We start from the raw sequence: 57,671 nt of genomic DNA on the forward strand, positions 1-57,671 counted from the left end.
CAGAGATTTTATCTTTCATTGATGAAAATGGTAAAGACAATATGAAAGCTGAAATTGAAGCTAATTATAGGCAAGTAAAACAGGATATTGTCATAATCATTGAGAGTGAATTGGAACGCATTAAAAATGATCCTGATTTACAGCATTTGGTACAGGAAAACTAAATCTCTTTTAAACAAAAAACCACGCGGTAACAGAGTGTTTTTTTTGTTTTAATCGCGTTGAAAACGCTACGATTTATCTTTTAATTTAAGTAGGTACTCGCCACAGGCAAGCACCAGAGTTGTGGACAAACGAGGACTAGAGTGAGCTTTTAACAATGTTTACCAAAGCACAGTTACTTGAAGATGAAGACAAAAAATGCGTAAAATCACTCTTAAAAGCATTTCTGTTTCAAAAAGATATGATTAAACAATTAGTATAAAAACCAACAAAGCCACTCCTTATTGAAGTGGCTTTGTTGGTTTAACCGCGTTACAAACGCTACGATTTATCTTTTAATTTAAGTAGGCACTCGCTATAAAAGCAAGAGCCAGAGTTGCTAACAAACGAGGACTAGAGGGATTTTCAATGTTTCATCCTCAATTTTAGGATTGTCCTTTTTTGACTTTGCTGTAATAGCCTTATTTTAATCAAAATTCCTTAAATGGAACGATTTATTAAAAAAGAATCGTGTGAGTAGCAGAGATACTCGATGCAATCGAGCCTTTACTTTGTAAAAGATAAAAAACATTAAATTTATTCAAAGAAAAGCAGAGGTGAACTTTCAAACGAGTGCCAGCGGTTTTTTTATTCTTTTATCCTTATTTTTTGGATTGTAATCTAATTTTTGAATATATCAAAACAACCTCATTATAAATTACAATTCCTTATATGGAATCATTTATTATAAAAGAATTGCGTGAGTAGGAGGGCGTCAAATTTATAAAGGAAACCTTGTTGTGTTAAGAAATTTCGGGGTTTATTTCTTCTAAACACAAAATCTATTCTATTGATAAACAATAGTTTTCGGCATTATGAATATACCTATTTTAAATTATTATAACCTATAAATAGCTGATTTATAAGAATGCTTATGAAATAATTTAACCACACCCAATAACATACTACCTAATTATTTAACTTTGATAAATCAAAATATTTTTTATGATTATTCACCTTATTTCCATTATTTTGATCAATGTTATAATCGAAAAAAAAGCCTTTCCGATTATAATATTTTTTATCCAAAACGATTTTTCCTTTATTAGAGTTTAATTCAATAATAAAATCCGGTTCTTCTTCACAATTCGTTCCTTTTAGAATAATAAATTCTAGCTTATTTTTCACAAATATTGATCTAACATTATAAGATAACTGAAATGAATCTTTTTTCTTCTCTTTTCTTATCTTAAAGAAAGTACTAACATTCATAATGCTGTCTTTTTTAATAACAGTATCTTTTTTTCTATTAAAAACAATTACTTGGTTAAGATAATAATCATCACAGACAATCACATACTCTCTTTTGGCTTCTAAAATACCTTTTTTGTAAAATTTCCACCAATCAGCCTTTATAGTATCGTAAATATAAATTCCTTCTCTTTCAAGATTACCATTTGTATCATATTCTTTACTGTATGCTCCATTATTTTTAAAACGCTTTTTAAAACTTAATGTATTATTCTTATTATATCCAAACAAAGAATCTCTTGTGCCACTTGTATAAAATCCTTTTAAAATCAAATTCCCTAAAATATCATATTCTTCAAGAACTTCTTTTTTTGAATCTTCATAAATTAGTTTTAAAGATTTTAGGTTACCATTTTTATAATATATTTTCTCTTGTTTTTCTTTACTACAAGAAATGGCAAGAATTATCAGAAAGGTAATTACAATGTAATTTTTCATTATTCAAGAGCTTTAATAGATTCATTTACTTCTTTTGTCAACTGTTGTTCTCTTTTTGCAGCTGCATTATTTGCACTATCAACTGATTTTTTATTATTAGGAACTGTAACATTTTTAGTTTGATAATTTGTCTGCATAAGAAATGCTGAATTACCGTGAGGTACTGCATATAAACTATTATTACTTACAGTTATCGTTGTATCCTTTGCTTTTACAATTGGTTTTGCACTAGAATTAGAATTATTTGAGACTAAATTAATCTTTTTTGCTACTGGTATTCCAATTTTTTCTACAAAACCAGAGAGTATGTTTGCTCCATTCATAATTTTATTTGCATCCAAATTTGGGGCATAAGCTTCCGCAAGTGTTGCAACAAAATCTCCATCGAGAGTTCCACTTGATTTTGCACCTTTAGCTTCAGGAAAAAAACCAGTATTATCTGAAATACCTGTCTTACTTCCCGTAACCGTATAACCATCTACTTGATTTACTTCGAGACTAGAAACAGCATTTGATACAGCTTGTACAGCTTTTTCTGTAGTTGTCTGAATACTTCTAATTGCTGAATCAAATTTACCTTTAACATAATTGCCAAAACCAGATAGAGGATTTTTAGCCACTAATTCTAGTCCTTCTAATTCAACGCCCATTCCCATTTTGTTTTCTTGGAACGCATATGTCGAGTTATATGGATATTTTTCAGCTAATGGGTCAATAGACATAAATTTACCAATCGTATAGTCATAATTTCTCCACTTAAAACTGTCCCAGTTCAGTCCCAGCTCATCTTGACGCTCTTGTCCTTGGTACTTATACTTGTAACTACTATTAATAACTGCCTCTCCGGCAACTTTTTGTTTTAACCCAAAAGGATAATAATTACTCTCTTCAACTATTTGCAGAGATGGTGTTGTTGTACCAACATCCTTATAACTTAATCTTACATTACCCAAATGATCTTTGTATTGGTAAATGTATGAAAAAATTCCGTTGGTAGCATTATACTCTGCATATCCTTCTGTTGTTGGTAAAAATTGTAAAACAGCATCCTTATACTGAAATCCTCCTGCATAATCTGTCGTTGTTCCTGCTGCTACTTTGCGTTGTTTTACACCTTTAGCATCATAGGTATAATTGATTGTCCCTCCTGCCATAGTAACACTAGTGGGTAAGTTTAAATGATTGTAAGTTATAGTACTAATGCCTTTATTATTATCTGATGTCATGTTACCATTTACATCATAACCATATTCCTGAGCAGTATGACTTCCATCTTTAAATCCTTCGGTACTATTAGAGCTATCTTCTACTTTAAACAATTTATTTCCTGCATCATAGGTATATACCAAGTTGTCCATCGTTCCTAAAATAGTGGCATTAGTATCTGTATATCCTTTACGGATCAGACTCATGATATTTCCATTCTTATCATAAGATAAAGTTTCATTATAGCGGTCTTCTAACGAATACTTTGCATCGGTCAATCGGTTTAACGCATCGTAAGTATAGGTATAATCTTCTAAAACCGTGTCAGTATTAGCTGTTTTCCAAAGGGTTTGACTAATATTCCCATTAAACAATGCTTTGGTTAAATCAGTTGGCTTGTCGTAATTAATTTTGAAAGTAAACAAATCATTCCCCATAGCGTTGACATCATTTATTCCTTTCAGCCAACCCCGAATGTTATAAGTATAAGCCACCGTTTGTAATCGGTTTAAGTCCGTCACTTTTCCTCCAACTCCTTTTCCTTTAAGTTGACCTAATTCGTCATATTCATTAGAGACAATTAATTCTTCTGGCTGTGTATTGATTTTTTGGGTTTGAGTTAATAAGCGTCCTTGAGAATCATAGACAAAAGTATCTACTACTGTTGTGGTTACATTATTTCTTTCGTGAGTAGTGGTGGTTTTTGTTGGTTTACCCACAAAATCTAGTTCAGTTTTTACTTTTTGAACGACTCCCAAATAGTTATTATTAGAATAATTGTAAATAGAACGACCTTTGTCATCATAATAAATCACATTGGTAATCCAGCTATTCTCTCCTAATACTCGAATTTTAGAACCGGTTACCAATCCTTTGGTTGCAGTACTTGGCGTGATCTGTGGATTGCTACCCACAGGTTCTGAAACACCTCCGTCAATATCAAAACTATAATTATCATAATAGTTGATGGTATGGAGTTTATCGTTTATTCCCACAGTAGGGTATGCGTCATTATTGTAATGTATTGTTGTCCCAGCTATGGTAATAGCAGTTGCACTTTGGATTACATATTGAGAAGCTGTTCCATTAGCAGCACTCTGCATATCTATTCTGGAACTGTTATTATTATTTATTAATCCCGTATAAGCTACTCTACCAAAAGCATCATATTTGATAAATAACCATTTGTTTTGTGCCTTTAAATTAGGATCTCTGGTTAGTATAGGCTGATCTAATCTATTGTAAACAATCTCTTCCCAGTCATTATCTGTCCCCTTACCTGGTAGTTTTTTCTCTACCAAACGGTTTCTATGGTCGTATTTGTACTGATAACAAAGTTCATCTAATTCGGCTTGTGAAACACCATCAGTTGTATTTACTTTTGGCGGTATAACATAGGTTAGATTTCCATAATCGTCATAAATATAATAAGTATCATGTGCTCCGTTGTTATAAGTTCTTTTTAATACTACTTTACCCTGCTTGTCTTTGAATTCTTCTGTCGTATGCTCATTTCCTGTTATCCAATTCTCATCTTTGGTAACCGTTTTATACAATTCATTGGCATTATAATAACCACTATTTACCGTACTTAAGGTTAATGTTGGAGTATAAGTATTATTTGCAAAAGACAAACTAACACCAAAATTCTTTACTTCACTTCCTCCATTGCTTTGATAATCCATTTTTATTTCATGACCGCCTCCTAACCTCCAATCATTACCCGGTGCAGCCTGCTTTAAAACACGATTAAGTGGTGAAGCTTCAAATTCTTTCTCTGAATAAGGATTTGTAGTGTTCTCATATTTACTGTTATTATAAAAACCCGTGACAATAGCATTAGTCAAAGTAGTTCCTCTAAAAGCACCACAATTAAATGTATCAGAATAAGGCAAATACTCCTTAGTTTGTCTTCCAAATTCATCATATTCAATAGGACTGATGATATCATTTAAAACCATAGAACCTGTTATATCATTAACCACTTCACCTGCACGAATACCTATATTTTGCAGAGGACGTCCTATTCCATCATAATAAGTAATGTTTTCTATCTTTTGATTATTATTCAATGCTGCAACATTAGTAGTTGCTACTGTTGGAGTAATAGTATGTATATAATTTTCATCGCTGATACCACAATAGCCATTTATTAAAACATTGGTAGAAGGAGTAGAAGTACAACCAGATGAATTGGTAACTGTAAAATTATAGGGCTGAGCCGAAGGGGCTAAACCTGTTAATAGGGTTGTTGTCCCCGAACCTGAAACATTTCCGGGATTGATAATCCAATCAGCAAGAGGTAAATTTGACAAAACAACACTTCCTGTTGCTGTTGCACTTGGTTGCGTAATAGTTCCAACTGTTGGCGCACTTGGAGTAAATTTACCCGAATGAATTGCTATATTTTCAGATGGATAAGAATTACTTGTTCCAGAACTTGCCTTTATGGTGTAATTACCACCATATCCTCCTTGAATTGTAACGATATTTCCCGAAAAACTCACTCCTGTTGAAGGGGTTGCTGTATATGTATAAGCAGGATTGTAATTAGTAATAGTAAAACTAGCCGAATTAATAGCACAAGTAGGTTGCGTAACTACTCCAATTGTTGGCACAGGAAGCTGTCCTGAGGGAGAGCCATTTATTACCACACTTGCTGAAGCATTTGAAGTACAGCCTGAAGCATTTGTTACCGTAAAGTTATAAGTTGTTGAAGCACTCAATCCTGTTACTGTTGCAGTTGTTCCGTAACCAGATACACCTACTGGGCTAATAAACCACATTCCATCATTGGGTAAATTGGATAAAACCACACTTCCTGTTGTTACAGTTGTAGTAGGATGAGTAATAGCACCAACTATTGGAGTGTTAGGTTGGATATTGTATTGCACACTACTAGATGTTGAACTCCATTGCCCGTTAGCGTAAGCCCGTAAAAAGTATTCTGTACCACTTGTTAAAGTTATGGTTGGACTTGAATTAGCTGTGCTTGTTCCTGTAGCACTACTTTGCCAATACCAAGTAATACCACCCATAGGAGGACTATCTCTTTGTAAAACAATTTGGGTACAATTATTATTTATTACGTAAGGTGGCTCTGGAACTCCTGGACTTGACTGAACATTGACTTCAAGCTCTGCATAATAAAGCGTAGAATCATAATTACCATCATATAATACGGTAATATTTTTTTGCCCAGGAGAGTCCCATTGGATTTCTACTTCGGTTTGGTTGTAACTATCCTCAGGTGTTAGAATTGTTCCATCTGTATACCACCAAAATTCATATTCATTACTTGCAAAACTACCATCCCAACTTGAAGGATCTTGAAACCGATAAATTTCCCTATCACCATAATGGGTTGATGTAGCACCTACAACAGCCAATGGTCCAGTAATTCGGGACTGAGCAAAAGATTTAGTATTATTTAATAAACTAATTGTCAAAAGTAGTAAAGTAGAAAAGAAACTGTATTTGTAATTTTTATTCATCCTATTTCAGATTTAGATTTTTTTTGTAAAATACCACTGAGAAAACATTGGCTTGCCATTACTATCATCCTGCGGTTTCAAAATTAATTTATCGGTGGAAATAAATAGTACAATAAATTTTTGAATTTGATTTTCAGAAGTTATTAAGTCTATGGTATTATTTCTTGTTGCAGTACTATCAAAAGTCCAGATTCCGTTTGTTTGACGGCCATCTGATAAATAAAGTGTATAATGACCATCAACACCAAAGGTTATCTGTCGGTTTTTGTATGACTTTTCTAATTTTTCTTGTACAGCAGGTAACTTTTGGATTATAGCTTTTGCTTTCTCTTCCATGTTAAATACGGAAGCATTAAAATCAAAAATCCAAGTACCTATTAATTGATCATTTTGAGTTTGGGCTCTCGAGACTGAGTAATTAAAAATTACTAATAGAACACCGATTATTTTAATTGAATATCTCATGTACATATAATTTATGAAAGTATTATTGACCTTTATAATGATAATTATTAGAAGATAAAATATTTCCCTCTTTATCCTTTACTTGCTTTAAACGACTAAATGCATCATATTCATAAAGTATGACATCTCCTTTAGAATCAGTTACAGTACTTATACCTATGAGAGGTTTGTAAGTATAAGTAGTAACCATAGCATTGCTTAAAGCGGTATGATTTCTTAAATTATTTAATGCTACAATCAAACTGGCTTCAGAACCTGTTAAAGGAGATGAAGCAGCTTCTATAGCTGTAATTAAATTTACAGGTATAGTAGCATAAGTCATATTCTCAATCTTAGCTACAGGATATTGTTTCTCATAGCCCCAAATATATACTGTATGTGTACCATTGGCTTGTGAAACCTCTATTATATTCCCTTTATCATCATAGTTATGGTATTCAATTATCGGTTCTTCTAAACCACTTCCTTTTTTAAAATATTCCTTTTGCGGACGAATTACATTTGCAAACGGTTCAAAAAAATCAGTTCTTTTACTTTGAGTAAAAATACTAGTAGTTCCATTAATATCATTCTGTGACTTTTTCAAGGGTAAAGAGAGCATGTTCATCTTTACCATCTTATTATAGACATTAGTTGTATCGCTCAAAGGCAGTGTCGTTTTGTCAAAAGCATATTCATACTCAAAACGAATCTTTTTTCCATCACTTTTTGTAATTTCTTCTTTTCTCAGTTGATCGTATTGAGGATCATAAAAATAATCGGTTGTTGTAGTTATCCCATCACCATCAAAATATTCAACTGTTTTATTAGCTAGCTTTTCCGAACCTGAAACGTATTTTCTAAAACCATATCCATAAATAGAACAAATATCATTATGATAATTCTTTTGTATATTATACCATGTTTGTGAAAAACTATTATCTGGTTTAGTTCTAATATTTTGCATTAAGACATAAGCATATGTAGGCATATCCCAAACTTCATCAAATAGAGTATCTGTGTAAGCATAAGTTTCCTTTAGACTGGGAATGAAAATTTCATTTTCTTTTTTATATAAGGTTTTAGCAGCGAGTTTACCACCTTTCCATAATCTATAAGGATCTGCAAATATCTTAGGGTGTTCTGTAAGTGCATGAAGGGGATCTGCAATTATGAAATTTTTCACATCAAAATCTTTTGGTGTATATTCATAAATAGTTTTTCCATTTTTTGCATCATTGTATGGGTAATATCCTCCTGTAATCTTTTCATCTGAGTATTCAGTTACAGTATCGTACCAAACAACATTACCTCCAAAATCAGCTGGATTAATAAACGGATCAGATGAATAGTCTCTGAGTCGACAACCAGCTTGTTCTGGCATATATACTTTCATAGGGTTTGTAGACCCTACGAGATAAAAATAATCCCAATATATCATTGTACTCATTTCTTGAATATTATTTTGATTAGCTTTTAAAGCTTGGTTTAAATTCCCCATACCATTTTCATTTATGCCATATTTGTATATCTTAGCTACTTCATTACCAATAGTTGGTTTATTAGTTATTTTTTTGATTCTAAGTCCAGGACCTGTTTTGTCGTAAAAAGATTGTGAAGATGTTGCGTTATAATCTTTATGATGATTAAGCTCATATTCAAATTCCGTTTTCCCTCCTGTTGGGTAGGTTATAGACTTAAGCATACCAAACTGCATAGATTCAAAATGAGGTTCTCTTGCTTCTAGATTATTGCTTCCAATATCTCTATTAGTTGCACTAGTACTTCCTGATGATTTAATCGTTAAAGAGATGGTTCTATGCAACACAGAACTGGAAGCTAAATAATTATAATATCCCCACCAATCCTTTTTCCGTTTTGACAAGTAAAGAGCAAAAGTCTCAGCTGTACTAGAAGGTTGAAAATAATCAAAATTATATTTTTCTTCAATTTTCTCTTCACTACCTACAACGCTAAAGATTTCTATCCCTTTTAAATACCTGAGATATTTTTCAGTAGAAACTAATTCTTGATTAAATTTAATTTTCCTGTCAACTGATCCACTGAGAGTGATATAGTCAAGAGCAACTGTACTGTCATAAGAAGGTAGTCCAGTGTAATTAAAACTAAGTTCACCTTCTTTAAATTTAATTGATTTTAAAAAAGGAACAACCATCGTTTTATCAAAATCCGCTAACTCTACATCTTGTATAGGGTGAAATTCCAAAGTATAAAATAAACCAGCACCAGTTGCATCATTTTGGTGAAAATTAGCATTAACAGACTCATCTCTAACCATGTCTGCTGCAGTTATGATCTCACTATAAGAACTTATAGGACTATATACCTTTTGATAATCGAATTCTATAGTGTCTGTACCATCTGCAGAAACAATACTTTTTAAATACCATCCAGTAGGGGCTGATCCAGTTATATCAATTATAGGACTATCGTAAAATTCACAATAATTAGAATTAGACACATTTCCGTTTCCATAGTTATAAATTACTCCATCTACATCGGTTATTTTTATTGCTCCAAAATATCCCATAAAAGTGTTATCTTTTGTAAACTCAATTTTTAATGCTTCATAAGGAATTTGTATAGCTTTTTTTTCCCCATTTTCATTTTTTAATATAAATTTTCCGCTTTTTCCAGTTGGTAATACGTAGCTAAAAATATCAAATTCACTATCCGTTCTATTAGAACCTAAACTAGAATCACTTGGCATATATCCTTCTGTAGAAGAACATCTTAATTCATCATAGTCAGGTGTTTGACTTGGATTTACCGAATAAGGTGTTAAATAATTCCATTCATCAGGATATCCATGTACAGTTCTTGCTACCACACCTCCTGCATTTAGTACCCATCTCATGCCTAAAATTCCATTTGTTTCATTAGCCATGCGTCCAGAAGCATGAAAACTTATATCGATAGGCAAACTTAAACTTCCTGATTTTACAGTATAAATAGGAACTCTCATATCTACCAATCCTGTGTTGTGATTCACAGGGTAATCTCCATAGAGCGTGATAGCTGAGGCTTGTGGAGAAGGACCTATAACTTCCGGTCTATTGGGAACAAAACTTTGCGCCATTAAATCACAAAAATCTACCCTATCAGTAGATAAAATATTCAAAAATAGATTTGGAAGTAAAAAAAATAAAGTAAATAATTGTTTCATTTTATTTATGTGTTATTGTTTTAAAATTAGCAGCTATACTAAATTGGTTAAACGATTAATTTTTAGAAAAAAATTCAAAAGTATTTTGTTTTAAAAATAAAAACAATACCCACTTTTAGTGATTTTTCACGCAACTTCTAAACAAAAACAAAGCTAATACCTACAAAAAAATCATACAATCTACCCAATCGCACTACTCAACTGGAACATTGGCAAGTACATAGCCACCAATAAAACAGCAACTAATACCCCCACAAAAAGAATAATAAAAGGTTCTAAAACTGTAGTCATCGTTTTAGATTGTTGCACAACCTCTTGATTGTATTGTTCACTAAGTTGTTTGAAGACGTATTCGGTTTGATTGGTTTCTTCAGCTACTTTTACTAGGGAGATGATTCTGTTATCAAAGAGTGGATTTTCTTTGAGACTTACACTTAAGCTATTTCCTTTTAAAATACTGAGTTCAACCTTTTCTAAGGCTTCTTGTAAGGGTACAAAGCGAATCATTTTTTTTACCAATTGAATACTATTCAGCAAAGGAACTTTGGCTGTAGTTAAAAGCGCTACTGCCTGAGTGAATTGTGCTAAATACACTTTACTGATAAAACTCCCTAAAATGGGAATTTTCAATAATGCATAATGACTCGTTTTTTTGTATTGATCATTATCTTTAAAGACTCGACTTACTATTAGGAGCAGAAAAATTAACAACAATCCGTAGATACCATAGGTTTTGGTAATCTGGGATAATTTCACTATCATTTTGGTAAGTGCAGGTAACTCTACATTGTTTTGTTTAAAGATGTCCTGGAACATCGGAACCACATAACTCAACATAAATACAACTACCAATATAGCTGTTGCCATTACAATAGAAGGATAGGTTAAGGCTGCTATAATTATACGCTTTTGTTCGTTTTTGCGCTCAAAGAAAGTTCCTAATTCCTGACATACCTGAGCGGTAGTTCCTGTTTCCTCCCCTATTTTAATAGAATAGTATTCATATTCTGAAAAGGATTTCGAAGCCCATAAGGCTTCCGAAAAAGGTTTTCCGTTTACTAAATCATTCAATACGGTTTGAATCAGTTCTTTGTCTGCTTGTTTTTTTAAAGATTCTACAATAAGCGTTAAACTTTCCTTGAAGTTGATTCCTGCCTTGAGTAACACTGCCAATTCCTGATAAAAAGCCTGTTTCTTTTTATTATTAAATCCTGAACCAAAAAAGACGATTTCTTTTTGTAATAAAGTCTCAATACTGCTTTGCTTTTGAGGCAAAGCAGTATTGCTTTTAGCTGAAATAGTATTAAGTTTAAAGGCCATCTTGCTGATTCATAAAAAAGTTAGATCATTTTTTTTGGAAACAAAAATCTCATAATCGGGTAATTCCGCTTTTCCTGAAATAGAAAGAGCGTCTATTGTATCTCTTTGCACTTCTTTTCCCTTAAAAAATAATTTATTAATCTGTAATTTTAATTTAATAGTATCGGTATTCCTCAGTATATAATTTCCCTGAAACGAATATACCACGGTATCCATCTCCGATTCCATAAGCAGACTACTTTCCTTTTCATTGAACTGAATTTCATTCTTATCATTAAAATCCTGCCACAATTGCTGTTCGAAAAGAGCAAGAGTACTCGTCTTTTCAAAATTGGTCTGAATAGTATGAATCTGATTTTGTACCAATCGCAAAACACTAAAAGCCATCCCTACCACTATGGCAGTTATAATCATAACTACCAGTAATTCCGGCAAAGTAAATGATGCCGTTTTAGTTTTGGAGATTTCCATGATGTCTCGTTATTTTTTTACTACCTTTTTGATTTGTTGCCGTAATAACTATTTCTTTTTCAGATTCTTCAGAGACTGTACTAATTTCAATCTGCCAATCTTTATAACTTTCCTCATAAGGTAATTCAATTATTTTGTTTTGAATTTCATATTCCAGTTCGTTCAACCTGTTTTCTACTGCATGGGTATTTTTAGAATAGGTATTCAATACCAAATTGTTCAAAATCAAACTAGCTACTATAAATACAATCACAATGAGTACGGTAGCCACGATAGCTTCCACCAGCGTGGCTGATTTTATTTTCTTTAGTACAGCCATTTCAAAACTATTTTAGGTTCTTTTTCAAAAACAAGTCCTCCATACAGCTTGGGAATATTTTCATTTTCAATCACTGCATTATAAAGATGATTTACAAATATAGATCCTGCCTGATTGGCTACAAATTGTCGGGTATAAACTGCTCCCGAAACGGTTCCTTTCAACTCTAAATTGCCTTTGCAATACACTTGTCCTTTTATTCTAACCTGTTCCTCTATTTTAATTTGGGTGCTAAAATCGGTTTCTTCTTTGGTTTGATAATAGCAGACGCTTCCTTTTACGCTTGTGGCTGTATCTATGAAAATTGGGATTTCGGTACTATTTCCTGAATAAGTAGGTAATTGTTCTTTAGTATCCTGATACACAACCAAAGCTGAAGGAAAACGTAAATCACAATTTTTCTCTACCAAAATTTTCTTAGAAGCAATAGCCTGAAAATTCCCTGTTGTTTCTTCTTCAATTTCTATAATCGGAGCAATCAAAATCAAATCTTTCAAAACAGCTGTCTTTTTTATTTGTATCAAAGTATCCGATTTAATAACAATATTTCCCGAAATGTATTGATTTTCTAGTACAATGACTTCTTTCTTGTAAACCGTTTTTGTCTTTTCCTTAAAAGAATGGATTGTTTTTTTAATGTTATCTATAGAAATGTAATCCTGCTGATGGGTAGGCAAATACTCCTTGAGATAAAAAACGATACCTTCTAAAATTTCAACATTCAAAGCGGGTAAAATATCAGTACTTTTTTTTGCGTTACCATAAATCAACTGCGAACCATAATAGCTATTACCAGCGATATAACCGGACTTTACTCCTGCTTCGGGCAAAAAAGCATTTCCTCTTATACTGGTATTACCTACTACAGTCAACGGATTATGAGTATCCTGCAAAAACAAAGTCGGTGCCGTTTCTGCATCAATTAAACTTCCTAAAACAGCTGTTTTTACAAACTTCTTTTTTCGAAATTGTGTCAAGACAAATGCTTTTTGAAAAATGCCCCATTGCGATAAATGCACTTTAACAGACTGATTTTCTTTTTCCGTTAGCTTAAGTGTCAAAGTATCTTTCGAATTAAATTCTGATGTATTTAACAGATAATTAATCCCTTCATCTGCCAGTTGAATATTTTCAATCGTTCCTTTTGATTGCTCTTTCATATAGCCAAAAGTATAGGCATACAACATTAATCCACCTAAAAGCAGCGCAATTACAACCGCTACAAAAACGGCAAATTGTAAAGCTCCGGATTTAAGTTTAAAGATTAGTTTCACTCTATCAGGAAAAGATTTAGTTGGCCTTTGTATTTAACATAGACTGATTCTCTGTCGCCATCCTTTAAAAAGATTTCATTCTGAGTTTCCCCTTTTTTCATCAGACAAGTACGATTATTAATCACTAGCATATATATTTTTACCTTATCTTTAGTATCCGATACGATTCCTTTGTACTGGATCATTGGCCAAACAAGCGGTTCCACTTTCTTGGGTGCTGCTTTCTTTTTAGGGGTTTTTACTTTTTCCGTACTGTAAATTTTTCCCAAAAAAGGATCCCTATAATTGGTATTGATTACAACAGAGTCCCTTTTAGAAATTTTTATGGGTTTTAAGCTAATCTCATTCGTAGGTACAATCACTTCTTCTTCGTTAGCACTAAAGGAAAAAACCTGATACATTACGGTCCCCCATATAAACAACACCAAGGGAAGTAAAATGTAGATACTTTTTTTACTCTTCATTCCTCTTTAGTTAATTGTAAAACTAAACGTCGAACTCTTAGCACTTGTATTACCCGCTGCATCAAAGGCTTTAGTATACCAATAATAAGTCCCTGTGGTCAGCGTACTCGAATATGGGCTTGTAGCCTCTGCTTTTAGTTGCAATGCGGTCAATGCACTATTGGTATAAATATAAATACTGTCTTTTTCTACACTCCCGGCAATTGCAGTTCTGTTCCACTGAAAACTAACTGTAGTGTTAGAAGCAGTACTTGCATTCACAGGACTAACTAATGTTGGCGTATTGGGAGCGGTTTTGTCTACTAAAATATTTCTGGAAGTATACAGGGTTTGTTTTTCACCATTAATTGCCCTTACTCTCCATGAATAACTTCCTTCGGCGAAAGTATAACTATAAGAAGTTGCTGTAAGGGTTTGGTCTAACTTGATGGTATTACTGCTATCGTATATCTGCAACTGGTAATTAGTCGCTCCAATGATCGCTTGCCATGATAAGTTTTGTAAATCGGTTTTGGTAATTAAATTGTTCGCCGGTGTATTTAAAACTACTGTATTGTTTTGGAAATCGTCGTTACTAGATATAGAAAAAAAACGACTGAAATAGGCTGTTTCATAAGCACTATTCAAGGCTTTTACTCTCCATTCATAGCTTCCAATTGCAAGTTGTTGGGTAAAAGAAGTCTTGCTCACAATTGTATCCAATACAATTTGCGTTGGGCTTTCAAAATTAGGTTTGGCAATTTGCAAACGGTATTTGGTCGCATCGGGAACTGTTTCCCAAGTAAAAGAAACACCGGTTGAACTAAAATTAGTATTATTGGCAGGAGCTATTAATTGTACTTCTTCTTTTGAAATATCGGTTTCTAAAAGAATCTCTTCACAAGAAGACACAGTCATTAATAAAATCCCCAGAAGAAATCGATACACTATGATTCTTTTCATATTATTATTTATTAAATATAAGCCAGATTAGCTATTCTGTTTTTTTTTGATTCTTTTGATTTTTATTCTTCATTAAAATCATCTACATATCAAACAGTGCTTTACTTTTCTTCTTTTTCTTAATTTTAGAATAGGTTTTTCCTTTACAATTTGAATTTCCCTGAACCATATCGGCAATATACCAATTTCCCTTTTCTGAAATCCCCCAACAAAAAGAACTCAACTGATAACCTAATACGGTTTCGGCATTAATTGCTATCGTACTCGTTTTTTTACCCGATTTATATAAAGCAATATCATATTTATTTTCCTGTGTATTGGTCAAATAATAGGTGTCAGCCTGTCTTATTTTTGCAATTTCATCATTACTTAGACTAACCGCTATCCCTGAAACCATTTTATATTTTTGAGTATCGACAAGCAACCTAAAAACAGCAGTATTGTGAGGGGCATTCAATTCTTCTACTATTCCGGTTACGTCCTGCAATCGTATAGTGACTAATTCCGGTTTAGTTGGCAAACTATCAACATAATTGATTTTAGATTGGTTCTGATTAAACTTTGCCTTGGCCGTATATATTTTGTTCAGTTTCTTATTGAAAGGAACTACCTCAATGGCTACTCTAATTTTGTTTTCTAGCTTAGGTAGCGTTCTTTCCTCAAACTCATTTTGCAAATCAAATAATGATTTTGATTGCCCGATACTTCCTAATTCAGGAGAACTAGGGGCTACTTTATAACTCTCATTTTTGATTTGGGTAGATTGACAACTTGCAAAAACTACAAGAAGCAGTACAAAAAAACTATTCTTCATTAAATTAATTTATTATTTGTAGTAAAAGTAATCATTTAGTTTTCTTTTTTGCAATATTTTTTTATCGTTTTAAAGCGAAATGTCCTTTCATTACTTTACCGTCTTCTAATTGAATGGAATACCAATAATCAGAAGCTGGCATTGGATTTCCATTAAAATTTCCGTCCCATCCTGTTCCTGTTGGGCTTATTTGCTTTATTAATTTCCCATAACGATCAAAAATATGAATCAGTGTTTTGGCATTAAAAGAAATATTGACTCCCTTTATATTCCAAGTATCATTATAACCATCCTGATTAGGGGTGAAGTAATTTGGAATTCCCAATACAGCTACTTCTTTTGGAACTACACCGCAACCGTTTAAATCTTTCACAAACACAGTATGAATTCCAGCACTTACATTCATGAAATTATTTTCCGTCTGATATGCTCCAAATTCATCATCCAAAGCATAAACATAATCACCGTTTCCACTTACCGAAACCGTTATACTATTCGAATCAGACAACTCTACAATATCCACATCATTAATAACAGCTATATCCGAAGCGGAAACAGTAATAGTCCTCGTTCTGAAACAACCTTGACTATTAGTTACTTCAACAGTATAAGTACCTTCGGTGTTTACTGTAAGTGTATAGTTGTTTTCTCCAACTATTGGTTCACCATTAAAAAACCATGCATAACTGTAATTAGCTATTGGAGTAGCGTCTTGGATTCCCGCATCGATTACTTTTGTAAAAGTGGGTAAATTACTGCACACTAATTCGTCACCTTCTAACGCAATATTAGGAACTGGATTTACAATAAAAGGAATTGTTGTTGTAGCTACGCAATTAGCATTTCCAGGGTTCACCACTTCCACTCGGACATTTTGTGTACCTGTAACAAATGGATTAGGCAATGGACTTGAAAGCGGAATATTATTTTGGTCAAAATATTTCACAATCATTCCTGTTTGATTGCCTAAAATAGTATTTTGAAAAGAGGAAATATCAAAAGCATATTTTCCATCTTGTTGACTTGGATCAATTTCATCATCGCACGCTGTCGTTAATAATGTGGCAACTGGAAAAGCTTCCGGCAAATCATCTACTACAAAAGGAATAGAAATATTATAAGAACAAGCAGTAGTAGTGTTATTAGTGATTGTCGCTTGTATCGTTTGCGAAGCAGTTACAAAAGGATTGGGTAGTGGACTTGGCAACGGATTATTATTCGCATCAAAATAAGTCACTACAACATCTTTTCCATTTTTAATTTGACTATCCAAACCAGTAATATCAAAAGCATAAAAACCATCCTGATCGTCATCACAATGTACAAAAGGAACTATTGGAGCGATAATAGGAACAGGTTCTACTTTTAGTGTGATATAACTTCCTAAACCCAAACAATCGTTGTTCAATCGACTATCCACACGGATGTAAATAGTCTGGGTATTGGGATAACCAATATTATTATAATTGGAAATGTCTGCAATGGCATTTTTTTCCACTAAGGCATCAGCCAGATTTTTATAATAGGTAATGTCTAATAATTGACCTGATGGAAATATTGTCAGAACTTCATTGTCCACACTACTAAAATCAAAAGCAGCAATCCCATCCGTATTAGATCCCGATGTCACATCATCACATTCAGTAAATGTCCTTGAGAAAGTCGCAGGAATTTGAGTTGTAGAAACGATTAAGTTTAATTGTGCTATTCTATAACAACTATTGCTATTAGCAACTCTCACAAATACCTTATCTGTACTCACAGTCTGATTGGTATAAGCAGTTCTGTTTACAATAGGATTCACATTGTTTTGAGCATCTGCTATTGTTTTATGAAAAGAAATAGTTTCAACTGCCCAATTCGGAGATATTTTAGCAATCGCTTCTTCCAGATTAAAAACACTGAATCCATCTGTATTATCATCACATTGTTTTAAATCTACCACATTGTTAATCGTTGGCAAAGCCATTACTTCAATTTCAAAAGAAGTTACAGCAGTACAATTCAGATTGTCTTTGTTTACCACTTTTACATAAACAGTTTCATTTGCATTCGTATTTTGGTAAGCTGTTGGATTACTAATGTTTTGAGTTAAAACAGCATCTTTATAATACGAAAGTACAAATTGTGTTACCGATTGACCATTTAAAATAGCTGTTGCTCGTTGGGTTAAATCAAAAACTGCTCGACCATCTGTATCTGTTCCTACACTAGTGTTGTCACATAAAGCAAGTTTAGGAATCGCTGACGAAAGCTTAGGCATAGGTTTTTCAAAAACAGCTATTGAAAATGAAGTGGTACTTTTACAAGAAATATTAGCAATATTCGAAACTTCGGCGATAATGCTTTGTTGTTGGTAAGCAGCATTATTTGTATAATTTGTAGGTGTTGCAATTGATACATTATTGGCATAATCAGTTGCATTTGCGAAATAGTTAACTGAATACAAAGTAGCATCCTGACCATTCAGAATTGAACCATTTTGCGAGGTCAAATCAAAAGTACTAAAACCATCGTTATTAGAATCACAAACTAAGATATCCTGTGGTTTAGTTGCAGTGGGTGTAGTGTAAATAACAATATCTTTATTTTTAATTGTAATCCCAGTATTTGATGTTGCCTTTACAGAAACAGTATAATTACCAGTAGTCGCATAAACATGCGTTGGATTAATATCTTCAGAGGTAGTTCCATCTCCAAAATCCCATTGTGCTACAATTATTTCCTGATCACTATTTAATGAAAACGAAGTAGCTTGCCCGAAACAATTGTTTTGAACAGTAATCGTTGAAAGAAAATAAGACTGGATGAATTGAGGTAATCCCGAATAGGCTATCCTTGAATTAAGCCCTACAGCATTTAATTTAAAATTACAGCCATTACCTAAAATATTGGGATTAGCAATTTCACTTAAATATTTAGTATTAAAAATGGCTAAGTAAATCTTTCCATCAGGTGCCAATTGCAACCCCAATGGTTGATGAAGTTGATCAGTTGTTTTAAATAAATTTAGTTCGGTACCCGGAATATTATTAGATGTCAAATCATATTGATTTAATTCATAATCACCATGTATATCCTTTCCCGTAGTAATATATGCTATTTTCCCGGATTGAGAAAATTCTGCCCCATAATTACTTTCTTTATCAGTAATTAATCGGGGATTACTAACTACTCCTGTTGCATTGTTAAAATCAAATAATTCAACCAAACTAAGCCTGTTAGAACATATTAATTTATCTCCTAAAGGCGCAACTTTTATATAACCTATAGAGTAGATTCCGTCAACAGGATTGGCTACAACACCCGTACTACTGATTACTGGGGTCTGGTTTACACCCATATTATCAATTGAAAATGCATAAAAATTATTATTTCCAAATCCATGAGTAATAACCCAAATTGCATCTCCAGTTTTGTCTTTAACTGCTGTCAATTTTTCGCAAGCAGGCGTAACTAGTAGAATGTTTTTATTGGATGTAACAGCTCCTAAGCCCCCATCCTGTGAAAGATCTACTTCAGAATATCTTACTCCTTTTGCAGTTCCCAACTCTGCAGAAGTAAAAATATAATAGATAGTGGCAGAATTAGGTTTTTTTACAATAATAGCCGATTGTGTACTTGATTCATTACCCATCAAGCCAGTACCGTTCACCATTACCTGATGATTTCGATTAAAGACATACCCGCCATCTGTATAAAACAACAATTGACCAAAACTATCTGATATTGTGGCACAGCCTTCATAAGTAAATAACTGTCCATTGGTAAGAGGTACAGGACTCCCGCTATTAAAATCTAAACCGGCATATTCACCAAAATACCAGATATTCGCTTCTCCTTGTGAATAAGAAACTAATGAAAGGAATAGTAAAATAATAAAGAGGATTTTTTTTTTCATACCTTAAGAAAATGGGTATGTAAAAATACATTTTTTCTTATAAAACCACTAAAAATATTTGCACTTAAACTGACATATCATTATCCCTGTTGGGTACATTTTGATATTTGTATTTTCATTACCAACTTTCTATCTATTATTATTTCAGAACCGACATCCAGTTAAATAAAAAGCAACCCGTTTTTACGAGTTGATTTTATTTGTTTTAACGCGTTGAAAACGCTACGATTTATCTTTTAATATAAATTTGGCACTCGTCAAAGACGAGCACCAGTTGGAAGACGATAGAAAAAACATACTCAACACACTCAACGCTCTTGTAAGGGATGCTAAAGCCAGAAGTACTTATTCCTCATAAAAAACCACAAAAAAAACAGGCTTGATTGCCTGTTTCTTTGTTTATAACCGCGTTAAAAACGCTACGTTTTTCTATTTTAATTATGTAGGCACTCGCTATAAGCAAGCGCCAGATAAGCGGACAAACGAGGGCAAGAGGGGCTTAAATTTGGCACTCGTCGAAGACGAGCACGAGTGGGTTATACCATTGACGAGATGACCATCGTGAACAACCTGATGAAATTTGTGCAAAGTGAAGATTTTGCCAAGGGTTATAATAACCGCCCTTTTACGCTGATGGTATCATTTGAATTAGGAACCGTAGCACATAGTTTGATAACCGATGTCTTAAAACCGCTCAAAGGAACCATAGTGTGCAACCCTGCGGTAGTTTCTGAAAAGGTAAAACCTGTTTTGAGGGATGTTTTTAAGGTTTATTAACGTAACAATATAAAACAAGAAAACAGGCAATTGCGCCTGTTTTTTACTATTTTTTCACTCTTCCCTTTAATTCATCAGGAACTTCGTTAAACGGGGTTTTATAAATCATGTTATTGTATAAAGACAATTCCTGCCAATCTTCCAATTTATAATAATCTTTGATATTCTTACCCGAACGGTGTAAAAATTCCATAGATAAACGCATTTCTATGGCTTCATAATCAAGAGCTGTATTTCCTTCTAAATGCTTTACTTGATCGTACGTTGCCTCAAACCTTTTTCTAGGCGAACCATTTTCAAAATAATCCCAATGAGTTGCTTCATCTTCATAATAATGAACCTTAAAAACATTTCCTGAAAATCCTCTAAATGCAGGCAGTCTTTTTTCATAATCTCGTAATGAAACTTCCCCTTTTACTTTATATATTTTTTTTCGTATTGCCCACAATATATCATCTACAAACAAAGGTCCTGTTAATGGTTCTGCTTTTAAAAAATCTTCTTCTTTATAATCTTCTTCTTTTTGAACAATATAATTATACGAATAAATGATTAAGTGAAATGTAGTAGATAAATCATACTCCGAAAAATCACACATATTAATCACTTTTACAAAAGTAAATCCCAATTTATGGTTTAATGTAACCTGAATCACAGTACCACTATTTAATGTTTTTTTTGCCATAATTAATTTCCTTAGAATTTAGTCATCCAATTAGGTACATTGTTGTCTAAATAATCCATTGCTTCTTTCATCAATTCTTTATTTTCAATCTGATTTTTAAGAGACATTTGTAGTCGTTTGTTTGCTCCCATACCATTACCATATTTAACAGTACCGTGTATAGATATTAATTGTTGTTCTACTGCACTTGCAATTCTTGCAGGTACTTGAATAATTACTTCTGGGGCTTTTACAAATTCTTTTTTTATTCCACTTTTTGTATATCTAGACGTTAAATCTACAGATTGTCCAAAATATTTACCCGCTTTTTTAGTACCTTGGTATATGTCTACTAATTTTTCAGTTCTTTTAGCTAATTTCAATCCTAATTTAGCCTGTGACATGCCGGGTATTATAGCCCCTCCTAAACTCAACATCGCTCCAGTGTAATCCCCTTGGTATGCTGACATACCTGCACTACTTATATCTGCTAATTGTGAAACTACAGGGATTTCTGTCGAACCAAGAACATCCAAACTTGTTTGAATATTACTAAATGAAAAGTAATTACTTGATTTCGGCTTTCCTTGAATTACAACTGCTGGTAATCGATATGGATCGGCAGCAGTACCTTTTCCTGGACAACCTTCGCATTCTGTACTTCCTCCATCAGGGTCAATCATAGATATCGGATTATTCCCCATCCCCAAGTAAGGGCTATGAAACTCCCCATAAGGGTCAGGACTCAACCATCTACCAATTCTTCCATCCCAGAGTCTAAGCTGAAAAGCCTCCATATTGGTTTCACCATCAAGCTCCTGCCCCTGAAAGGCATAACGGTAATTACTTAACGAATTACGTCCCGGTAGTTGCTCGCCAAAAGGATAATAATCGGCATAAGCCTGCATTATTGGGTTGCCATTTACTTTTTTAATAACCGCCCTAACATTGCCTAAATGGTCGGTAATTTCATAATTACTGCTACTATCCTGCCTGTTATACACCCCTAAACGACTTGATCCATAAATAGGTAAATCTGCTTGTGTTATAACACCTGAACTTACCGGTTTATTATACACCGCCATAGTATTACCTGAGAGATCTAAGGCATAATAAGTAGTGTTTTGTAAACTACCAACGCTGTAACTATCCTTCTTGATACGCTGTCCTCGCTCATTGTAAAAGAACTTCACTATAGGATTAGTCGCTCCAAGTCTTACCTCTGTTACTAATCCTTGTGTGTTGTAAAAGCAATATAAATTGTGTTGAAAAATATTTCAATTGAGAAACTACATATCATAAAAAACAACCCGAAGGTTGTTAATTTATGACAGTTATAATACTACAAATAGTTGATTTACACAGATGTCGTATGAAATGATTGGTCACCAACACATCTGATACATTACCCATCACTGCTTATCCCAAACTTTTATATATCCAATAGAATCCCATTTATTATTTTTAAATTCTTGTATTTTAAGATATAACGTTTTCTCTAAAATTGCTTTTTTTAGATACAGATTTAAATCTATTGTATCAAAATCTATGTAATTCACATAATCATAATTGTAATTATTTATTGTATCTATCAAATTAAAACAGAGTTGATAAGGGTATTTATCTTTTTTGATTATCCTCGTATCTTTCTCGTTAAAATATCCATATCTATAACCTCTTTCAATATACACATTAAACTCTTTCAGTTTAATACTTGAGAAATAATTTAAGTCTTTAACGAAAACTCCTCGTTCTATTGCTTCATTTTTATTTCCAAATGTTGAACGTCTATCTTTCCACTTTTCATATCCGTACCATCCAACGGTATTAGAAAAGAAAAAAAGCAATGAAAATATTGTAATAAGAAAAAGAAAAAACTTAATCGATGTTTTTGTTGACATAATTAAAAATCTCTAGGGTTCAAAATCTTACTATATTCAAATTTAGCTTTAGGAGTATTATTTATCCTGAATCTTGTATTTATATTATTCATAAAATGATTAAACATATCAAAATACGTATTTGGAGTCAATACCTCAAATCCAAAACGACCTTGATCCATAAAATCAAATCCATTATATCCTTTATCTACAGGTTTCCCCATACGATGTAACACAACGGAAGCAAAAGACTGTTGAGGCACATCTAAACACGAGCATCCGAAAATATTGTAATTTTCACCACTCGCTTGCTTTTTAGCTGCTTGATAAGCTATTTCATCTTCAAAACCAGATGTTTTTATTCTGATAGCTCTATCATAGTTGTGACTTTCTTTTAAATTAGATTTATTTACAGCTTTCATAACTTCAGCAGCAGTAAGACCAGTTTTTCTAAAATCATTCCCAATCCACCTGCCTTTAATTTTTCTCGCTTTAATGTTACCTAAATCTGCATATTTACTTTTCCCGAAAGGTGCTTGTCCTTCACCAGTACCATTCATAGATAAATAACGCCATCCATCCTTATCATTACCAATTAAGACTGCAGCATGTCCAAAACCAAAAACAGCTTCTGAACTATTAAGATATATAATATCACCACCATCTGGATCAACAGCATTAATAGGATTATTTCCCATCCCCAAGTAAGGACTATGAAATTCACCTGCTGGGTCTATACTCAACCATCTACCAATTCTTCCATCCCAAAGCCTCAACTGAAACGCTTCCATGTTGGTTTCAGTATCCAACTCCTGCCCTTGAAAAGCATAACGATAATTGCTTAGCGAATTACGATATGGTAATTGTTCTCCAAAAGGATAATAATCAGCATAAGCCTGCATGATTGGGTTACCATTTACTTTCTGGATTACTGCCCTTACATTTCCTAAATGGTCGGTAATCTCATAATTGCTCACAGCACCAGCCCTGTTATATACTCCTAAACGGCTCAATCCATAAATAGGTAAATCAGCCTGTACAATACTTCCTGAAACAGGCTTATTATATACTGCCATCGTATTGCCCGAGAGATCTAAGGCGTAATAGCTGGTACTTACTAAAGCCCCACTTCCATTAGTTGCATAACTTTCTTTCCTGATACGTTGGCCCCGCTCATTGTAAAAGAACTTCAGAATAGAGTTAGTAGCTCCAAGTCTTACCTCAGTTACTAATCCTTGTGTGTTGTAAAAGTAATATAAATTTTCCGAAGTATTTTGAATTAATTGCCCAATAGCATCATACACATAGTTCCCAGCAGCTTGGTTTCCTATGTCATTAACATTTGTAGAAGCTCCTGCAGCATCTGTTACGCTGTTAAGTTGGTTTTTATTAGCATTATAATTATAAGTCAAATTATCCTGTACATTACCCGAGGCATTCGTTCGTTGCAGGTTTTTAATATTACCATTAGCATCATAACTCAATCCTGCTTCCTTGTATTTAGTAAGAGGACTTATAGCAGCAGTAGAGGTATTAGTATCTCCAAACGAAGCCGATGTCAACCAATTGTTTCGGTCATAGTCATATAAATACCCCTTTTGGTTAACGGTCGAACCACTTAAATCCATCATGGTATTTTTGTTTGCCCAGCGTGCCGCTTTAATATTTCCATTATAATCAGCAGATGTTAACGAAGGCGAAGTCATAACATTAGTATTAGACCTTTGATAATCCCCAGCATAATAATCCAATGTAATCCCAAATAAATCATTGGAATCTCCTCCCGGGTCTTTGGATGCTTCTAAACTAGGATGGTTGATACTCTTCAATTGCCCGCCTAGTGTATAAACATAATCCAGCCCTTGTATGCCTTGTGCAATATTCACACGTTTAAGTTCACCAGTCTGATAATAGGAATAATCGGCATGAGTAATAAATGAAGTACCATAGGTAGCCGTTTCTACTTTGGTCAGCACCGAATTGATATCATAAGTAAATCTATGAGTAAACTGCTCAGCTGTTTTATCTTTTTGAAACACTACAGATCTAAGATTACCATTTCTTTCATAATAATAATGCGTTGTTTTAATCCCCAACCCCTCATTATACTGTGCCATCCATTCGGTTCTGCCATAAACATCATAGCTGTACCAGGAGATAGCAGTTATATTAGTATCAGGCTTGGTAAAAGTTACTGCCACATTCCCTGATAGATTTTGTTGTTTATAGTATACAGCTGTTAACCCCTCGGCTGTAAGTAAACTACTTAATGACAAATGAGGAGGAATTGTTACGCTCGTCTGGTTATTATCAACATAATCATAAATAGTTATCGTCTGTTCATTGCGTGCTCCTGAAATTAATGCTGCATCAGGATTCACAGAAGCTGTTGCCCAATTATTAGCAATTACACCGCTTTCTATTGGTCTTCCGTAAGTATCATAATCGGTATATGAGACTTTGGTATCTGCTTGTAATGTACTTTGGGAATAGCGTATCTGACCGTCTTGTCTATAGAGAAATTTACTTGTTCCTTCGTCAGGACTCACAACTTCTTTTAGTTGCCCTTGGTCATTATAAGTATAGGTAGAAATAAAATTAGTAGCCAAAGGAGACATATAGGCGGGTTGCGCCACAACAGTTGAATTCAATTGAAATCCGTTGGGCTGTACTGATTTCACCAATTGTCCCGTTTTGTTATAAACATTAACAGCATAATCATAATAATTCACTGCGTATGTTATCCCCAAAGCACCTGAATCATAAGTAGGCACACCTCCTAAAATGTAAGTTTTAGGATCTGTTACAGGAGTGACAAAAGGTTTAATTCGATAAGCATTACCACCTGTTAATGGATAGGTGGCGTAACCTCCAGTTTTGAGATTAAATACACTATATAAAGAAGCCCCTCCTATTAATGAAATTTGTCCTGAAGTAATGCCAGCAGGTATGTGTACATCAACAAAGCCCTGAGTTCCTATAAGAGATACTACAGGATAAGAAGTAGATCCACCCGAACGAGCAGTTGCCAATACTTTTCCTTCACCATCGGAGAAAGACACATTCTCAATACCATTAGCATCTACACTTACCGTTTTAAAAAACTTGGTAATTACTTCTTCTTTTCCAGAAGTAATTGTTCCGTCATAATAATCAGAACCATAAACATAATACATTTCCTGCGCAGCAGGAACAGTATAGGAATATCCCGTTTTCCAATCGTTGTTAATTTTATTTCCCCCAACAGTATTAATAATATTAGAAGGATTCAATAAATCATAATTGGTCTGTAAATAAGGTTGTGTTGCAGTATCCTGATAAGGTTCATCAGTATTAGAATTACTGTAATAAGAACTTAAATTAAATGATTGAAAAAATTTATTTTTCCTAAAATCAGTATAAATGGAAGGAGCTACAAATGTTGAAATATAAGGCCTGTTAAAACCGTCATAAACCGTTTCAGTTCCCCATATTTTATTATTAGAAAAATCTTTGGACAAAGTAACATTAGATTTCCCTAAATCATTAAAAAAGGTCCTGGAAGCCCCTGTAACATTGCCATCCACATCAAATGAGACCTCATGAATCCAATGATTTTGATCGTCTGTTACAGGTATATAATTGCCATTGGGCTTCGTGCAAGAATTAACATACGAAGGAGTACCGTCAAGATCAGATAATATTCCATCACCATTAACATCAAGCGCCCAACTGGCTGTCATATGTACCGTCGGATCAGTATCGTCACAGTCAGTATTATTTAGTGAATAATAAGCCCCTGGGCTAGTACAGGAGTCAACATATTCTGTAGAACCATACCCATCATTATCATTATCAGCATACCAACGCTTGTAAGTGATATTATCATCATTATCATCACAATCGAGAATGTTTGTTACATAAAAATTTGAACCGTCACTGGGATCGTAACAGTTAGCTAAAGGAATAAAATCAGGATTTCCGTAACCATCATTATCTTTGTCTTCATACCAATAAGAAACACAATTCATATCTACTTCAAAAAATAGGCTAAATTGAGTAAAATAAGAATAATTATTAGGATCAGTACTATAAATTATAAATCTATTATTCTCAATTTTAGCAAAAAAACCAGTTTCAATACCATTCTGACCATAAATTTGACCTAATTGCATATCAGGTAATGCAGGGTAACAATTGAGGTCAATATAATCTCCTGTATTATAATAAACACCATAATCCCAAACCATATCAATAGCCACTTCAAAAATGTTATTTTGCATTCTGATATAACCATTTTCAGAACCATCATAAGAACCTATATAGTTTCCAGTTACAGTATAATTAAAATCACTGTATTGTGTAACTACATTAGTACTAGTTGTAATAGGCTTTGAATTTATAACTTTTTGAAATAAAGGATTCTCTTTTTTTGGATACCCTTTTTTTGGGTATCCAAAAATGAACATTGGTAGCAACACTAAGAGAGATAGTATATTTTTCATCATTGTTATTGATTTTTAGTTTATTAAAAACAGCTACTAATTATTTACAAATCTATTATGATAGGTATAATTTTTTGTCAACTCAAAACCTCCTTTTATATTATCACAACAATATTCGCATGAAAAGAAATCAGTTACTTCCGTATAAGTTTTTATCAACCTTCCAGCCTCATCGTATTCAAATTTAGTCGCCAAACCATTATCCCCCACAATATAAGTTAATTGATCCCATTGGTCGTAAACATACCCTGTCATGGAAGATGCTACTGGACGAATCATCAAATCGTCATAATAAACTGGTATCGAACTAGATGAATTCAAATATACAGTACAAACACCTACTGGAACATCGATATATGCCGATTTTAAAACCCATTCATCCGCAGAATAATTTTCTGTAAAAGGGACAATAATATTATTTACCTTTAAAGTTGCACTAGATGCAGACGTTACTTTCACCCAAACGGATACTTTGTATTTACCTGATCTATGTTGACCACTATTCATAACTACTCCAAACTGAGAGCTTGAAGTTGTCATAATGGATTTTTTTCCTGTATGCCAATAACTAGTATTTATAGATGCATTTTCTAATCTAATTCCTGGTTCAAAGTAGTTTATACCGCTTAGAGTTGTTAATGGATTCTCACCACTTGTGTAAAACATTTCATGATAACCAGCATTAGCAGTTGCTATTACCTTAGAGTTGTTATCCCCCATTTTGGTTGCCGCATAGTTATTATTAATATCTTTAACTTCTAACGGACTAGAAAAATAATCATAAAATCTTATTTCGGATGTTTGTTTCCATTGTGGAAGTTGTGTGATATCTATTCCTACACCCGGAACATTCCAATTGAATCCATCATCGTTAGCTCCGTAATTCACAAAAATACCATTAGTATCTTTCTGACCGTTCCAAACAAATGTTTTATGTTTACGCCATATTTTCTGATTTGCTACTGAAGGACTTGTAAAATTTCCTGCCATATCAACATACTCCCATTCATTTTTCCAGGTAGTAATACCCACTCCTGTTTTTTTCCATTCTCCGTTGTCCAAAATATAAGAGTAATCAACAGCAGTTTGTGACAACATATTTTTATTATTAATATTATCTACTTTACTTCCCATTCCCGGATATTTAGTGTAAGCAGGAACTCTTTCTTCTTTGGTTTTAACACCATTAGAAAGTGTTTTCTCAACTACTAAAAAAGCACCTGTTTGCGGATCTGTCTGACTGTATTGCTCAGTATTTCTACCATGAGGACCAGTTGTTATAATACTTTCTAATACACTGGTATATTCTTCTTTACTTGAAACAGAAAGTAACCTATTTTTTAATACAGGACTGGCATCAGAAGAATTTGTTGTAAAAACAGATTTCATCGATTGAAATGACTCCGCAATGCTTCCTCTGTTAATTCCTGATTGTTTTAGTTCAAAACCACTTTTATACTTTTTCTCAACTTTGGATAATAACTGTCCTTGACTATTAAACTCTTCGATTGATTTAAATTGTCCAATAAGAGACGTATTTACATCTAATTTAATCGATTTTGCTTTAATCTTTTTAGCCTGATTTAAATAACCTCCATCTGAATCATAGTTCTCGACCTCAGCTTTAAAAATTACAGTTTCATCAACATCTTTCATCTCAATATTTTCCTCAAAAATGTCAAAAATAGGCTTAAGTACATAAAAATGATATCTTGTTTGTCCTAGATTTTGTCCCGTTTCGCTTTGAGGTTCCATAGTTACATATTCATACATTACCCCAGGACTAGGCAATTCAGACTGATACGGAACAAATTTTGTCCCTCTAACAGGACTATAAGAGGTTATCCCGGAAGAAATATAACCCGGAAGATTCTTCTGTTTAGTACTTCCTGGTTTGTTATAATAATAATTTGTTTTATAATGATGGTTATTCTCATCATTTAACGTTATGGATTTTACACGTATTCCTCCTCCACCTAAGCCAGTTGGCATTTTGTTTGCCAAAAGTTTGTATTTCATAGTCCAATGATCCGGACAATTCGAACCAAAAAGCCCACAAGCACCGACAGAAGGAAACACCCCCCTTGGTAATGGATCATATTTATTAGAAGAACACTCATTATCACTTATACTGAAAAAACAATTCCGGACATGACTAGGACGATTACCTAAGTAAGTCGCAGGCGTTGCCGTCGAAACCCATACATCAGGAGTCGTAGAATTAAGCTCAACTAATTCAGGCCAATCCGATTTACTAGCCAGAATTTTAACATAAGTCGAACTCACTTCTGAAACAGTACAACGAGTATTTGAACGAATATCAACTGCTCCTTTAGTATCAGGACTGTCTCCTTTAGTCCTAGCTAACCATAAATCCAAGTAAACTCTTTCTCCAACCCTAAAATAATCGTTAAAATTTACCCCAAGACCTGTACCTAATCCATTTTGATTTTGTACCTCAATTAGGATATCATCTGTTAAGTCAGTGGTTTTAAATTTTAAATTATTATTCCAATAACGTCTGGAAAAAGCCTCCTGATCAAAATCGTCTTCTTCGTGCTCAAAATCAATAGAAGAACCTGTAGGCGTAATAATCTTAGCCATAGTCCAGGCTGCAGCCCTAACTTCACTTTCCTGACCAGGAATATCTTTTAAAAATCCCCACTCATCTTTTGCCCTTATATCAGCAATCGGGATTGCTGTATTAGCCCCATAATTAAGATATTTACCACTATAGGTGGTAAATTGAATTCCGCTATCTTTTTTTTGCACTAAAGAATTTTTAGGGTACATAATATAACTGGATTGAGGTCCTAAATACTCTCCCTTATACTGAAACTGATAAGGAGGCATATAATTAAAATTATTTCGTCCTAAGAACTTTACACTTTTTAAACACAATTTACCTGCATTAGGATTCTCCGAGCAGAAAATGGCTCCGGGACTCCCGTTGGATTTTAGGGAAGTAGGACCTGGAGCAGTATTCGTATGATCTTTTACCGCTAAATTGTAATTATATCCTAATTCAATCGTCTTAATTGCATTATTATAATCAAAACCAATAAAATCTTTTACATCATAAACCCCACTCTCATTATTGATAGTTATAACAGGATTACCATATTCATCATTAAACCCACCTCCTAACCTAAATCCAGGTTGGTAACTTTTCAATTCACCAGGACTTGGATAATTGAGTTTTAAGACATCCGAAGTATTCCCCTTGGAAATGGTTGCATTTTCATTCTTTACCAGAATTACTTTTTTTAGCATCAATTGCATTTGTCTTTTATATGTAAAATCCTCTTGCGGATTCACAGAACCTCCTGCAAATGACGCACTTGCATTATCAGTCCCATCATTAGTCATGGTAACATTAATAAATTTATAATTCAAATCACTCCCTGCCGAATCATATCTAAGATCTTTTACAAAATAAGCTGTATGCGTAGCAGACACGATTCGATCTAAATAATACAATTGTTTACGACCAAACTGGTAAGTTCCAAATTCATTTTTACCTATATCCCCTTCTAAGTTCGAATTATAATCTCTAAGAGTCTTATCTGTTGGATTACGCCATACATAACCATCCGACCATTTCCCATAATCCATCCTAACCCAGTAGCCATAATCTGCTGTATCTGCAATATTATTATTATTTGTATCTATAAAGTCAGGTCCTGTTATTGCTGTAAGTAACCAATGCGTTGCGTAAGGTGTGTACTGACGTTTCTCACTAACATGTTCTTCCGTAGTGTTTTTCAACACAGTCCTTTCTACTTCTTCAAAATGATAAACAGGTTGGGAAAAATGATAGACCTTTCCATCAGGAGCTGTAATCTTATAACCTCCTATACCCTCATTTTTATACTCCGCAGAATTTCTGTTTAAAGCTATCAAGTTTGAACCATTAGCAGTCGGATCTAATGGAGCTAATAAACCTGAAGCCTGATTGTTTTTTATTTGTGCATTTGTAAAAACCTCTACGTAATTCCCCTGTCTTAACCTTTGATTATTTATGGCTGCTCTGGTACTTAAAATCCCCTGCAAAGTAGTATTGCTATTAGACAATGGCGTCAGATTAGATGTCAAAGTATTTTGAGTAAACTGTCCATTAAAATAAAATTCAATATCATTAGCTGTATTTTTACCAAATGTTTTATCAGTAGTAAGTGTATTATGACTGTATATTCTCATTTTTCCTCCACTAGTACTATTAGGATTATTTCCTTTATATCCTAAACCAAAAACAGTTGCATTTTGCAAAATTCTTGGATTCATAACACCGGAAATTCCGGTAGCATTCACATCAAATGAATCATAACCAGCAAATGAAAAATTTACTTTTTCCCTGTCAGCATCACTATCTGCCACAAAATCTTCTTCAGATTGTGGTATAGTTTGTTCATAAGCGTCCATATAACGATATCTGTTTTGATAATCCGTAAATTGAGTATCTAGACCATTGTTATCATTCTCGACAGCATCATTTGTTGTATTATCTGAATTGGAATACAAAACACCATATCCTTTCTTCTTATAAGCCTTTGCCAGATTATAGGTAATTTTTTGTTTTCCAAAACCAAAAGAAAAGATACCTATACTTATTGGAACATACCATCCTTTACTACTAATATCCCAATCTCCAGATGAAAAACTACCTACCGACATTGATCCTCCTCCAGCCTCACCGGACTGAGTCTTACCGCTACCTGTTTGATTTGAATATCCTAATGAAGCTGACATACCTCCGTCTAAACTTGCTCCTAAACCAGCTGTCATCCCTCCTGCAGTTCGAACCCCTACACTAGCACCAAAATTAGTCTTACCTCCATTTACATTTCCAGACATACTCACACCACCACCAAAACTACTACCTCCATCTTTACCTCCACCTGCGCCTACACCAAGTGAATAATTTCCATTAGTATCAATACTTGCTGAAGCTCCAACAGCACCAATGGAAACACTAGCAAATACAGATCCTGACAAACTCTTATTAGATCCCCATGAAGCTCCAACACCCACTTCTGCAGCCGTAGCTATACCAACACCTACATTAACCGTATATACCGTTTCCGCATTTTGATATCGAATAAAATCCAAAGTATTCCCACCATTCCAATCATCGGGCGTTGCATTTAAGCCTCTGTTAATAGCTCCTGTATTTAAATTCCATCCTAAACCTGTCCACGTTGATTCCAGATCCAGAGGTATTCCTCCATGATAGGATAAAGAAACAGGCATTCCACCCACATCCATCAACGGTAGTACATAAGACATATCACCACTACTGAGATTGACCATATCGGTAGCATTAACAGATTCAAAACCTGAAGCTTCAGGAGCATTTGGTCCGTTATTTGAAGCATAGAGTGCACCAATTGGGAATGTACTAGGCACTATTACAACCAAGAAAAAAATAGCTATAAGCCGGGAACGTAGAATTTTATTCATAAATAATAATTTAAAAAAAATTAAAAATTAATATGCAGTTGTTTTTTTATAGTTTTGTCAAATTTAAATTTCAAATCTCCTGTTTCTAAACCGATATCTTGTAAATTAAAGTAAAATTCATCACTATCTTCTACTAATTTATTTCTTTCAAAAACAAATAAAACACTTGTAGATTTAGACATACCATAGGTTCTGGGAGAATTAAAATCAATTAAAGGGATGGTATCTCTATTACTGTTTACCAATGATGCTCTTTGATTCATTTCAAAAGTCAAAGTGTTTTGAATTGAATTTAACTGTTCCCTACTTTGGGGGAAAGAAGAAAGAATTTCCTTGTTGTTTTTGCTTAGACTCAAAACAAAATAAAGATATTTATTATACTCTTTTTTCAAGGAATCTTTTTTAGCTTCAGAATAATTATTATTTGAAAATTCCTGTCCTGCAATAAGTTCAGAAGGTTTGTAGGTTAAATTTATGTCTATACCATTTATTTTTTTTGTTTTAGTATATCCATTATCTTCGTTTTGAATATAAGAATAAGCATCTTCTACTGTATCAAAACTTTTATTACAAGAAGAAACAACCAACAAAAGAATTACTATCAGAAGACTATTTTTCACCATACTCTTCATTTAAGCCTTTTAATACATCTTCTGTTAAATCAGAAGACTCATCGGCATACATAATTGTTCCTCCTCCATTTGCACCAAAAATAATTTTGTATCCATTCTTTTTACCATACTCTTTGATATAATCATTAATGTCATTAATAACCGTTTGAGTAACCTTTTGATTTTCTTCCTGGATTTTTTTCTGAATAGCTTCCTGATAGCCATTAATTTGTTGTTGCTTATTACCCAACAACTCCTCTTTTAATTTTAATTCTTTTGGAGATAAAGAAGATCTTTCCTTTTCGTAGTTTTTTAACTCTTTTTGCCAATTCGCAACTAAAGAATCAACATTTGCTTTCATCAGGTTGGCTTTTTTATCAAATTCAGCCTTAGCTACTTTAGTTCTACTATACCCTTCAATTAATTTATTTACATCCACGTAAACCAATTCCGAACTCGATTTTGCCATATAAATCGCCACTACACTTAGAATAACTGCTGCAACAGCAGCGTAAAAAGGAACTTTTTTCATTTTATTTTCTTACATTTTTATGCAATTATAAAAATTATATTTTAATTAACAAGATTCTGGCGAAAGTTTTTTTCTTACATTTTTTATTTATATTTGTGATTTAAAAGTCTTTTTCCATGAAAACCCCTATAAATAAAAGAATCCCCTCCTTTAACCTCCAGGAAATGCTAATTGTTTTAGCTATCATTGGAATTTTACTTTTAATTGCCTTACCGAATTTGATGCCTTTAATCACCAAAGCCAAAAGTGTAGAAGCTCAGGTGCAATTAAAAGCCATCTATAATGCCGAAAAACAGTACTATTTTATGTACTCTAAATACAGCTCTAATTTTACTGAAATTGATTTTGAAGTACCAAAAACAGTTAAAGAAAATGGTAGTGCTAATTATTCCTATGAAATCATTCAATCCTCAGAGAGTGAATTCAAAGTAAAAGCCACTGCCTTAACTGATTTTAATGGAAACGGAATTTTTAATGTATGGGAAATCGATCAAAATGGTGTTCCAAAACAAATCATTATCGATTGATGTGGCTATTGAAACTTCTTTTACTAGCTGTTTTTAGTCTTATCTTTTTTCAGGATTATAAAGACCGAAGAGTATATTGGTTTTTATATCCCATTACAGGCATTCTTGTTTTGATATTACAAATACAAATTATCCCTATCGATATTGCATTAATAAATTTAGCTTTCAATTTATTGTTTGTTCTTTTTTTATTATTTTTTTGTTATTTATATGCTCGCATAAAATTGAAAAAAAACGTATTACAATCAGTCTTAGGATTAGGAGATGTCTTGTTTTTTATAGCTATCGCTTTCTCATTTTCTATCATATCCTTTTGGATTCTTTTTGTTTTCTCGTTGATTTTTTCACTAATCTTACATTTTGTATTACAAAAGAAACAGACAGAAAAAACAGTTCCTTTGGCAGGTTATATGTCCTTATTTTTTGCTGTAGTTTATGGTGTTAGTTTTTTCTGTAATTTTCATTTTTTATACGCTTATTAAACAATGTCAGACTTCAATATTCCCATCAACTTACAACAGTTAGTAAGTGCTGAACAGGCTTTTCATTATAGAATCATTCCTATTGAAAAATTAGGCAATCAAATTGTGCTTAAAACTGACGTTGTTGATATTATTGGCTTACAAACGGAATTATCTGTGCTATTAGGATTTCCTACTGAGTTGAAAAAAGAAACTACAGAAAATCTAAATCGCTACTTAAATACCAATTACCGCAAATCATCGGCTAAATCAGTATCAACCATTCACTATTCTGCTGACTTTCTGGAAAAGATAATTGTTAATGCAAAAGAAATAGGAAGCAGTGATATTCATTTTGAACCTTATGAAAAAAATGCCCGGGTTCGTTTTAGACTGGACGGAAAATTAAAAGAACAATTTCACATTACTACTGAGGAATATCCTATCCTAATCAATAAAATAAAGATTAGGGCACAACTTGATATTTCTGAAAAAAGATTACCACAAGACGGACGTATCACTATAGTGACAGATCATGAAGATTTTGATATCCGAGTTTCAATTCTACCTACCCTTCATGGTGAAAAGGTAGTTTTACGTATTCTTAGCAAAGACACCAGCCATATTGATATAAATGCGCTTGGTTTTACTAAAAAAGAATTGGCTACATTTCTCGAAAACATCAAAAAGCCTAATGGTATTGTGCTGATTTCAGGCCCTACTGGATCCGGAAAAACAACTACCTTATATGCGACTTTAAAAAAACTGAACCTTCCAAACACCAACATACTTACTGTAGAAGATCCTATAGAATATACCCTTGAAGGAATCAACCAAGTACAATTAAGAGAAAACATCGGACTTGACTTTGCCAGTACGCTGAGAACTTTTTTACGCCAAGATCCAGACATCATCATGGTGGGTGAAATTCGCGATGTAAATACGGCTAATATGGCGATCAGAGCCGCTTTGACCGGACATTTGGTTTTATCAACCATACATACCAATTCGGCTTGGGCAACTGTTTCCCGATTAATCGATATGGGGATTCCTTCCTTTTTGATTGCAAGTACACTTAATATTAGTGTAGCTCAACGTTTGGTTAGGAAATTATGTGTGCATTGTAAAACAGAAAAACCAATAGAGACGGCTTCCTTTCCTAGTGGCTTTGAAATTCCTAAAGACCTTCATACCCATCATGAAGCAGTAGGTTGTGAACATTGCTACCATACAGGCTATTCGGGGAGAAAAGCCATTTATGAAATACTACCCATAGATACTGAACTGGCTGCTTTAATTAAAAACAATCAGCTAGCCATTGATGAATATATCGAACAAAAAAAAATATTTACATTGCAAAAAAATGCTTTGTCATTAATTAAAGAAGGAACCACATCCATTGATGAAGTTTTTTCTTTATTGCTACAATAAAACCTATATTAGCTAATTCAATTATACGCTTTCATGAAGAAAATTACCATATTCCTTTTACTATTCCTTTTTCAGTTAGGCTACTCTCAAGAAAATAGAATACAGCAAATAAAAAACAATATTGAAGCCATTAGTACTGATGTAAAAGGCTTGTCTGAAAAAGTAAACATAAATATCAAAGAGACTTCTCTTTCCAGTTTTTTATTAGCTGTTTCGGAAATTCATAAAGTCAACATAAGCATTTCACCAGAACTGAATGGTAAAAATATCGTTAATAATTTTTCGGATGTAACCGTAGGTGATTTATTGATTTTCCTTTGCAAAGAATATAACCTTACTATTGAATTCACTGGTAATATCCTTGCGATAAAACCATTTATAAAAGCGGTTGAAGTAGCTGTAAAAAAACCAATAATTGTTTCTTATGATGCTTCAAATGATTTTCTATCATTGGATTTAAAAAAAGATCCTTTATATGATGTTTTCAAAAAAATCATGGACGAGAGCGGAAAGAATATTGTATTTGCTCCTGGATTAGAAAATCAATTATTGCAGGTATATATCAAAAACATGCCTTTTGATGCTGCTTTAAATAAATTAGCATACGCTAACAACTTAAGTGTAACAAAAACCAGAGATAATTTTCATGTTTTTGACCAATTAGAAGGAAACTATACTCCTGCAAGCGGAACAGACGGCAACACCAACACGAATGCTATTCGTCAAAACAAACCACAAAGAGCCAGAAAATCAAACTTCTTCTTCAACATTGTCGATGCCGATAAAAAAATGATTGATGTCGATTTTGAAAACACTCCGATTTCAAGTATCATCTATGATATAGGACACGAATTAGATATTGATCTTTTTATTTCCAGTCCATTAGAGAGTGCTGGCAATGCTACGGTGAAAGCTAAAAATATCAGCTTTGATGCACTACTTGATAAATTATTTGAAACTAAAACCGAAAGCAAAACAGCATCAAATGATAATCCATCACAAACAGCTTATAATAATACTGGAAACGGGAATAGAAATGCTGGTAGCGCAAATGATAGTTACACCTATAAAAAGTCTGGAAACATTTATTATTTTGGAACTAAAAGCCAACTCATTATTAGAAACATCAAATCCATTCCATTAATGCACCGTTCTATTGAGTTGTTGAGCGATCCGTCTAAAGAAGGCAGAACCGCTGGAAAAATAAATGCAAATGCTAATAATTTTTCCAGTTATAATAACAACTCATTAGACTTTAAAAACAATGCTAATTTCCCCTCACAGAATAATAATTCCAATGTAGGAAATAATTCAAATTCGAATGGCAGTAATCCTTCCGAATCGATTTTAACCATAATCCCTGACGAAATAAAAGCAGATTTGGATATCAAAATTGACAAAGAATTAAATAGTTTTATAGTTAATGGTCCTGCTGCTAATATTGAACGTTTTGAATCTTTTATCAAATATATCGACAAAGCGGTACCTGTTATCTTAATTGAGGTAATGCTACTTGAAAGCAACAGAAGTGCTACTGTAGAAACCGGTATCAATGCCGGTATTGGAGATAAACCCGTAACTACTTCAGGAACTGTTTTTCCTAATGCTGATATTACTCTTGGTGCCACAACCATCAATAAAATCATCAATGGATTTGATGGTTTTGGGTCTTTGAATGTGGGTAGCGTAGTTCCTAACTTTTACCTAAGCCTAAAAGCGATGGAAACCAATGGCAATCTAAAAATCCGCTCCTCCCCTAGATTATCTACTTTAAACGGACACAAAGCCTTTTTATCTATTGGTGAAACTACTTATTACGTAGTAACGAATCAGAATTTTTATGGTTCTCAAATCCCACAAGCTTCTGAGGTTAAAAACTACCAATCCATTGATGCCGAATTATCGGTAACTATTATGCCTTTGGTTTCAGGAGATGGACAAATTACGATGGACATTAAAGTAATCCAATCTAGTTTTAATGGTCAAAAGGTGGATAAAGATGCCCCTCCGGGAATAAATTCAAGAGAGTTCACTTCCATTATCCGTGTCAAGGATCAAGACATCATTGTATTAGGAGGTCTTGAAGAATCGGTAAAAAATGATTCTGGAACAGGAGTACCTTTATTGTCGAGAATTCCTGTTATCAAGTGGTTGTTCAGCTCCAGAAAAAGAGAAGATTCTAAGAAAAAATTATCGGTATTAATTAAACCTACAGTTATTTACTAATGAAATTCCCATCGTTATCTGCTATTTTATTAGGCAATCAATATATAAGCATTGAACATTTCTCCACTAATGGCGAAGAAATGATTGCAATCTTATTGGTTGAAAATAAAAAAGAGGAATTACGCATTGTGAAAAAAGACAAGGTGAATTACAATGGAACTATTCCCGATAAATGGGATAAAAAACTTCCTTTTATTCTAACAGTCAATACCAATCAGGTTATACAAAAAGAAGTAGCAGGCACAGATGTAGCCGATGAAAAACTATTACATAAAGCTTTTCCTAATACCAATTGGGATGAATTTTATTTTGAAATCTGGCGATTGCAAACCAAATCAATAATCGCAATTAGTAGAAAAACCTATATCGAACCACTCATAGAAGAATATGCAAAACAAGGAATTACTATTGCTGGAATCAATCTTGGTGTATGTTCTTTATCTGAAATTATTTCTTATACCGAAAAAGATACTTTTACAACGAATCATCAAACGGTTTCCTGGAATGAAGACAATCCAATTATAACCGCTACTTCTGAAAATTCAGAATCAAACTATGAGATAAACGGACTATCGATACAAAGCAGTCACATGCTGGCTTTTTCAGCCATATTAGGCTTTTTAGTCCAAAACTCTAAAAACACAGGTAATACAATTGAATTAAGCCAGAAAAAATACAATGATTACCTTCAACATCGTTTCTTTTCAAAAGGGGGCAAGCTAATGGTTGGAATACTTTTAGGAATCTTACTGATTAATTTCTTTGTATTTTCACATTATTACAACGTAGCACAAGAAACGGATGTCAATTTGATGCTGAACAAATCCTCTCTCGAAGAAATTAGCCAAACCAAACAACGCATCCTTTCTAAAGAGCAAAAACTAAAAACAGTCATAGCAGGTACTCAATCACAAAGTACTGCCCTACTCAACGAAATTGCCAAACGTGTTCCTGCTTCTGTTTTGTTAACGGAATTGGTTTACCAACCTCTTGAAAAAAAGATTAAAGCAGAGGAAACCATAAGCACTTCCGATAAAATTATAACTATTTCTGGAACAACAGTCAATAACCTTGATTTCACAGTATGGATTGAAGGCATCGAAAAATTGAGCTGGATCAATGAAGTAGTGATTACTCATTTTGGAAAAAATGACGCTAACGAAACCCAATTTGCTATTAAACTAATTTTAAGATAAAATGAAGTTAAACCAGAAAAACAAACTGTTACTATTGGGTTTTCTTTTAGCATTGTACATTTGCTATTCTTTTGCTATTACAAAAACCATAAAATATTATAAAGAATACCAATCTAAAAACGAACTAATAACAGAAAACACGGCAACACCAAAACTAGCTTTTCAATTACACCAAAAAGAAAACCAATTGGATAATCTTTTATCGCAATACAATGTCAGCTCTTCTGAAACTTTCCAAAATGATTTACTAAAGCAATTGAATAGCTTTTGTGACAAACACCATCTTAAAATTACCGATTTCAAAGAACCGCATATCATTTCTAATAAAGAATTCAAAAACAGCAGCTATATTTTTTCTTTAGAAGGTTCTTTTAATGGCTGCTTATCCTTACTCAATAAAATTGAAAATAGCCCTAATCTGGGCAACATCAAACATTTGAATTTCATCAAAAAAAAGAATTTTAAAACGAATGCGGATCAGTTGTTTGTTGAGGTAGTTTTACAGAAAAATAGTGGCATGAATTAACCAATTATTCGACCGTTTAATCATGAAAAAATTACGCGTTTAAGATAAGCAAAAGAGAAACGAGGTTTTTCCCTCTATTGATACCGCTAAAAAAATTGCTGATGCCCTTGGAGTGTCTTTGGATTATTTAGTTGGAGAGACTAGCCAAATTTCATTTGATAAAAGAACTCTTGAACGTATTCAGGAACTCGAACTTTTAGAAGAAAGTAAAAAACAAACGCTCTATGATTTGATTGATACTTATATTCGAGATTTTAAAACTAGAAAAGCATTTGCTAGGCACATTCAGAAGTAAGTCAACTTATGAGTAAAACATAAAAAAATGATCGATTTTGATTTTCAATTTCGGTCATTTTTGTTTTTTTAGGCTCATTAATACCTTTTTTAGGTCAAAAACTGGATTTTTAGTACCAACAAGACATAGTTATCCCTGGAAGTTAATTTCTGTTTTTTAAGCTGCTATTTCTAACGATTTCTTAAAAATTCTTCTTCCTATTTCTAAGGCATTTGCTGTATGGATTCCAAAGAAAATCCAGAGTATTTCACTTTTTTGAGTTTTGGCTTTGATTTTTTTCAGATTGTAATGTTCCTTTTCTTTGCCAAAACTTCCCTCTAATCGGGTAGCGCATTCTTTTTTGATTTCTTTGGCTAAAATTTTACGCTGTTCTTCGTTTTTACCAGCTTTTCCTTTTCTGATAAAATCGGTTTGAATTTTATAACCAGAGGTAAATGTCCGGTTTTTGTTAGTAGCATACCTGTCTGCCGACAGGCAGGAATAGCATCTGCTCCAAGCATTTTAATTTTAGTTTTAGTGAGGTTTTGGGCGCAAAACACACTACTTTGCAAACGGGTTCCTTCATTAAAAGCCCTATATTGAATGTGTTCTATAAAATTGATTCCGTCTATTTGAATTTTATTCACTTTGACTCCAAATTCTACCTGTTTAACTTCTTTTCCTCTAACTATTGGTCGGATGTAGCTTTTACTGATGCTTACAATTCTATCAGGAACACTTTTTCCTGTTTTAAATATTTGTGTCTGTTGTTGGTAAACTTTGGCAATAATAGTACGTTGTTGTTTGTATTTTGCTGTTGCTTCAAAAGAATTTTGGTTCTCGATTCTACTGAGTTCTGCGTTAAGTTTGTACAATAATTTCAGTAGTCCACGGGTAACTTTAATTTTTAATTTTGATTGTTTTTTTCTCTTTTTGGAATATTCATTATAGCGTCTGCACCAATCCAAATATTTGGTTCTGGGCAATTTGATTTTCAAAATGCGACATAAGGATTCCATTTGTTTATAGTTCCATTGAACACATTCCCAAAGCAATTTTTGATTGGTTGGAAAACGTACTTCGCTTTCATAGCAAGTCGCATCGGTAAACATTTTATCCAAATCTTTCATGTAAGGAATCCAGCTCTTAGCAAGGATTTCCTGAGATTTGCGAATGTTTAAATTCTTGGAAAGTTCCATTCTGATTTGACTCACGATTTTATAACTGGTCAGTGGTTTATCTAAAGGAATTAAAATATCGCAAAAAAACTGCATGAAAATATTTCCGTTTAAAAGCTCGATTAGTTCTTATCCGAGCAACCGTAGTAGTTTTTAAGCATCATCAGGGCAATTTTTCCCTTAGGACTAAAATAGCAATGAGTTCCTTTTTTAGAATCTTTCAATTTGAAAGTCTGACTAAGTTCAGAAAAAGGTGTGGAAAGGTAAATTTTACCTAAATCGGTTTTTAAAAAATTGGCGTAAAAACCATCAAAATCTTTATTGAGGGTAAAAATGGGAATTTCGTATTGAAATTCGCTTAAACGTGTTATTTTTGGCATCGCATATTAAAGAAAAACCCCGTTTTTGACTCTTTTTGAGTAATTTCGGGGTTTGTTTCTTCTAATATAAGACGTATTATACTGAAAAACAATAGTTTATTTTATTATGAATGTGCCCAAATATGTATCCAATACTACAAATTGTTGGTTAGTTTAAAATAATTAGTCATCAATACATCAGATACATTACAAAAAAAAACAGATGAATAAACAACGTGATATAAATACCTTTTCTTAAAAATTCTGCTTTAAAAAAACAAAATAGTGAGCAAATTATTGCTAACATAAATATCCAACATAGACAATAGAAAATAAGAATATCATCCAATGATCCAATTAATAATGTTTTACCTTTTCGAAAATAAATTAATTTGTAAATTTCTTTAGATAAATTTGAAAATAAAAACTTAAATAAAATAATTTTAGAATCCCAAAAATAAAAAAGTATATAAAAAAAAGGAATAATAACTATTTTGTATTTTTCAAAAGATGTTTTCATATGCTATTAATTAAAAACTTGCTGAAGTATTATAAAACTTTCCATTATGTCCATATATAATTTTATCATTTACAAGAATAAATGAATTATAAGAATGAACTGTTCCGTCTTCGAATTTAATTTCTGATTTAGGTAAGCCATAGGGTGTTATTTTTAAACCTTGTTTTTTTGAGTCGCCTTCTACAAGAATTCCATTTTTTTCTATAATAAAACCAGCATTTTCGCTAAGCGCTAATTTTCCAGCAAAGGTTCTATTAATTTTAAATTTTGTTTCAGAAACTCTTTCAATATTACTAATTAATTTTTTAGCCAAAGTAGGTATACCCAGCCCAAAATCATCAATATCAATTTTAGCCCCTTTTTTGTGTTTTTTCAACATTTTTTTTACCTCCTCTTCAGTTGTTGATTTCTGTTTCTGCACATTGCTCTCTTCAGATTCTCCAATTTCAGAAGCCATACTTCCATTATCACTATCTGAATTATAATATCCATCTGGTCTAGAAGCTGCTATCCATTCTGCATCACTTAAATCAGATATACCCATAGTATTTTTCCTAAGCTTCTCTAATTGGGCTAATGGTACTCCACCAATAGCTTCCATCCCATCAGGATCAATAAAATAAACAGGATTATCCAGAGCATAATTATAAGGAGAAAAACGCCTTGATTTTTCTGCCAAAGGATCTATATTCATCCAGCGACCCAAAGCGGGGTCATAATTTCGAGCATGATAGTCATACCAGTTTAATTGTTGTCCTACTATATTGTCATCTTGCAGTTCTTTGCCGTTGTACTTATATTTATAGCTAGTTTGGTTCACAACTTCACCTGCTACTTTGTGCTTCAAACCAAAAGGATAATAAGCACTTTCTTCAACAATTTCAGCCGTTGTCACAACTCCATCATTGTTACTGTCCTTATAACTCAATCGTACATTTCCCAAATGATCTTTGTACTGGTAAATGTATGAAAAAGTTCCGTTATTATTTTCAGCATATCCTTCAGCAGTTGGAAAAAACTTTAAAACTTCTGAATTAGCACCTAATTTTTCATATTGAAATCCTCCTGCATAATCAGTGATTATGCCCGCTGCTATCTTGCGCTGTTTTGCTCCTGTAGCATCATAATCATAATGAATAGTCCCTCCTTCAAAGGTTACATCGGTAGGTAAATTCAAATGATTGTATGCAATTGTAGTGATACCTTTATTATCATCCCTATTCATATTACCATTAGCATCATAATTATACTCCTGAGTTGTATGACTGCTATCTTTAAATCCTTCGGTACTTCCCGAGCTATCCTCAACACTAAATAATTTATTACCTGAATCATAAACATAAGTCAGATTATCCATAATGCCTAGTTGGCTAGCAATATCATCCGTATATCCTTTACGTAACAGACTCATAATATTTCCATTCTTGTCATAACTCAGGCTTTCATTGTATCTAGCCATATTATCAACGGCACTACTCAACCTATTTAAATCATCATAACTATAAATATAGTTCTTTAAACTCGTGTCCGTATTTAACGTTTTCCAAATGGTTTGACTGATATTTCCATTAAATAATGCCTTAGTCAAATCAGTTGGATTATTATAATTAATTTTAAAAGCAAATAAATCATTTCCAATAGTGTTTACATCATTAATTCCTTTAAGCCAACCACGAGCATTATAGTTATAATCTACCGTTTGCAAGCGATTTGCAGCTGTCGCTTTTCCTCCAACTCCTTTTTTACTAAGTTGACCTAATTGATCATATTCATTAGTAAAAATACGTTCTTCATCTTGGTTGTTTATTTTTTGTGTTTGGGTCAACAAACGTCCCTGATTATCATAAGTAAAAGAATCTACCACTGTAGTAATCATATTATTTCTCTGATGTGTATTTGTGGTTTCTATTACTTTTCCTGTAAAATCATATTTACTTTTTACAGCATTGATAGCTTCTAAAAAATTATTCTTACTAGAATTAAAAATCAGCCTTCCTTTAACATCATAGTAATTCACATTAGTAATCCAATTTGTAGTTCCCAGAATACGTACTTTACCTCCAGTAGCTAAGCCTTTTACATTAGTAATTGGCGTTTCTCCGTAAGAAACAACAGAAGTTCCTCCATCTATATCAAAAATATAATCATCATAATAGTTGATGGTAAATAAGTTTATGTCTGCATTAGGAAACACATTGTTACTGTAATACACCGTAGTGCCATTGATAGAATTACTGCCCGTTTTAGTTTCAAACAAAGTTGTAGCTGTATCAACCAAACCTTGTAAATCCACACGACTATTTTGGGTTATTTTAGTATATTCGCCACTATAAACAGGACGATTAAAAACATCATATTTGGTAAACAACCACTTGTTTTGAGCTTTTAAATTAGCATCTTGAGTTAAAACAGGACGATCTAATTTATCATACACTATATACTCCCATTGCTTTCCTGGTAATTTCTTTTCCACCAAACGGTTTCTCTGATCATACTTATACTGATATCCTAAATCACTAAGCAGGCTATTTATTGTTGATACTGATGCTGTTGTTGCTTCCATTTTAGGAGGAAAAACATAAGTTAAATTACCATAATCATCATAAACATAATAGGTATCGTGTGGGATATTAGCATCATAAGTACGCTTTAAAACAACACGCCCTTGCTTGTCCTTGAACTCTTCGGTAGTATGGTTATATCCACTAACCCAATTTTCATCTTTAGTAATCATCTTATATAGTTCATATTCTGAATAATAAGATATTGAATTCTGAAGTACCGGAACGTAGGTAACTGTGTTATTAACTATGGATTTACCTAAAACCACTTCATAAGATCTTACTTGATCAGTCTCAAGATTAGTCAAATAGTTAAATTTAATTTCATGACCTGCTCCTATGGCCCAATCTTGACCTGGAGATGCCTGTTTTAACACACGGCTAAGTGGTGATGCCTCAAGTTCCTTCTCTGAATAAGGACTAGTATTGTATTCATATTTATCTACAAAATAAAAATTTTTAGTCAAAGCATCAATATCTCCTGTTCTAAACATACCGCAACTATTTTCATCTGCATAAGGTAAATACTCTTTGGTTTGCCTCCCAAGAGCATCATAAGCAATATGGGTAATAATATCTTTATTACCAAAACCACTTGCACGAACAGCAACTTTTTGCTTAGGTCTTCCGAAACTATCAAAATAAGTAACCGATTCTTGCTTTTCTGAACTGACTAAACTCGAAATATCCGTTGTTGCAGTTTGTGGAATAATAGTATGAATGTAATTTTCATTACTAAGTCCTGCACAAATAATTGATTGTGCATTTACCGTTACACTTGCTGATGGAGAAGAACTAGTACCTCCTGATGTAGCTACTATAACATAAGTCCCCTGAGGAGCTGTAACCACAGCTCCTGAAATAACAACTCCAGTTGAAGGATTAGCTGAATAGCTATAAGAAGCATTATAATTCGTTATTGTAAAACTTCCGGTACTTGTAGTAGAAGTAGGTTGTGTAACTGTGCTTAAAGTTGGTGTAACGACTCCTAATGGTTGAGCATTAATAACAACATTTGCAGAAGGAGCTGATGTACAGGTTGAAGTTGAAACTGTAAAATTATAAGCATTGGATGCTGTTAATCCTGATACTGTTGTGCTTGTCCCTGTACCTGATATACCCCCGGGATTAATTGTCCATGTCCCCGTACTAGGTAAACCTGATAGTACAACACTTCCTGTTGGAGTACTCGAAGTAGGTTGCGTAATAGTTCCCACTAATGGAGCGGGATTTCCAATAGTATAAGATACACTACTAGAAGCAGCACTCCATGTACCATAATCCTCTCCATAGTCTGCAATAGATTTAGCTCTTAAAAAATACTGATTCCCACTAGTGAGTGTTATTGTAGAAGCTGAATTGGCGGTACTGGTGCCATCGGCTGTACTTTGCCAATACCATATAACATCATTAACAAATCCCCATCCATATGGATAACTACTAGTAAAAATTGGAGGACTAGTTCTTTGCAAAACCACTTCATTACAACTAGCACTTAATACTGTAGGTTCAGTAGGAGTAGGTGGTAATACAGCAACAGTTGTTTCATCATAATAATACTGATCTGTATTAACATTGTAATAGGAAACATTAAACCATACAGCTTTCTCTATATAAATATCCCAGAGAACATTTACAGTTGATTCATAACCTGTATCGTTATTTAGTACATTAACATCACCACCCCACCAAATCTCCTCATAATCTCCTACCATATTTCCTAAAGTATAGCTTACCGTTTCTCCATAGTTAACCGTAGTAGGTCCCTGAATATGATATTGCTGGGCATGAATTGGATTAGTACACAATAATACGACCAATGTTATTATCCAAATAACAAAGTATCTATTTACTTTTTTATTATTCATAGTATTCCTTATTGCACTTTTGTAAAATACCAAGTACCCAAAATAGGTTTCGCTTTACCATTATTTATCGGTTTCAAAACTAATGATGTTGCAGACAACATTACAACTGTTAGATTTTCAGTATGCTTTGAAGAACTCATCAATAATTTACTCCCATTTATGGCATTTACATTCCATGTTCCCGGAACTTGTTTCCCGCTTGCTAAACGAAGTAAATAATTACCTCTACTATCAAAAGTAAGCTGTCTGTTTTTAAAACTACTTTCTAATCCTACTTGTAATCTTTGATTCTTTTCATATACTTTTTTTGCTCCGGCATCCATATTAGCTACTGAAATGGGGTAATCAAAAATCCAAGTACCAACCAATTGTTCTTTTTGAATTTGGGCAAATCCAGCATTACAACTAAAAATAAATAATACAATATATGTAAATATGTTTTTCATAACTATTCTAGGGTTTTATAATGATAATCATTAACAGAAAGAATTTTACCATCCTGATCCTTAACTTTTTTTAAGCGATTAAATGCGTCATATTCATAAAAAACTGTATAACCTTTTGAATCAGTCATACTAGTTATTCCAACAAGTGGTTTATAAGTATATGTTGTAATAAGTGATTGTTGTATATTTACATCTGAACTATTACGTAATGTATTCAATGCAACCCGTACTTGCTCATCTGTTTCTATAGAGGAATCAGTAACATTCTGAATCGTTGCGATTAAATCCGATGGAATGTTTGAATAAGAAATATTTTCTAATTTAGCTACTGGAAGTGTACTTTTATACCCCCAGATATAACTAACTTTCATACCATTCGATTGTTCTACTTCTAATAAATTGCCATTAAGATCATAACGATTGTACTTTAGCCTGTCTTCAAGTACAGCCGCATCTTTTGAGGTTTGAACTTTTTTTGGTAAAATAACCCCATTACCTATATCCTCATAAACTGTTTTTTGTTTTGATAGTTCAATTTCTTGATTTGTACCAACTTTCTTGAAAATAGTTTTCTCAATTGGTAATCCGATTATATTCTTGCTAACCATTGACGCACTTACTGAATCATTAAAATCAAAAGGGTATTTTATCTTTTCAATTATTTCTGTATTATTGATCGAAGATGAAGTAGATTGCTTGTTCGAAGTAAATTGTATTAAATCTTTTGAATTATAACTGTAATTTGTTTCAGAAATAATATTATTACCATCATCAGTGCTCAACGTAGTAACTTCTTTCGCTCGTAAAGGCCATTCGACTTGATAATAATATTCTAAAATTTTTCTACCAACTACTATAGACCCCGGATCTACTATACCTTTATCCTTAAATGCTTTTATTATATTACTATTGAATGAGGAGGCGTAAGTAAAATCCTTTTTCTCCACTAGTGTATTAAAAATATTGGGGTATTCGCATTTATATTTTTCAATAGATTTGATTAGTCCATTTGTATAATTTATATAACGAGGAGAGTCTGGAAATTTATCATCAAAAAAATCAGACTCATTATCATTATAAAAAATATATTTAATTTTAGAAATATTATCATTTTCATCAAAGTTTGACTCTTCCTCTACCCAATCATAACCTATAATATTCCCTCCATTAAATGTAGATAAAGGAGTTTTAGATTCTGATACTTGTGCTAAAGGAGTTCCTTGAGGAAATAAAAATTCTGGCACACCTCCACGAGGAAGAAAACTACACAAAACTGGCTGAACTAGCATACTACCTATCGGATACTTATATTTTTTAATTTTTGAATCAACTATTTCTTTTATACGTATTCCTCCCCCATTATATGGCCCATGCGAAACTCCATTTGTTGGCAAAACATATTTATCATAATATAATGTCCAACCTGCATATACATCACGAGGAGGAGTGTATGCTTTAAATTCGTATGTCCCCGGTTGTAATGTAAAATGTCGTTCTACTAAAATGATTTCACTTCCTTCTCCTTGTGGCTGCGATGAAGTAGATTCCCAAACTGGTGGACATGTGTAAGTAAAAATACTAGTTGCTGTTGGACTTACCTTCCTTAGCTCACCTAATGGATTACCATAACTTTCGTAATTATAAGTTAAATCTCTAGTACCTAAAACATTTTCTAAAGTACAATTAATTTTTATAGTAGTTTCTTGTTCAATTTGAAAGGTGTATGTATCTTGGTTAGGATATTCCACATATACGTAATCATTTGAAATATAATTATTAAACACAGATAAATTCTTATATACACTATAAGGATCGGTATGGGAGGCTTCATAAGTATTATCCTCAAAATACGATGAGGAAAATGTATTGCTCTCAAATTTAAATTCTGAATTACCTCCTGTAGGATATGATATTTTTTTTAAGGTTCCTATAATTGCTTTATCAAAAAGTGCATCTTTTTTAACTCCGTTATATGTTTCATTATTTAGTAATCTAAGTCCTATATAATAATTTTCACCATAACTTTTACCATTTTGAAAACCCCAATAATCAACATTTTTAGAGTTTTTTGGAGGAAAACTTCCATCATAATAAGTAAATGAATATCCCTTATTTAAGGGTTGACTTAAAGCATAGTACTCGGTTATTTTGTTCAATTTAAGCCTTTTAAAAACATGTTGAAATTTTAAATTGCCTTGAGAATCTCCAGAATAATCATCATTAAAGTAATTATAATCCAATTTGTATGATTTTACTAAAGTATTATTGTTATTGTAAATAGAAAATGAATCCAACTTCTTACTTGTGCCTTTTATATCAAGTCGATCAGAACAATTAAATTCAACACGCCCGAAATCTCCTTCTATCTTACTTAATCGTAAAGCTGTATTAACTATTTTTGATTTATAATAATAAAGGTAACTTTGACCATTACGCCTATAATTTTCACATGATTCCTGAGTTGGTAAATATTGTTTTTCAGTATCATAAGTAAAGGTTATTTCCCTACCATGTCTCGTTGTTATTTTACTTAAACACCAACTACTTATCATTTTATATGGATTATATGAACCTGAAAAAGAGTCGTTATAATATCTATCCCAAGCTACAAAATCTAATGCGTCACCATCAATATCATCATACCTAGTTAAGCTTGAATGGATATTCTTATTTAAGAATCCAACTTTAGAAAAACTTTCTGTAATCTCATGCTTGTCATAAAAATATTGATTTCCCTCTTGGTCAGTTATTTTAAATTTAACCGAAGAATCTCTAAGTACTTCGATTTTCAAATTATGAGATTTATCAAACAAAACAGCACCTCTTGATTTATCAAGTATAAATTTACCATTTATACCTGGCAAATTATAGTAAAAGATATCAGGCTCTGTATCATAAATTAATCTACTTTCCATAGGCATGTAATATGAAATAGGAGGGTCATAATGTGTTTGGGAAACCGCATCATGCTCTGGAGTTGTATAATATCCTCCTATTACTGTTGGATGATTGTAATCTGTTTCATCCCCATTTAAAAAATCATCTACACAATTAGTAGTTCTTGAAATTCTACTCCCCACATTAAGTGACCAACCTAAACCAACCCACGTAGCTTCTTGATCTACTTTAATTCCTGATGCGTGATAATTAAGTGAAATAGGTAATTTAAGACCATCTACATCTATTTCGTAAAGAGGAATATTAATATTAGGAACACCTGTATAGTGAGACACTGGAATATCACCATATTTTGCAAATTCAGCCGCATTAGGAGACATCGGAACTACATGAGGAAAAGCAATATCTTGATTTTGGGCAAACGAATATTTCATTCCTAAAATTACAAACAATAAGGCAACTAATCTTTTCATATTTTTTAGTATTGGTTTTAATCCTCTTTTTTTACTTTAATGACGTATACTCATGTTTAAAATTCTAAAAACAACTTCAAAAGGAATAAAATTTTAACATATTTTCATACAATACTAAAAAATTAAATTTTAATTAACAAGTTTAAATCTGACATTTTTTACTTACACCACAATAAAAAAACAATAAAATTCACTCCAAAACTTCATATAAATAAAGACAAAATCATTAATAAATTGAAATAAAAAAAATTACAAAAAACAAAAAAAAAACAACTAATCTTATAAAAAAAAATACACTCATTATCATTACTTACTGAAAAGTAAGAAAACAAATAGCTTCAAAAAAACTATCCTAATTTTTAAATCATCGCCTTTTTTTGTTTTCAGGAAAAGTAAAAGTGGTCTCCCCTTTTTCATCCATTTCGATATAAGCGTTGAATTTTTTTCCGGATTTACTGGTCATACCTTTGATGAGATTAGTTCTACCCTTAGTTATCAAAGTTTCTAAATCTAAAAAGCTTAACTGTATGCCGCATATATTTCGGAATTGAACCCAATTACAACTTTCATCTGAACATTTTATCAATTTATCCCGAATTACTAATTTCTGAATTTTACATCTTGGACAAATCAGTTCTGGTTGTTTTTCTTGATCAATAGATAATGTAAGGATTTCTCGTGTAATAGTCATTGTAAAATCTTCCATCTCTTTTTGAAATAGGGCAACATCTACTTCATTGTTTTCGATTTTTTGCAAAGCTAGTTCCCAATCTGCCGTCATAGTAACATCAGCAATCTTTTTATCTCTTACCCATTCGTAAACCTTCAATCCTTTTTCTGTAGGTAGTAAAAACTTCTTATCCCGTTTGATATACTCTCTTTTTAAAAGTGTTTCAATAATAGTGGCTCTTGTTGCCGGGGTTCCAATTCCTATTCCTTGTAAAGCCTTTCGCTCTTGTTCACTTTCAATCTGATTAGCTGCATTTTCCATTGCTCCCAATAAGCTAGCCTCGGTATAAAGGACTGGTGGTTTTGTTTGCTTTTCCAAAACTTTCGTTTCTTTTATTTTTAACTCATCTCCTATTTTTAGTTCCGGTAAATCCTGGACGGGATTGTTATCCTCATCGATAAAACTTCCCTTAATGAATCTCCAACCTGCATCAATAATTTTACATCCTTTTAGTGAAAAATCATAATGTGCCACTTGCAAGGCAACATCTGTTATTTCTTTTAAACAAACAGGAGACACTGCTTCTAATAAACGATAGGCAATCATTTCATAAATGGCTTTCTCTTTTGCAGCTAAAGCGGAAGGCATTTTATCAGTAATCAATAAACCATGATGATCGGTTACTTTTAGATCGTTAACGATGCGTTTATTCAAACGTCCTCTTTTCATTTTAGGCACTACATCTCTAAACTTATCTATTTCTTCTAATATCCCTATTAAATTGGGAATTTCTGCCCACATATCCTCGGGAATATATTTACTCCCTGTACGTGGATAGCTGATAAATTTCTTCTCATAAAGACTCTGGGCAATAGTAAGAGTTTCTTCTGCTGAAAGATTCAATTTAATGTTAGCTTCTTTCTGTAATGCTGTAAGATCAAATAATAAGGGTGGTTGTTCATTAACAATCTTCTTTTCAAGAGCTGTGACCGTAGCCATTCCATGTCGTTGAATGAATTTCAGTGCATGATCAGCCTGTTTAATATCATCCCATTTGGTTAAAGAAAGACTTTTGAAATCAATAAAATCCTTTCGATGTTCTAACTCAATTTGCCAAAATTTCTTAATTGTGAATGCTTTATTTTCTATGAACCTTTTACAAATAAGTGCTAATGTTGGGGTTTGCACTCTTCCCAAAGAATAAATTCCACTTCCGGCAGCAACTGTCAAAGCTTGTGAGGCATTGATACCTACTAGCCAGTCTGCACGGCTTCTCCCTTGAGCAGCAAAATATAAACCATCAAATTCCTTTCCTGATTTCAGCTTATCAAATCCCTTGAGAATCGCTTTTTCTGTCAATGAGCTTATCCATAATCTCTCGAAGGGTTTGTCGCATTTTAGATACTCATAAATATAACGGAATATCAGTTCTCCCTCACGTCCGGCATCTGTGGCTACAATAATACTTTCACATTTTTTTAAAAGCTGCTCTATGATTTTCAATTGTTTCAATGCTGCTGTATCTGGAACATAACCATCAGTTGTCTTGATTTTACGAGCGGTTAATAAAAAAGGATTAGGTAATATCGGTAAGACTTCTTTTTGAAAACCATTAATACCATAATCATCTGGCATTGCCAGGGTAACTAAATGTCCAAATGCCCAGGTTACCTGATATTCATTCCCTATCAGGTAACCCTCTTTCTTCTCTGTAGCTCCCATAAGCGAAGCTATTTCCCTAGCCACACTTGGTTTTTCTGCAATTACTACTTTCATTTTATAACTTTTAGAATAGCTAGATTTTTCGACCTTTGGATTTAGCCGCTTTAGATTTCTCCTGTTCTTGCTGCTGCTTTTTACTATCCGGATTATTCTGTTCCGTTTTCAAAGGTTCTTTAATATTTTTAGTAGCGTCATTTGTTTTGCCTTCCGAATTAACAGCAACTTGTGTTTTACTTTCCTCTTTGGGTTGGGCTTTTTCTTTTATTTTATTTGGGTTATCGAAAGAAAAATTAGTTTTTGCAGTTTCTTTATCGAATGTGATATAGCCCTGATATTCTTTACCTTTCTTATCAATTAAACCACTTACATATACTGTTTGCCCCTCTTGGAACTTTTGATATTGTTGTTCATCAAGCTCCTTTCCTCTAAACACACGAGGTACATCCTGTTGTTGAGTTACAGATTGCGTATTTTTAGTTCTGTCAAAAAGAAATTCCACATAACATTTATCTGCATTAAATTGAACAGCTGCATCAAAAGGTTCTCCCTTTTTAGAAATCATTCCTTCTATGTACAAAGCTTTACCTTCACTCAATGTCTGCTTTTGTTGTTCATCTAACTTCACACCTTTTATTTCATCAGGTATTTTAATACGGTCTGTACGCAAAGCAATAAGCTCTTTTGTCAATCTATCCACACTAATAATCGAGGGTATTGTTTCTCCATTTTTAGGATTGGTCAAATCAACTACTCGTCCCATATTACCTGTTTTTAGTAAGTTCTCCTTATCTTCTTTAGTAAATTCGTGTCCAAAAAACGGGAAATTTAGCTGTGGTTCTTTACGGATTCCGTGAATAGCAACAACCACCTGCCCTTTATCATTCTGTTGCAACGAAAGTCTGGCATCCATACGGGTAATGGAAGTTCCTAAATCAAGACTTATAGGAACCAATTCATTTGTCTTATATCCTTTTAATAAAGGATCAAGTAGCTTCATTTTTTCAAGTCGTTCTTTGCTTAATCCGAGATTAGACATCGCATTCCAATCAATCTGTTCTAATTTAAAGCGGTATTCACTCGTTTCCGTTGTTGGCTGTGTTGTTTCCATAATATTCTTATTTTCTTGTTTATTATTAATTTTTATCTCATGTTCGCTAAATAGTTTTTCTCGTTCTTGAGTTGGATTATCAACTTCTTTTTGCATTTTATTGGCTACATTAATCCCGTCATGGACAGCTACTTTAAAAAAATTAAAATGAGTTGGATTCTTTAATTGGTTCAGAAAATTTGAAAAAAAATTAGAAAACAAATCACCATGCTTATCGACACGCATAAACTGGTTTTCATTTTTCTTGTTGGCAGTTACCGTTTGTAGTTCACCATTTTTATCTATTCCTTTAACTGCCTCTATTCTCTTTTTTTTCTTGTCAAGTACCAATAAAATATCAGAAAACTGATCTTCAAATTTTGGTGCATCTATAGATTGCTCGCTCATCACAATAGCATTTTTAATTTATAAACCCGAAAATAATGAGATGAAATAACAGCATATACCAAATGACTTTCAATGGCTTTACTTGACATTTTTTGTCTATCACTTTTTGAAAGGAGTATTAAAACTATCACGTATAAATTGATGAACGTCTGATAATTTATAATAAAGTTTCCCACTAATTGTATAATACGGTAGCTTACCTGATGAGCGGTAACGCTGAAGTGAGCGATTACTAATTTTCAACATCTGAAGGAGATCCTGATTGTCTAACAATTCTTCTCCATCAATGTTATTCCGTTGTTTTTGAACATCATTTATATGTTCATTTAGGATATCGAAACGATCCATAATTCGCTCCATCCATGCTATAAATTCCATTCTGTCTATATTCATACTTTTATTTTAACACATTACACAATTACTTATTGAAGCTGTACAAATTTGAAAAGTATGAGTGTAATTGTCCGCCAAGATGTACCAATTGAAAATGAAGATTTTTTAAATATTTGTAATTTTATAAATGTGGTAAAGCAACTATTCTGTTGATAATATCTCAAACCGACAAGTGATAAATATGGGATACCAATGGGTATTGATGGGCATAAAAAAACAGCGTGATAAAAACGCTGTTCTTATTAATAATTTGAAATGTAATTACAAATCCTTATCCATATATTCTTCCAATGCTGCTTTAAGTTTATCAAGAAAAACTGTTCTGGAACCAGTTCTTTCTTTCATTCGATGAAAAGCATGATGAATGTCTCCTAAAGGAGTTCGAAATAAAATGTGAAAAGCAAGACTAATTTTTCGAATTCCAATTTTCCCCTGTGAAATAACGCCTGAAGCATATAATGCATAAATCAATTCTATTAGTGCATTTTTAGAATCAGTCCAAAAGATTTCCTTAACCGATTCCGGATTTTGTAAAATAAAATCTGATTTATAATCCGGATTTACTTTCTCTAACAAATAAGTATAAAGCAATTCATTAGCTATGATTCGGGCAACTTTGTAATCATAATAGGTAGAAAAACTGGGATCTATTTCAAATACAAAGCTATTGAGTCCATTGTGATAATTTATTTTACCCAACATGAAATACTCACTATCTCTGTCTGTCCTTCCAGAACGATAATACCTGTGAAAATCGGAATTGCAAATGTGCTCTTTATATTCTAACTTTAATTCTTCCAGTTCATTCGAGAAGAAATTATGGTACATTTTTCCGTCGTTTACAGGACAAGAAGTCTCGATTCGAAATACCTTATTGTAATAAATTAATTTGCCAAGTATTTGAGGTTTTATATTTTTGAAAAAGTTTATCTCCTCAGAATTATCTTTAAAACCAACTTTTAAAATTTGATTTTTTATCTCGAATAACAATTCCCTTAAATAGGTACTTATTTTATAAGATTCATCTATTAGATTAGTTGCTTCATCAGAAACTTTTTTTTCATACTTCTTTATTTGAACCAGTATATCATTTAAAGTGTTTTTCATTGTACGTTTATTTTTAATCTCATAAAAATATAGCCTATACAAACAAAATCAATTTTATCGATGCGTCTATTAAATCAAAACAGATACAAATGGAGATACTAAGCAGCTATGTCATTAAAAGATTGCATGTGTTTATAATTGTTTTAAGATAAATTTATAGTCTTGAAAACTTCGGCTATTTTACTTCTAAAAAACGCCTTAGTACCGTAAGACTTTACATACTACAAAACACAATTTTACAAAAAATATTGCCATACTAAAGTAAAAAAAATCTTAAAATAAAATAATCCAAGAACAATTACTCATAAACACAACTTTACTTATTAAATCTAAATAAAGTCTTAAACGCATTTAATATTCATTATTCATATTCGCTAATCGTTCTAAATACTCTATAAACAGTTTGATATTTTTTTTCATGTAGCTTTTATAAATACAAAAAAAGTTTGATTCTAATCCCATTTAATTTTTTTTTTTGAAATTGATTATACGTCATTTATTTTATTTTAGTGATTTATCAAAATTTAAATTTTAAGCCTAAAACGCATATACAACTCTTGATTGCACAGAAGACAAATCATTCTGAAATCGAATAAAAAACAACATATTACAACAAAATAAAGATTGTTTATAAAAGTCAAAATTAGGTATAAGGTGTCTAATTGCGCCCCTTCGACTCCTCTTTAAAAAACGTAATCAACTAAAAAGAATAAATTCCTTAATCCAATTTTCAAAATCTGTTCTCAAAAATATTTGTCTGAGTTTGTCATAAAAATGCTTAACTTTGTTTTTCAATTAATTAAGAATTACAACTTAAATTTAAACGGATTTAAACCAGTCTAGAACTTTCAATATTTATAAAAATAGCGAAAATCTTCATGGCACATCCGTGGCACAACAGTTAAAAAAATATTAGAAATGCAGTATAAAAGCGGGATGTGACGTTTTTGTTCGAATCCCTCTTTCTCCGCAAGCTGAAAAGCAAATTGAATTAAAACCCTTAAAATCGTATGATTTTAAGGGTTTTTTCTTTTTATCACATATCAAATTATTCATTCATTCGTGAACCTAAAGGGATAAAATCGGTTACCCTAAACAACCCAAATTTCGGGTAACCGATTTTTATTTCAGACTAGTATCCACGAGGCTTTACAGCCAGTTCAACAACCAGTTTAAAAACTGTACATCTTGTGGATTAGTCATATT

At 32.8% G+C, this 57,671-nt stretch carries 35 protein-coding genes (1 of these 35 only partly in view); 7 read left to right on the forward strand and 28 right to left on the reverse strand.

Annotated features, from left to right (window positions below):
* Positions 1-164, forward strand: the final stretch of a protein-coding gene (gene mobC / locus FDM27_RS13005) for a conjugal transfer protein MobC (RefSeq protein ID WP_140487070.1). 1,837 nt of this gene lie to the left of the window's left edge; 164 of the gene's 2,001 nt are visible here — the last part of the coding sequence; its start codon lies beyond the left edge, outside the window; its stop codon occupies positions 162-164.
* A 946-nt stretch (positions 165-1,110) separates the two neighbouring features.
* On the opposite strand, the gene FDM27_RS13010 is transcribed toward mobC, so the two are convergent.
* The 12 genes from FDM27_RS13010 to FDM27_RS13065 all read right to left on the reverse strand — a co-directional run bounded on the left by FDM27_RS13010 (position 1,111) and on the right by FDM27_RS13065 (position 19,726).
* Positions 1,111-1,890 (reverse strand): hypothetical protein, encoded by a 780-nt coding sequence (locus FDM27_RS13010; protein ID WP_140487072.1) that lies wholly within the window; start codon positions 1,888-1,890, stop codon positions 1,111-1,113.
* Entirely contained in the window at positions 1,890-6,590 is a 4,701-nt protein-coding gene (locus tag FDM27_RS13015) for a DUF6443 domain-containing protein (RefSeq protein ID WP_140487074.1), read from the reverse strand. The genes FDM27_RS13010 and FDM27_RS13015 overlap by 1 nt, the downstream gene beginning before the upstream one ends.
* 12 nt (positions 6,591-6,602) lie before the next feature.
* Positions 6,603-7,055: a hypothetical protein gene (locus tag FDM27_RS13020; protein WP_140487076.1), complete on the reverse strand. Its 453-nt coding sequence runs from the start codon at positions 7,053-7,055 to the stop codon at positions 6,603-6,605.
* A 22-nt stretch (positions 7,056-7,077) separates the two neighbouring features.
* Positions 7,078-10,221 (reverse strand): hypothetical protein, encoded by a 3,144-nt coding sequence (locus FDM27_RS13025; protein WP_140487078.1) that lies wholly within the window; start codon positions 10,219-10,221, stop codon positions 7,078-7,080.
* Between the two features lie 180 nt (positions 10,222-10,401).
* Positions 10,402-11,541, reverse strand: a complete 1,140-nt coding sequence (locus FDM27_RS13030) for a type II secretion system F family protein (protein ID WP_140487080.1) — start codon at positions 11,539-11,541, stop codon at positions 10,402-10,404.
* A gap of 9 nt (positions 11,542-11,550) precedes the next feature.
* Complete coding sequence (locus FDM27_RS13035) at positions 11,551-12,012, reverse strand: type II secretion system protein J (RefSeq protein ID WP_255510537.1); 462 nt, start codon at positions 12,010-12,012, stop codon at positions 11,551-11,553.
* Entirely contained in the window at positions 11,993-12,331 is a 339-nt protein-coding gene (locus tag FDM27_RS13040; RefSeq protein WP_140487082.1) for a hypothetical protein, read from the reverse strand. The genes FDM27_RS13035 and FDM27_RS13040 overlap by 20 nt, the downstream gene beginning before the upstream one ends.
* Positions 12,319-13,605 carry a hypothetical protein gene (locus FDM27_RS13045; RefSeq protein WP_140487084.1) on the reverse strand — a complete coding sequence of 429 codons (1,287 nt, stop codon included), beginning with the start codon at positions 13,603-13,605 and terminating at the stop codon, positions 12,319-12,321. Before FDM27_RS13045 ends, FDM27_RS13040 begins: the two co-directional genes overlap by 13 nt.
* Positions 13,602-14,069: a hypothetical protein gene (locus FDM27_RS13050; protein WP_140487086.1), complete on the reverse strand. Its 468-nt coding sequence runs from the start codon at positions 14,067-14,069 to the stop codon at positions 13,602-13,604. Before FDM27_RS13050 ends, FDM27_RS13045 begins: the two co-directional genes overlap by 4 nt.
* Before the next feature lie 6 nt (positions 14,070-14,075).
* Positions 14,076-15,011 carry a hypothetical protein gene (locus FDM27_RS13055; RefSeq protein WP_140487087.1) on the reverse strand — a complete coding sequence of 312 codons (936 nt, stop codon included), beginning with the start codon at positions 15,009-15,011 and terminating at the stop codon, positions 14,076-14,078.
* A gap of 82 nt (positions 15,012-15,093) precedes the next feature.
* Positions 15,094-15,825 carry a hypothetical protein gene (locus tag FDM27_RS13060; protein WP_140487089.1) on the reverse strand — a complete coding sequence of 244 codons (732 nt, stop codon included), beginning with the start codon at positions 15,823-15,825 and terminating at the stop codon, positions 15,094-15,096.
* Positions 15,826-15,886: 61 nt separating this feature from the next.
* On the reverse strand, positions 15,887-19,726 hold the full coding sequence (locus FDM27_RS13065) for a T9SS type B sorting domain-containing protein (protein ID WP_140487091.1): 3,840 nt from the start codon (positions 19,724-19,726) through the stop codon (positions 15,887-15,889).
* Between the two features lie 531 nt (positions 19,727-20,257).
* Between FDM27_RS13065 and FDM27_RS13070 the strand changes: the two genes are divergently transcribed.
* Positions 20,258-20,503, forward strand: coding sequence for a hypothetical protein (locus FDM27_RS13070; protein WP_140487094.1), 246 nt, complete (start codon positions 20,258-20,260; stop codon positions 20,501-20,503).
* A gap of 46 nt (positions 20,504-20,549) precedes the next feature.
* On the opposite strand, the gene FDM27_RS13075 is transcribed toward FDM27_RS13070, so the two are convergent.
* The 7 genes from FDM27_RS13075 to FDM27_RS13105 form a co-directional block, all read right to left on the reverse strand.
* Positions 20,550-21,188, reverse strand: a complete 639-nt coding sequence (locus FDM27_RS13075) for a hypothetical protein (protein WP_140487096.1) — start codon at positions 21,186-21,188, stop codon at positions 20,550-20,552.
* Between the two features lie 11 nt (positions 21,189-21,199).
* Positions 21,200-22,252: an RHS repeat-associated core domain-containing protein gene (locus FDM27_RS13080; protein ID WP_181161670.1), complete on the reverse strand. Its 1,053-nt coding sequence runs from the start codon at positions 22,250-22,252 to the stop codon at positions 21,200-21,202.
* Between the two features lie 327 nt (positions 22,253-22,579).
* Positions 22,580-23,068 (reverse strand): hypothetical protein, encoded by a 489-nt coding sequence (locus FDM27_RS13085; RefSeq protein WP_140487100.1) that lies wholly within the window; start codon positions 23,066-23,068, stop codon positions 22,580-22,582.
* 2 nt (positions 23,069-23,070) lie between these two features.
* A complete protein-coding gene (locus FDM27_RS13090) occupies positions 23,071-27,534 on the reverse strand; it encodes an RHS repeat domain-containing protein (RefSeq protein ID WP_140487102.1) in 4,464 nt (1,487 codons plus the stop codon).
* A gap of 33 nt (positions 27,535-27,567) precedes the next feature.
* Entirely contained in the window at positions 27,568-32,991 is a 5,424-nt protein-coding gene (locus FDM27_RS13095; RefSeq protein ID WP_140487104.1) for an RHS repeat protein, read from the reverse strand.
* A 20-nt stretch (positions 32,992-33,011) separates the two neighbouring features.
* Positions 33,012-33,614, reverse strand: a complete 603-nt coding sequence (locus FDM27_RS13100) for a hypothetical protein (protein WP_140487106.1) — start codon at positions 33,612-33,614, stop codon at positions 33,012-33,014.
* Complete coding sequence (locus tag FDM27_RS13105; RefSeq protein WP_140487108.1) at positions 33,601-34,134, reverse strand: OmpH family outer membrane protein; 534 nt, start codon at positions 34,132-34,134, stop codon at positions 33,601-33,603. The genes FDM27_RS13100 and FDM27_RS13105 overlap by 14 nt, the downstream gene beginning before the upstream one ends.
* A 116-nt stretch (positions 34,135-34,250) precedes the next feature.
* On the opposite strand from FDM27_RS13105, the gene FDM27_RS13110 reads away from it, so the two are divergent.
* From FDM27_RS13110 to FDM27_RS13135, 5 genes are all read left to right on the forward strand, one after another.
* Positions 34,251-34,661, forward strand: a complete 411-nt coding sequence (locus FDM27_RS13110) for a prepilin-type N-terminal cleavage/methylation domain-containing protein (RefSeq protein ID WP_140487110.1) — start codon at positions 34,251-34,253, stop codon at positions 34,659-34,661.
* 485 nt (positions 34,662-35,146) lie between these two features.
* Positions 35,147-36,553 (forward strand): GspE/PulE family protein, encoded by a 1,407-nt coding sequence (locus FDM27_RS13120; RefSeq protein WP_140487112.1) that lies wholly within the window; start codon positions 35,147-35,149, stop codon positions 36,551-36,553.
* Positions 36,554-36,586: 33 nt separating this feature from the next.
* A complete protein-coding gene (locus tag FDM27_RS13125) occupies positions 36,587-38,779 on the forward strand; it encodes a type II secretion system protein GspD (protein WP_140487114.1) in 2,193 nt (730 codons plus the stop codon).
* Positions 38,779-39,975, forward strand: a complete 1,197-nt coding sequence (locus FDM27_RS13130) for a PilN domain-containing protein (RefSeq protein ID WP_140487116.1) — start codon at positions 38,779-38,781, stop codon at positions 39,973-39,975. The genes FDM27_RS13125 and FDM27_RS13130 overlap by 1 nt, the downstream gene beginning before the upstream one ends.
* Position 39,976: 1 nt before the next feature.
* On the forward strand, positions 39,977-40,501 hold the full coding sequence (locus FDM27_RS13135; RefSeq protein WP_140487118.1) for a general secretion pathway protein: 525 nt from the start codon (positions 39,977-39,979) through the stop codon (positions 40,499-40,501).
* Positions 40,502-41,149: 648 nt separating this feature from the next.
* On the opposite strand, the gene FDM27_RS13140 is transcribed toward FDM27_RS13135, so the two are convergent.
* The 9 genes from FDM27_RS13140 to FDM27_RS13180 all read right to left on the reverse strand — a co-directional run bounded on the left by FDM27_RS13140 (position 41,150) and on the right by FDM27_RS13180 (position 56,465).
* A complete protein-coding gene (locus FDM27_RS13140; RefSeq protein WP_255510539.1) occupies positions 41,150-42,049 on the reverse strand; it encodes a transposase in 900 nt (299 codons plus the stop codon).
* A gap of 26 nt (positions 42,050-42,075) precedes the next feature.
* A complete protein-coding gene (locus FDM27_RS13145) occupies positions 42,076-42,333 on the reverse strand; it encodes a hypothetical protein (RefSeq protein WP_140487120.1) in 258 nt (85 codons plus the stop codon).
* Between the two features lie 509 nt (positions 42,334-42,842).
* Entirely contained in the window at positions 42,843-47,261 is a 4,419-nt protein-coding gene (locus FDM27_RS13150; RefSeq protein ID WP_140487123.1) for a DUF6443 domain-containing protein, read from the reverse strand.
* A gap of 8 nt (positions 47,262-47,269) precedes the next feature.
* A complete protein-coding gene (locus FDM27_RS13155; RefSeq protein ID WP_140487125.1) occupies positions 47,270-47,707 on the reverse strand; it encodes a hypothetical protein in 438 nt (145 codons plus the stop codon).
* A gap of 2 nt (positions 47,708-47,709) precedes the next feature.
* Positions 47,710-51,078 (reverse strand): RHS repeat protein, encoded by a 3,369-nt coding sequence (locus FDM27_RS13160; RefSeq protein ID WP_140487127.1) that lies wholly within the window; start codon positions 51,076-51,078, stop codon positions 47,710-47,712.
* Positions 51,079-51,442: 364 nt separating this feature from the next.
* Positions 51,443-53,524: a type IA DNA topoisomerase gene (locus tag FDM27_RS13165; protein WP_140487129.1), complete on the reverse strand. Its 2,082-nt coding sequence runs from the start codon at positions 53,522-53,524 to the stop codon at positions 51,443-51,445.
* 19 nt (positions 53,525-53,543) lie between these two features.
* Positions 53,544-54,965, reverse strand: coding sequence for a DUF3945 domain-containing protein (locus tag FDM27_RS13170; RefSeq protein ID WP_140487131.1), 1,422 nt, complete (start codon positions 54,963-54,965; stop codon positions 53,544-53,546).
* 99 nt (positions 54,966-55,064) lie between these two features.
* Positions 55,065-55,358: a helix-turn-helix domain-containing protein gene (locus FDM27_RS13175; RefSeq protein WP_073247530.1), complete on the reverse strand. Its 294-nt coding sequence runs from the start codon at positions 55,356-55,358 to the stop codon at positions 55,065-55,067.
* Positions 55,359-55,619: 261 nt separating this feature from the next.
* Entirely contained in the window at positions 55,620-56,465 is an 846-nt protein-coding gene (locus FDM27_RS13180; protein ID WP_140487133.1) for an RteC domain-containing protein, read from the reverse strand.
* Positions 56,466-57,671: the final 1,206 nt, after the last annotated feature.

Origin of the sequence: Flavobacterium sp. GSA192, from assembly GCF_006386525.1 — a bacterium.
Lineage (GTDB): Bacteria > Bacteroidota > Bacteroidia > Flavobacteriales > Flavobacteriaceae > Flavobacterium > Flavobacterium commune.

Bases quoted from the DNA above. Each gene is read 5' to 3' on its own strand.
- FDM27_RS13145 (WP_140487120.1), bottom strand. From the start codon at position 42,333: ATGCCAAAAATAACACGTTTAAGCGAATTTCAATACGAAATTCCCATT.
- FDM27_RS13105 (WP_140487108.1), bottom strand. From the start codon at position 34,134: ATGAAAAAAGTTCCTTTTTACGCTGCTGTTGCAGCAGTTATTCTAAGT.
- FDM27_RS13040 (WP_140487082.1), bottom strand. From the start codon at position 12,331: ATGGCTGTACTAAAGAAAATAAAATCAGCCACGCTGGTGGAAGCTATC.
- FDM27_RS13135 (WP_140487118.1), top strand. From the start codon at position 39,977: ATGAAGTTAAACCAGAAAAACAAACTGTTACTATTGGGTTTTCTTTTA.
- FDM27_RS13180 (WP_140487133.1), bottom strand. From the start codon at position 56,465: ATGAAAAACACTTTAAATGATATACTGGTTCAAATAAAGAAGTATGAA.
- FDM27_RS13165 (WP_140487129.1), bottom strand. From the start codon at position 53,524: ATGAAAGTAGTAATTGCAGAAAAACCAAGTGTGGCTAGGGAAATAGCT.
- FDM27_RS13065 (WP_140487091.1), bottom strand. From the start codon at position 19,726: ATGAAAAAAAAAATCCTCTTTATTATTTTACTATTCCTTTCATTAGTT.
- FDM27_RS13050 (WP_140487086.1), bottom strand. From the start codon at position 14,069: ATGAAGAGTAAAAAAAGTATCTACATTTTACTTCCCTTGGTGTTGTTT.
- FDM27_RS13160 (WP_140487127.1), bottom strand. From the start codon at position 51,078: ATGAAAAGATTAGTTGCCTTATTGTTTGTAATTTTAGGAATGAAATAT.
- FDM27_RS13095 (WP_140487104.1), bottom strand. From the start codon at position 32,991: ATGAATAAAATTCTACGTTCCCGGCTTATAGCTATTTTTTTCTTGGTT.
- FDM27_RS13110 (WP_140487110.1), top strand. From the start codon at position 34,251: ATGAAAACCCCTATAAATAAAAGAATCCCCTCCTTTAACCTCCAGGAA.
- FDM27_RS13035 (WP_255510537.1), bottom strand. From the start codon at position 12,012: ATGGAAATCTCCAAAACTAAAACGGCATCATTTACTTTGCCGGAATTA.
- FDM27_RS13170 (WP_140487131.1), bottom strand. From the start codon at position 54,965: ATGAGCGAGCAATCTATAGATGCACCAAAATTTGAAGATCAGTTTTCT.
- FDM27_RS13155 (WP_140487125.1), bottom strand. From the start codon at position 47,707: ATGAAAAACATATTTACATATATTGTATTATTTATTTTTAGTTGTAAT.
- FDM27_RS13015 (WP_140487074.1), bottom strand. From the start codon at position 6,590: ATGAATAAAAATTACAAATACAGTTTCTTTTCTACTTTACTACTTTTG.
- FDM27_RS13060 (WP_140487089.1), bottom strand. From the start codon at position 15,825: ATGAAGAATAGTTTTTTTGTACTGCTTCTTGTAGTTTTTGCAAGTTGT.
- FDM27_RS13025 (WP_140487078.1), bottom strand. From the start codon at position 10,221: ATGAAACAATTATTTACTTTATTTTTTTTACTTCCAAATCTATTTTTG.
- FDM27_RS13175 (WP_073247530.1), bottom strand. From the start codon at position 55,358: ATGAATATAGACAGAATGGAATTTATAGCATGGATGGAGCGAATTATG.
- FDM27_RS13090 (WP_140487102.1), bottom strand. From the start codon at position 27,534: ATGATGAAAAATATACTATCTCTCTTAGTGTTGCTACCAATGTTCATT.
- FDM27_RS13120 (WP_140487112.1), top strand. From the start codon at position 35,147: ATGTCAGACTTCAATATTCCCATCAACTTACAACAGTTAGTAAGTGCT.
- FDM27_RS13020 (WP_140487076.1), bottom strand. From the start codon at position 7,055: ATGAGATATTCAATTAAAATAATCGGTGTTCTATTAGTAATTTTTAAT.
- FDM27_RS13085 (WP_140487100.1), bottom strand. From the start codon at position 23,068: ATGTCAACAAAAACATCGATTAAGTTTTTTCTTTTTCTTATTACAATA.
- FDM27_RS13125 (WP_140487114.1), top strand. From the start codon at position 36,587: ATGAAGAAAATTACCATATTCCTTTTACTATTCCTTTTTCAGTTAGGC.
- FDM27_RS13140 (WP_255510539.1), bottom strand. From the start codon at position 42,049: ATGCAGTTTTTTTGCGATATTTTAATTCCTTTAGATAAACCACTGACC.
- FDM27_RS13080 (WP_181161670.1), bottom strand. From the start codon at position 22,252: ATGGCGGTGTATAATAAACCGGTAAGTTCAGGTGTTATAACACAAGCA.
- FDM27_RS13010 (WP_140487072.1), bottom strand. From the start codon at position 1,890: ATGAAAAATTACATTGTAATTACCTTTCTGATAATTCTTGCCATTTCT.
- FDM27_RS13055 (WP_140487087.1), bottom strand. From the start codon at position 15,011: ATGAAAAGAATCATAGTGTATCGATTTCTTCTGGGGATTTTATTAATG.
- FDM27_RS13075 (WP_140487096.1), bottom strand. From the start codon at position 21,188: ATGGCAAAAAAAACATTAAATAGTGGTACTGTGATTCAGGTTACATTA.
- FDM27_RS13030 (WP_140487080.1), bottom strand. From the start codon at position 11,541: ATGGCCTTTAAACTTAATACTATTTCAGCTAAAAGCAATACTGCTTTG.
- FDM27_RS13130 (WP_140487116.1), top strand. From the start codon at position 38,779: ATGAAATTCCCATCGTTATCTGCTATTTTATTAGGCAATCAATATATA.
- FDM27_RS13150 (WP_140487123.1), bottom strand. From the start codon at position 47,261: ATGAATAATAAAAAAGTAAATAGATACTTTGTTATTTGGATAATAACA.
- FDM27_RS13100 (WP_140487106.1), bottom strand. From the start codon at position 33,614: ATGGTGAAAAATAGTCTTCTGATAGTAATTCTTTTGTTGGTTGTTTCT.